The organism is Actinoplanes sp. TBRC 11911 (genome assembly GCF_012933445.1).
GTDB lineage: Bacteria > Actinomycetota > Actinomycetes > Mycobacteriales > Micromonosporaceae > Actinoplanes.
The window spans coordinates 1-57,671 of sequence record NZ_JABBNC010000029.1 but is presented as its reverse complement, the minus strand read 5'-3'; the positions used below and the strand labels follow the sequence as shown (position 1 = coordinate 57,671).

The following is a 57,671-nucleotide window of genomic DNA, read 5'->3' as shown; positions in this document are numbered from 1 at the left end:
ATCCGCCACCCCCACGGTCCGTCACCACCCGGATCGCCCAGCACACGCAGCCAGTACCGGTCGCCGGCGGGCGGTGACCCGCTGCCAAGCTCCCGCCGGACCCGCTCGATCTCGACCGCGCCCATCGCGAGATCGTTACCGTCGGCCGACCGCAGCAGCTCGATCGCGAGAGCATGCTGCGCCGCGCTGAGGTCTTCCATCGGCAGGCCGGGACGATCCCCCGGCAGGTAGGTCCACTGTCGCATCCGGGAGTCGGCGAAGTCGCCACCGACCAGCCGGCGCTGGTGTTCGTCAAGGCTCGCGAGCAGCGCTCCAGCAGCATCCCCGTTGGTCGTCATGCCCTCGAGGGTAAGTCCGCAGGTCAGTCCCGATCGAGAGGATTCGACCGGGTCCGTTGCGCCCAGTCGCCCACCACCAGCTCCGCGGCCGCGCATCCGGGTTTGCGTACGGCCTGATCCTGAAAGAGCCGGACGAACGCGTCGGCAAAGCCCAGCCGTGGATAGTCCCGCACCAGCGCCTCCCGGAACGCGGGGTCGAAGGATTCGACACCGGTTCCGGACACGTCGGCGCTGGTCCCCACCTGCAACATCCGGCTCTCCACATCGACCTGCGGGGAGACGTCGTCCCGCATGTGGAGCACGATCAGCTCGGCCACTCGGTCACGGCGCCGCGCGGGCCAGCCCAGACCGGCCGTGAAAACCCGGGCGAGGTGCCCGCCGGCCTCCTCGAACGCCAGTGTGTGGCTGTCGAAGGGCGCCGTGAGGGCGAGGTCGTGCAGCATGGCGGAGACGAAGAAGAGCTCGCGATCGAACTCGAAACCCGCCGCCTCCGCCCAGGCCGCACCGAACAGGTACGACCGAACCGAGTGGTGGTAGAGCGCGGTGTCGGCATACTCCGTGCAGACGAGGCGTGCCGCCTCGGCCGCGTGCCCCTCGGGTAGCTGCGTCACGGCACCCACCCTAAGGCGCTATTTCAAAGTCAAGCCGGTGCCGCCGGACATCACCACCGCGAACGTCTGCCTCGGCTTGTCGGCCGGCGTCGCGCCCGGCGCGTGCTCGGTGACCGACAGACCGCGTACGCGGACGGTGTAGGCACCGGCCGCCGGAGAAACGATCGAGACCTGTTGCACGTTGTTCGTGGCCGCACCGAACGGCGTCGTGTCGCCGTCGAACAGTGTCCCGTCCGGCGCCTGCACCTGCAGGTACAGCTGGTTCACGAGGTGGCCGACGCCTTCCAGCGACGGCGCGTCGGTCCAGACCAGCGTGACCTTCAGCGGCACGTCCGGGCCCACGGCCTCGACGGCGTAGCGGCGCATCTGACCGCAGGCGACGCTGTGACCCGGGTCGTCGTCGTACCGCAGTTCGTGGCCCGGCTCCGGCGTCAGCGCGGCGGTGACGTCGACTCGGCCGAAGCCGCTCACGTTGTTCGGCCCGGCGGTGATCTCCCCGGGGAACTGGCCGCGCATCGGCACCGCGCCGTTGATCAGGACGGCTTTGATCAGCGCGGCCGAGGGCGCGGGGTGGATCTCGGCCAGGCGTTCCCGGACCAGTGCCGCCGCGCCCGCGACCAGCGGCGTGGCCATGCTCGTGCCACCGCTCCAGCAGTAGAAGTCGCGCAGGTCGTGGTTCTGCGGCAGCCGGCCCCACAGCGGGTCCTTGTCGGGCGGGAACACCGACGACAACATGGACAGCACGTTGGTGCCGGGCGCGACCACGTCCGGCTTGATCCGGCCGTCGTCGGTCGGGCCGCGGGACGAGAACGCGGCCATGCCGTCCACGTTGTCGGACACGTGCCCGGCCCCGGTCAGCCGCGGAAACTTCTCTGTCTGGCTCCAGTTGAAGTCCCGGCCAGGCGGCGGCATCGAGCCGTGCGGGCGGTCGTTCTCGCTGGCGCCCACGGTCAGGCAGTTCTTCGCGGTGCCGGGCGTTCCGATCGAGTCGGGGTCGACCACGCCGCTGGGGTTCTCGACGTCCTTGCCATCGTTGCCGGCCGAGAACAGGATCAGCATGTCCGGGTTGTTCCACATGAACTTGTCCACGGCCCGCGACGTCGCGTCATAGACGCCGGCGGTCGGTGCGCCCCACGAGTTGGTGTGGATGCGGGCGTCCCGCGCGTACGCCTGCGCGAACACCTCGCCGATGTCGTCCGGCAGCCCCCACAGCCCGGCCGTCGCCGGTGGCCACTTGGCCGGGTTCACCGGAACACCCTCGGCGGCGAGCTGCTCGGCGCTCTTCCAGTGCACCCGCTGGCCGATCGCCTGGAAGTAGACCCGGGCCTCGGGGGCGGCGCCGGCCGGCACGAAGGCCGAGCCGATCGCCTTGGCCGCGGCACCGTCGCCGAGCACCGAGCCGGTCACGTGGGTGCCGTGCCCGGAGTCGCCGTCGGCCGGTCCGTCGTCGCTCCCGGGCGGATCGGTGATCAACTGTGCCAGCCCGGCGCGGGTCGGCAGGCTGGTGATGCCGTGCACCCGGCCCCGGATGTCCGGATGCATCCGGTCCGGGTTGCCGGTGTCCAGCCCGGAGTCGGCGATCCCGACGATCTGACCCCGGCCGGTCACCGTACGGCCGGCGAAGGTGTGTCCGGTGGGCACCCGCATGACGGCCAGCGCGCGGTCGTTGTGCAGCTCGGCGAAGGCGAACGGCAGCACCGCCTGGACGCTCTGGGTGGCGGCCAGCTCGGCGATGACCGCGGGTCCGACCTCGCCGACCACCGTACGACCGGCGGTGGTCAGCACCACGCCGTTCGCCGCACGGATCCGGGCGGCCACCTCCTCGACGCTCTCGCCGGGGAAGACGGTGACCTCGACCCGCTCCGACTCGGCGCCGCTCAGGTCGTCCGCGGAAAGCCCGGTCAGCAGGGAGGTGCCCAGGTCGCGGGGCACGCCGCGGCGCAGTTTCGGGGAGACCTTCATGGCCGCCCGGTACGGTGTGACGTCCTCCACCCAGGGCAGCGCGGCCAGCGCCTCGACCCGCTCCGGCAACATGCCGACCAGCAGGGTGAAGCCGGGCAGGCTGTCCAGCACCGTGACGCCGAGTGACCGTACCGCGTTCAGCCATTCCGGCGCGGCCGGCCCGGCGAGCTTGACCAGGTAATACGCGGTGCGGCCGGGTCGCTGGTCGACCGGCGCCGCGTCCTGGGCGCGCACCGCGTCGGCGAACGCGAACGTCGCGCCGGCGACCTGGGTGGCCTGGTCCGGCAGCGTGGTGACCTCGACGCCCCGGCCGGTCAGGGCGGTCCGCTGGTCGTCGGTGCCGCGCACGAGCATCGAGTCCGGGTATTCGGCCAGGACCTCCACGCCGGTGCCGCGGACCGCCGTGGCATCCTCCGGCTCCAGCAGTGTCACCAGCATCGTGGTCGCCATGGCAGGTCCTCCCGGATTCGGCTTTCCTGCCAGTGCAACGCGCGGCCGGGAGGCGGTTATCGGGAAGTCGGCAGCCCGACAAGGCTGTTACCCGATCAGGCGATGACCCGGTCCTCCTGTTTTTCCTCGGCGGACGAAACAAGCGCGGCCGGGGCGGCGGAACGGCGGGACAGGCCGATCACGCCGAGCGTCATCACCACCGCGGCCACCGCCACGATCACGTCGCCGGCCAGGCCGTGGCGGAAGCTTTCGTCGAAGACGACGATGCCGGCGGTCGCGGCCACCACCGGGTTGGACACGCTGACCGTGGCCAGCGGCGCGGCCAGGCCGGCCCCTTGGTAGGAGAGCTGGCCGAGCAGATAGCCGCCGCCGGAGAGCAGCACCACGACGCCGACGACCAGCCAGGACACCGAGGAAAGACCATGCTCGGTGATCTCGCCCAGGATCGCCTTGGACATCACCGACCCGATGCCGAACGCGACGCCGGCGGCGCCCGCCAGCAGGACGGCCCGCAGCCGTGGCCCGGACGGCCAGGAGGCGACGGTCAGCACCAGAACCGTCGCCAGCGTGATCACGGACAGGTAGCGCGCGGTCGAGTCGGACAGCAGGGCGGGCTCGTCGGACTCCACCGACAGCGACAGGATCACTGCCAGCCCGGCCACGGTGAGGATCGCGTCGACCCAGCCCGCCGCGCTGATCTTGGTCTTATAGCGGATCACCGCGATCGGCAGGGCGAACAGCAGGGTGAGCGTGCCCAGCGCCTGCACCACCGCGACGGTGCCGAAGTTGAGCGCGACGAGGTGCAGCGCGACGCCGCCCACGGTCAGCAGCAACGCCACCGCCCACCGGGCCAAGCCTCGTTGACCATGCTCGGCGAGACGCTCCTGCGCTATCGCCGCGGCCGCGTAACTGGCCGCGGACAACACCGAAAGTGCGACCGCCCAAAACAGCGCCCCCATGACACCCCTCTTCGAGCATGCCTCACGTGCCTGCCATCCCACAGCGTGCCGAAGAATCATGAATCGGACATCCACCCACGGTTGTAGCTTCCGAATCCACCGTTGGGCGTAGTCAAGCCCCATCAGGTGGGAGGTGAAGCACACCCACCAGGCCCCCAAAAGTGTTGGCACTAGTCTGGATAACTCGGGCTTCGGCGTGGCGGCCCGGACGGACAAACTCACACGGAACGGAACAAGATGATCGACCAGGCCAAGGTGCGAGTCCTGTTGTTGGAAAGCATCCATCCCGATGCGGTAACCCGGCTCGAGGAGGCTGGCTACCAGGTCGAGTCCGTTCGCAACGCCCTCGACGAATCCGAGCTGATCGAGCGCATCCCCGGCGTGCACCTGCTGGGCATCCGCTCCAAGACCAAGGTCACCGCGAGGGTTCTGGAGGCCGCCGACAACCTCGTCGCGATCGGCGCGTTCTGCATCGGCACCGACCAGATCGACCTGACCACGGCGAGCACGAAGGGCGTGGCGGTCTTCAACGCCCCGTTCTCGAACACGCGGTCGGTCGTCGAGCTGGCCATCGCCGAGATCATCTCGATGACGCGCCGGCTCACCGAGAAGAACCGGATGATGCACGAGGGCGTCTGGGACAAGTCGGCGGACGGCGCGCACGAGATCCGCGGCCGCCGGCTGGGCATCGTCGGCTACGGCAACATCGGCACGCAGTTGTCGGTGCTCGCCGAGAACCTGGGGATGTCCGTCTCCTTCTACGACACCGCCGACAAGCTCGCGCTGAGCAACGCCCACCGCTGCGCCAGCCTCGAGGAGCTGCTGGAGACCAGCGACATCGTCACGCTGCACGTCGACGGCCGGCCCGGCAACGCCGGTTTCTTCGGCGCCGAGCAGTTCAAGCGGATGCGTCAGGGCGCGCTCTTCCTCAACCTGTCGCGCGGCATCGTGGTCGACCACGTGGCGCTTCGTGAGGCGCTGGACGACGGCCATCTGGCCGGCGCCGCGGTCGACGTCTTCCCGTCCGAGCCCAAGGGCCGCGGTGACGAGTTCGTCTCCGAGCTGCGCGGACACCCGAACGTGATCCTCACCCCGCACATCGGCGGTTCGACCGAGGAGGCGCAGGCCGACATCGGCGGCTTCGTGGCGAACAAGCTGAACGGCTTCGTCGAGGAGGGCAACACCACGCTGAGCGTGAACCTCCCCGGCGTGGCGCTGCCGTCGCAGTCCGGCGTGTCGCGGATCGTGCACGTGCACATCAACACCCCGGGCGTGCTCGCGCAGGTCAACAGCATCCTGGCCGAGCACCGGGTGAACATCGAGGGCCAGCTGCTGAGCACGCGCGGCGAGTACGGCTACCTGATCACCGACATCGGCGGCGACTTCAGCGACGAGGTGCTGGCGCGTCTGCAGGCGATGGAACAGACGGTCCGGCTGCGGGTGCTCTGGTGAGTGATCTCGAGGACCGCCTGACCGAGATCGTCGGCGCGGGGCACGTGCTGACCGACGGTGATCTGAAGGCGTCGTACGAGACCGACTGGACCAGGCGGTTCACCGGCGAGTCCCGGTGCGTGGTGCGCCCGGCCGACACGGCGCAGGTCGCCGCGGTCGTCCGGGCGTGCGCGGACGCGGGCGTGCCGATCACCGTGCAGGGCGGCAACACCGGGCTGGTCGGGGCGAGCATTCCGGCCGGCGGCGAGGTGCTGCTCAGCCTCGGCCGGCTCACCGAGCTGGACCGGGTGGACACGCTCGAGGCGCAGGTCACCGTGGGTGCCGGCGTCACGCTCGAGAAGCTGCAGCAGCACGCCCGCGCGGCCGGTCTGGACGTCGGCGTCGATCTCGCGGCGCGGTCCGCGGCCACGGTCGGCGGCCTGGTGGCCACGAACGCCGGCGGCGTCCGGGTGGTCCGCTACGGCAGCATGCGCGAGCAGCTCACCGGATTCGAGGCGGTGCTCGCCGACGGCAGCGTGATCACCCGCCTGGCCGGCCTGGCCAAGGACAACACCGGGTACGACCTGACGCAGCTGCTGGCCGGCAGCGAGGGCACCCTCGCGGTGATCACCAAGGTGCGGTTGCGGCTGGTGCCGCTGATGACCGCCCGATCGGTGGCGCTGGTCGCGGTGGCGGGCGTGGCGGAAGCCCTGGATCTGCTGGTCACCGCACGTGCCGGGCTGCCGTTCCTGGCGGCCGCCGAGCTCTTCCTGGCCGACGGTCTCGATCTCGTACGCGGGTACGGACGGCTCGCGGCCCCCTTCACCGAGACCTACCCCGCGTACGTGGTGCTGGAATGCGCGGCCCCCAAGGACCAGACCGACGACCTGCTCGAGGTGCTGGCCGAGTCGGAAGCCGTGCTGGACGCGACCGTCGCCTCCGACGCGGCCGGGGTGGCCCGTCTGTGGGCGCACCGCGAGATGCACACCGAAGCGATCAGTGCCGCGGGCGTACCGGTGAAGCTTGATGTCAGCGTGCCGCTCGCTGAGCTGGCGTCGCTGGTCGATGAGCTACCGGCGACGGTGGCCGCGATCGCCCCGGCGGCCCGGCCGATCATCTTCGGCCACATGGCCGAGGGCAACCTGCATGTCAACGTGCTGGACGCCGGGGATCTCGCGGAGCGGGTCACCGACGCGGTCCTGCGTCTGGTGGCGAGCAAGCACGGCAGCATCAGCTCGGAACACGGCGTCGGGCGCGCCAAGGCGCACTGGCTTTCGCTCTCCCGCTCGGCCGCCGAGATCGACACCATGCGCCGGATCAAAGCTTCGCTCGATCCGGCCGGTCTGCTCAATCCAGGCGTCTTGCTGCCCTGATTGCCTGCGTACGCCTCCGGGCCGGTGCCGGCGGCCCGGAGTGCGCACCCACCTAGGCGTTTTCCACCGTCAACGACGTGATCCGTGCCCCAACGGCAACGTCGTAACGGTCTTGGGTCGCCCAGTTCCTAGGGGTCAATGTGGAACCGGCCGCGACGTCTTGCAACGCCCGGGACCCGGCCACCACGGATTTCGCCCCACCGTCCACCCGTACGCGCACCGGGCTGTCGGACGGCGATTTCAGGACCAGCTCGTTCACCGCGCCGCTGATTTTCACGGGCACGGTACCGCTCGCCCTAGCTAGTGTGACCGCGGCCTTGCCGGTGCCGGCCACCATCTCGATGCCGGTTACCCGGCCGCCGGACAGGTCGAGGCGCCGCTCCTCGGCGTACCCGGTGAAACGCAACGACCAGCGCACCTTGGCCGCGAGCACCACGTCGATCTCGCCACCGCCGCCGTTCCCGTCGGCGGCGACCTGCAGCTTCACGGCGTCGTCGCGGACCTGCGGGCTGGGCCGGATGCCGGCGTTGTCCGGTGTGGAAATCCGGTAGAGGTCGTCGCCCAGGTCCTTGATGCTCAGGTTGACGACGTCGGCGCCGGCCAGCAGTTCGAACGCGGCCTTGGTGCGGTTGTTCAGCGGGGCGGTCACCGTACGCTTGGCGGTGTTGCCGACGCCCGCCTGGATCGCGGCGTCCACTGTGGTGCCGGAGTCGCCGGAGAAGTAGACGACGCCGACGATCGAGCCGCCCAGCAGGACGATCGCGCTGAGCACGACCACGCCAAAGGTGAACAGCCGCGACCGTCGCGGCGGCGGTTCGGCGCGCACGTCGGCAGCGCGCGGCGGTTCGGCATGCGTTTCGGCACCCCGCGGTGGTTCGGGGTGCACCTCGACACCCCGCGGGGGTTCGGCGCGCACGTCGACCCTCGGACGCAGCGCCTCGAACTCATCGGTGGTGACCGGTCGCTGATCGATGGTCACCGGGCTGCGCTGCCGATCGGCCGCGACCGAGCTCCGCAGCGGCCCGAAGGTCACCGGGCTCTCGGACTGGCCGACCGGTCCGGCGATGGCCGGCTGATCGAGCGTCGGGGAGTCCTGCAGCGGATCGAAGGCGGTCGGGGCCGCCGGGAGGGCCGGCCGGATGGGTGCCGCGACCTGACGGTTCGGCGAGATCGGGCCGGCCGAGAAGCCGTACGAGACGCGGGCGGGACCGGGCCCCGGATCCGGTGCGGTGGTCGCGGTGCCGAGGCCGAACCACGATCCGGCCACGGCCTCGGGTTGTGCCGCCGGACGCCGGTACATCATGTCGCCGCCCCGCCCCACTCCCCGGGAACCCCGCGGAACGCTCGCCGCCACATCGGACGGTGCGTCGTCTGCTCGGTCCACGCGAACCCTCCCTGTCGCCGCCGGAGCGACCCCCGCCCACAGGTACGGATTTGGCGTCGTCCCGGATGAGTGGTGACGGGAACTACTTAGGGTTACGGTCGGCCGGGCCGGATCAAGCCGCGCCGGGTGGCGATCGCGACCGCTTCGAGCTGGCTGTGCGCACCGAGCTTGGCGAGCACCGCCTTCACGTAGCCGCGGCAGGTGTGCAGGCTGATGCCGAGCCGCCGGGCGATCGCGCGGGCGTCGAGCCCGGCCGCCATCAGGTTCAGCACCTCGTCCTCACGGACGGTGAGGCCGCCGCCGCGCGGGCCGACCACCGGCGATGTCGTTCGCAGTAATCGCGCCAGGATGTCCGTGGAAACGGTCATTCCGCCGCCGTGGGCGGTGCGCAGCGCATTCAAAACGTCACCGAGCGCGCCATTCTTCGACAAGAATCCGGCGGCGCCGGCGGCAGTGGCGCGGGTCACCAATGATGATTCATCGCTTGCCGTGAGGATCACCACACGGGTGTCCGGCTGCCGATGCCGGATCAATTCGGCAATCGCAATACCGTCCCCATCGGACAAATCGGGATCGAGCAGGATGACGTTCGGCTTGAGCTCCGCGGCCAGCCGAATCGCCTCCGCCCCGGTCAGGGCGTGCCCCACGTACTCGAGGTCGGGCTGGCCGGCCAGAGCGTGTCCGAGCAGCTCGGCGAACGTCTGGTGGCCGTCGACGACGAGAACGCTGATCGCATCGCCGTTAGTCATGCGCCACCTTTCTCTTCAACGTTCCGACGAAGTCTAAGGAGTACCCGCACTCATCTTGGCCGTACCAACAGGCGCTCGGTCCACCGGCCCGGCTTCGATCCGTCGGTACACCCGATGATCGGATGAGTCCAAGCGGACGAGATCACCAGTCTTTCGGGTGAGCGCCCCCCTCGGTTTGGGGCTTGCTGTCTAACTCTCTCACTTGCAGAGTTCCGAAACATGTTCGACATCCAGCTTTTCGGTCGCCTCGAGGTGCGGACCCGAGGCATTCGCCTGGTGGGGACCGATTTCGGCGGAGATCGGCCGCGGCATTTGCTGGCGTTGATCGCGCTGCGTGGCGAGCTGTCCACGTCGGAGCTGGCCGGAATTTTGAACACCGGGAAGAAAGACGTCGAAACCGACATGTCGGTTTTGCGCGATAAATTGGAGCCGGGCGTTTCATCCCACGAATCCGTCGTCGTGGGCCACCGCGGCCGGTGGTCGCTCAACCCCGAGCGGGTCCGGGTCGACGTGGCCCGTTTCGACGAGCTCATGGCCGCGGCCGCGCACCGCCCGGCCGACCGAGCCGTGAAGCCGTTGGCCGCGGCCGGATTTGTGGCGAATCGTCCGCTGCTCGAGGACGAGCACGAGCCGTGGGCCGCCGAGGCGCGCGCCGAGTACCGCGCGAAGCTCATGACCACCCACCCCGCCGACGCCGTCCACTGACCCACCCCGCCCGGGTCCAGCCCACCTCGCCCGAGCCCAGCCATCTCGCCCGCCGAGACCGGCGCACCTCCCCACACCCCACCAGCACGCCCAAAGCTGTGGGCATCCCCAACGCCCACAGCACCGCACCTCCCCACACCCCGGCACCACACCCCAAGGTGTGGGCACCCCCGACACCCACAGCACCGCACCTCCCCACACCCCGGCACCACACCCCAAGGTGTGGGCACCCCCGACACCCACAGCACCCCACCTCCCCACACCCCGGCACCACACCCCAAGGTGTGGGCACCCCCGACACCCACAGCACCCCACCTCCCCACACCCCGGCACCACACCCCAAGGCGTGGGCACCCCCGACACCCACAGCACCCCACCTCCCCACACCCCGGCCCCACACCCCAAGGCGTGGGCACCCCCGACACCCACAGCACCCCACCTCCCCACACCCCGGCACCACACCCCAAGGTGTGGGGATCTGGTGCTCGGAGCGGCGCACGTCCCCGCGCTCTGGAGTGGGGCGAGGGCGGGTGGAGGATCGACGAATGACGCGGCCGACTACACAGCTGATGCCGGTGCCGCTGGTGCCGGAGATCTCGCTCTATCTCGTGGCCGAGCCGGTCGGGCTGTTCGACCTGGCCGGGGGCGAGTTTCGCAGTGACGAGCCGCCGCCGTTCTGGGCCTTCGTCTGGGCGGGCGGTCAAGCTCTGGCGCGCTACCTGCTGGACCACCCGGCCGAAGTGGCCGGCCTCCGCGTTCACGACGAGGCGACCGGGAGCGGCATCGTCGCGATCGCCGCGGCGCTGGCCGGCGCGGCCGACGTGACCGCGACCGACGTCGATCCCGCCGCCGTGCAAGCCGCGCACCGCAACGCCGTCGCCAACGGCGTAAATCTGGGGACCGGCGACGACGCCGGCCGCGGCGCGCGTCCAGGAACCAGCGACGACGCCGGCCGCGGCGTGAACCTGGCGGCCAGCCACGACGCGGCCGGCGGCGCCGGGGTGGACGTCCTGCTGGCGGGTGACGTCTTCTACAGCCCGGCGGTGGCGCCCCTCATCACGAGCCGGCTTCGGGCCGCGCGGAAGCAGGGCGTCAGCGTGCTGGTCGGCGACCCCGGCCGCGGGTATTTCCCGGAGCACCTGTTCGAGCAGGTTGCGGAGTATGTGGTGCCGGTGCCGGCGGCCCTCGAGGACGCCGAGACCCTGGCGACGGGGGTCTGGCGAATGCGATGAGCGTCACTCACCTCTGAGTGAACCGAGATGCGTTCGTCACTCAAGAAGTTGTACGCTACACGCAACCAATCAACCCCCTTGGATGGCTGCGCTGTTAGGGGCATAGACGCGTGCGCGAATCGGACATCGAGCGCTCCACGTCGCGGCTGGCCGATGAACTTCAGCGATTCCACCGGCTGGTCACGCGGGCCAAGAGCATGCTCGATCTCGGAGACCTGGGTGCGGAGTTCTCCGCCCTGTTGCTGCTGGTCCCGCTGCGCACGATGGGGCCGTTGCGGGTCACCGACCTGGCCGAGATCAAGAAGGCCGACCCGTCCACGATCAGCCGGCAGGCGGCCCAGCTGGTAAAGGCCGGATTTGCCCGCCGCGAGGCCGACCTGTCCGACGGCCGGGCGTCGCGCCTGGCGATCACCGAGGCCGGGCTGGCCGCCTGCGAGCAGCTCGACCAGCGGCGTCAGGCCTGGCTGCGCGAGTCCCTGAGGCACTGGCCAGCCAATCGTGTGGCCGCCTTCGTCGAACTTTTCGAAGAATTCAATAGCTCGGTCGAGGCGCAACTGCGCAACGACCCGGCCGGAACACCACCACGGGAGAACGCGTGACTAACCCGACGACCACCGCACCGGCAGGGGCCGGGACGGCGGGCGGCCCGCCGGCCGCCAGACCGTCCGTGGAGTTCACCCATCGGCAGATCCTGACGATCCTCGTCGGCCTGATGATGGGCATGTTCCTCGCCGCCCTGGACCAGACCATCATGGCGACGGCCACCCGCACCATCGCCGACGACCTGCACGGCTTCAACCTGCAGGCCTGGGCGACGACGGCCTTCCTGATCACCTCGACGATCTCCACGCCGTTGTACGGGAAGCTGTCCGACATCTACGGCCGGCGCGGCTTCTTCCTGTTCGCGATCGCCATCTTCATCGTCGGCTCGTTCCTCTGCGGTCTCTCCCAGAACATGTACGAGCTGGCCGCGTTCCGTGCCGTGCAGGGCATCGGCGCCGGTGGTCTGATGTCGATGGCGCTGGCCATCATCGGCGACATCGTCCCGCCCCGGGAGCGGGCCCGTTACCAGGGCTACTTCCTGGCGGTCTTCGGTACGGCGAGCGTGCTCGGCCCGATCCTGGGCGGCTTCTTCGCGGGTGCCGACACGCTGCTCTGGGTGTCCGGCTGGCGCTGGGTGTTCTACCTGAACGTGCCGATCGGCATCGCCGCGATGATCGTCGTGGCCCGGGTGCTGCACCTGCCGCACCACCGGGTCAACCACCGCATCGACTGGCCGGGTGCGCTCACCCTGATCATCGGGCTGGTGCCGCTGCTGACCGTGGCCGAGCAGGGCCGGGAATGGGGCTGGAGCTCGGGGCGGTCGCTCGCCTGCTACGTGATCGGCGCGCTCGGCCTGATCGGCTTCTGGCTGGCCGAACGGGCGTACGGGGAAGAGGCTCTTCTGCCGTTGCGGCTGTTCCGGAACCGGACCGTCGCGGTGGGGGCGACCTCGAGCTCGATCCTGGGCATCGCGATGTTCGGTGGGCTGCTGACCGTCCCGCTGTACCTGCAGATCGTGAAGGGCTCCTCGGCGACGGCGGCCGGCCTGCAGATGATCCCGTTCGTGGTGGGCATCATGGCCGGCTCGATCACCGCCGGTCAGCTCATCGCGCGGACCGGCCGGTACCGGATCTTCCCGATCATCGGCAGCACCCTGATGGCGATCTCGCTGGCCCTGTTCGCGACGATCGGCGCCGACACCCCGCTGTGGCGGACCATGCTGATCATGGTGGTGATGGGCCTCGGCCTCGGCGGCAACATGCAGCCGATGATCACCGCGGTGCAGAACGCGGTGAGCCCGCGCGAGATCGGCGTGGCGACCAGCTCGGTGACGTTCTTCCGGTCGATGGGCGGCACGCTCGGCACGGCGGTCTTCCTGTCCGTGCTGTTCAACGTGCTCCCCGGCAAGATCTCGCACGCGTTCGACGCGGCCAAGGGGACGCCGGAGTTCCAGCAGGCCCTGCAGCAGCACCCGGACCAGGCGCAGATTCTGCAGTCCGCGACCGCGGGCGGCGGCGACCTGAGCGACACGTCGTGGATCAACAAGCTGTCCGACGTCGTCGCGCACCCGTTCAAGGTCGGCTTCTCGGACGGCATCCAGACCGTGTTCCTGATGGCCCTGATCATCATGCTGGTGGGCTTGGTCGTCGTCTTCTTCCTGCCGGAGATCCCGCTGGCGCAACGCTCGGCGCAGCAGCAGCGCGCCGACGACATCCTGGCCGCGGAGAACAGCGACGGCGTGCCCGGTGAGGTCGGCGCCGGCCCGCTGCGTGACCCGGGCAAGCACGAAGCCTGACCCATCGGGAGAAAAGGGGGGAGCCGGCGGCTCCCCCCTTTTTTCAGCTCGGGTCGCCTAGCGGGTTGAGCAGGTCCTCCTTGCCGTCCGACAGGAACAGCAGCAGGTCGACCATGCGGAAGACGTCCTTCTCGGCGCCCAGCGTGGGCCGCCAGGCCGGCTGCCGGACGATCGAGATACGGCTCGCCTCGATCGCGCGGTGGAAGGTCTCGACCACGATGCGCCCGCCCACCGCGCCCAGCTTCCCGTCGTTCACCTCGGCCTCGCGCAGGATGTAGAACCACAGCGGCGTCTTACTCACCAGCCGGTCCCGGTCGTCGTCAGCGAGGTCCTTGAGGGCCGCGCCGGAGCCGTCGCCGTCCAGGAGCTGGCTCGCCGTCAACGGCTTCTCCCCCAGCAACTCGGCCATCTGCTGACCGGTCGCCAGGTCGACCATGGAGGCCCGGGTCAGGTTGCGGAACGCCAGGTTGCGTTCGATCGAGTCGAGCGCCGAGCCGCGGCCGTTGAACGAGCCGGCCGGAACCGCCTTGAGCGGGTCCACCAGCAGGCTGTCGACCCGCTTCGTGAGGTTGACGCCGGGGCCCTTCAGGTCGTCGCGGCCGGCCTCGGTGAAGTCATACAAGCGGCGGAAGTCGGCGCACCAGTTCGTGGGCAGGCGCTCGAATCCGCCGGTCTCCGGGTCGTCCGGCTTGCCATCCGGGGACAGCGTCCCGCTCGTGCCGCTGAAGTTGAACAGCAACGGCAGGGTGGCCTTCGTGATCGCGCCGGCACCGGAGTTGAAGAAGCGGTTCCACTCGTACTGGTCACGCACCATGCTGTGGCCGAAGCGGTACGCCGCGACGGAGAACTCGATCGGCATGGTGGGCGGCTCGTCGATGCGAGCGCCCGGCCCGGCATCGACGAGCTTGCGGCCGTTGGTGAAGACGTCGTCGACGATGGCCGGATCGATGACGCGCGGCAGGAAGTCGTGCCGCACGATCCACTGGTAGTGCAGCGTCACCAGCTCGCGGGTCTTCGCGAACAGCTCCGCGCCGGTCATGCCCTGGGCGACGAGCGTGTCCGCGATCTTGTTGTGGAAGCGGATGAACGCGAGGTGCGTCTGGGCGACGATCAGGTTCTCGTCGTTGCGCGAGTCCGGGATCACCGCGAGCCGGCGCGCCCCCTTGGTGGACCCCTCGCCGACCCGGGGTAGATCGAAGCCGTCGAGGTCGCGGCCCGCGACCGGGTCGCCGGGCACGGCCGCGGTCTTGCCGGTCTTGAGCCGGATCTTGTCGGGCTGGTAGAAGCGCGGCTCGGCGTCCGGGCCACGGCCGTACAGCGAGTCGAGGTCGAGCGCCGGCGACCGGCCCTGCAGCAGCTCCTCGACGGTCACCTCGGTGCCCAGCACCGTTGCCGTGTTGTCCATGGTCAGGTCGTGGTCGACGAACTGTCCGAGGTACGTGAACCCGGCCGGGACGCCCGCCGAGTCCGGAGCGGTGCCGGTCGTCATCGCGGTCGCGAGAGCGGTGTGCAGGCTGTCCTCGCCGGTCTCCTCGTTGGCCGGCCCAAGGCGGGAGAAGCGGAACGAACGGATCTCTTCCTGGGCGTTCGGGCGCGAACGTTTCCGAGTGCCGTCGCCGGTGAACACGCCCTCGTCCACCACGAAAAACTTGTCCCGCTCGTGTCGCCGCATCGGACCTCCAGTGCGAATCGGGTACGTCTTGGGGCATAGCTCCAAACGGCTCCGAAGTCGGGAGTGTTCGCGGCAGTTGCGCGGGCCACAGGTTCAGTTCCGGGGCAAAACAAATGCGCCGCCCTCGGCGATGCCGGGGGCGGCGCGGGTGTCGGTGTGCATGTCGCCTCGCGGCGAGTGGCGCGACACGGCTCCAGCCGAACGGTAATCCGTGAAGGCAATGTGGTGAGGCCCGGGGACACTGAACACACCGACATCCACTGTCAACCTTCGGACGGCGGTCGCGATTCCGTGAGCTGTTGTGACCCGGACCACACTCAAGGGGCTCTCGTAGGCACCTGAGGCGACCCGCTGCCGCGCCGGTACTCTCGGTGTCATGAAGGGGCTCTGGACGCCGGCGTGGATCGCCCGGCACGTCCTGGCGCTGGCGGCCACCGCCGGCTGCCTCGGCCTCGGTTGGTGGCAGCTCAGCCGGGCCACCGGCGGTAACGGCCTGAGCTGGGGTTACACGTTCGAGTGGCCGGTCTTCGCCGGCTTCGTGATCTTCCTCTGGTACCGCGAGGTCCAGCTGGCCCTGCGGCAGGCCCGCGGCGAACCGGCACGCTCCGAGCCGGAGCCCGAGCCGGCACCGGAAAAACGGCCGGAACGCCTCCCAGGTTCCCCTGTTACGGTCGGCCGCCCGGTCAAGGTCGCGGTGCGCCGGGACGCCACCGAGGACGACCCCGAACTGGACGCCTACAACGACTATCTCGCCTGGCTGGCCGCCAATCCCGGCGCCCGCCCCGCGGACTACCCCGGACACCTCAAGAAATAGGACGTGCAACGTGCAGGGAGCACTCATCCGCTACCGCATCATCGCGTGGGTCGTCGGCACCGGCCTGCTCGCGCTCGTGGTGGTCGGAATGCCGCTGAAGTACATCGGGGACAACGACTCGGTGGTCGCGATCGTCGGCCCCCTGCACGGCTTCCTCTTCATCGTCTACCTGCTGCTGACGTTCGACCTGGCCCGCCGCGCGCGCTGGGCGTTCCCGCGGATGGTCCTGGTCATGCTGGCCGGCACGATCCCGTTCCTGTCGTTCTGGACCGAGCGCAAGGTCAGTCGCAACTGGGTCCCGACGGCGAGTGCCGCCCCGGCAAAAAGCCCGGTCTGACAACTAAGCGTGGCGCACCATTTACGCGCAGAACGCATTCCTTAAGTAACTTCTAAAAGTCTTGATTTTGATTTCAGTACGGATACGTTGATCCGGTTGGTTCGGTCCGCAGCCGCTTCCCTCAGTGGCGCCGGCCAACGCCGCCGAATCACCGTGAACTCCGAACTGCTCTCCCCCGAGCGGCCAGGTGTCGCGGCGTACCGGGGAACCGGTTACTTGGGGTGAATCCGCGATTGCGGTAGGGCCTTCTTCCCGCCCGAATCCGTCAGCTAACCCGGTAGGCGGCCAAGCGGAAGAAAGGCCACTACACCGGTGCCACACCCCCGTACGAGGTTTCGGGCGTTGGTAGTCGCGGCCACGACGTTCGCGATCGCCCTCACCGCGGCTCCGGCCGCCCACGCGAGCCCGTCGGCCAGCGACCTCCAGAAGCAGATCGACAAACAGGGGCAAGATCTCGAAAAGGTTGTCGAGTCGTACAACGCGCTGAACATCAGCCTCAAGAAGACGCAGGACGACCAGAAGAAACTGCAAGCCTCGCTGGCACCCGCCAAAGTGGCGCTGGCGAACGCGAGCGCTCAGGTCAACACGATCGCGGGTACCGCGTATCAGCAGGGCCCGGTGGGCCCGGCGAGCGCGTTGCTCAGCGGCGACGGCGCCAACCTGATCCAGAAGATGAGCTACCTCGAAGTCATCCAGGCGGGCAACCAGCGCGACATCAACACCTTCACCGAAACGACGCAGACGTTCACCCAGCGTCAGACCGCTCTCAACACCACAAAGGCCAAGCAGAGCGCACAGCTCCAGGAGATCGCGGCTCATCGGAAGAAGATCGAGTCCGACATCAAGGATCTCAAGGCCAAGCGGGTCGCGGCGTTCGGGACCGCGAACGAGAAGGCGACCTTCAACGGCACGATTCCCAGCATCTCCGGTTCGGCCGGCGTCGCGGTCCGATTCGCGTACGACCAGGTTGGCGACTCGTACGGCTTCGGCGACGCGGGGCCCAACTCCTGGGACTGTTCCGGTCTGACCATGGGCGCCTGGGGAGCGGCGGGTAAGTCGCTGCCGCACAATGCCGCGGCTCAGTGGGACGCGACAACCCGGATCAGCCGCGGCGATCTCAAGGCCGGCGACCTGGTGTTCTACAACGGACTCGCGCACGTCGCGATCTACGTCGGCAACGACCAGGTCATCGACGCGCCGACCGAGGGAAAACCGGTGGACGTCCGATCCATCGACCGAGGAATGCCGGTCGACGGCTACGGCCGGGTCACCTAAGAGCAAAGAGGGAATGACTATGCGTGTCGAGTCGTTCCCGTTTCCTTAAATAATCCGGGGCGGACTTTAGTTTTTATTAAGCCCCCGATAAGTTGATCCGGTTGGTTCGGTCCGCAGCCACTCCCCTTCGTGGCGCCGGCCAACGCCGCCGAAATCATCCGCCGTGGCCGGATCGCTCACTCGACGAGCGATCCGGCCACGTTGCGGAATATCCGGTAGGCGGCCTGGCGGAAAGAAAGGTCCCCCATACCGGTGCGACACCCCCGCACGAGGCTGAGAGCACTCGTGGTCGCGGTGGCGGCCTGCGCGATCACCCTGACCGGTGCACATGCCGCGAACGCGAGTCCCTCGACCGATCTCACCAAGAAGATCGACGCCGCGTCCGATCAGGTGGAGAAGATCGCCGAGTCGATCAACGCGACGAACATCAGCCTCAAGAAGACCCAAGACAACCAGAAGAAGCTGCAGGCCTCGCTGGCGCCCGCCAGGGTCGCGCTCGCGAACGCCAGCGCCCAGGTCACCACGATCGCCGGCACCGCGTACCAGCAGGGCCCGGTCGGCCCGGCCAGCGCGCTGCTCAGCGGCGACGGCACCAACCTCATCCAGAAGATGAGCTACCTCGAAGTCATCCAGGCCTCGAACCAGCGCGACATCGACACCTTCACCGAGACGACCCAGACGTTCACGCAGCGGCAGGCCGCGTTGAAGGCGACACAGGACAAGCAAGCCGCTCAGCTGAACGTGCTGAAGGCCCAGAAGAAGGCCGCGGATTCCAAGCTGGCCGATCTCAACGAGATGAAGATCAGCGCGTTCGGGTCGGCGCAGGACACGCCGGGCAAGGCGCAGAAGGCACCCGCGCTCTCCGGCGCGGCCGGCGAGGCCGTCGACTTCGCCTACGCGCAGCAGGGCGAACCGTACAAAATCAATGCGGCCGGACCCGATAGCTGGGACTGCTCCGGGCTCACCATGATGGCGTGGCGGGCGGCCGGCTACTCGCTTCCGCACAACGCGGCGGCGCAATGGAGTGCCACGGCGCATATCAGCCGCGGCGATCTCAAGGCCGGCGACCTGGTGTTCTACGCGGGCCTGCAACATGTGGCGCTGTATGTCGGCGGCGGCCAGATCATCGACGCACCCAAGCCGGGCGGATTCGTCTCGGTACGGTCGATCAACCTGGGCATGTCGATCTACGGCTACGGCCGGGTGACCTAACCGAGCCGGGCACGAAGAAGGCCGGTACCCACGACGGGTACCGGCCTTTGTTGTCTCGTAACGGGGGGAAAATCAGGCGGCCTGCAGGCCCTCGGCCCGGGCCAGCTCGCGCAACCGGCCGAGCGCCTGGATCTCGAGCTGGCGGATGCGCTCGCGGCTGAGCGAGAAGCGCGACGCCACCTCGGTGAGCGAGTGCTCCCGGCCGTCCTCCAGGCCGTACCGCGCCCGCATGATGCCGGCCGAACGGTCGTCCAGGTGGTTCAGCAGGCCCTCGATGCGCTGCCGCTCCAGTGCGGTCAGCACGATCTCCTCGGGGGACGGGGCGTCGCCGTCGGCGACCAGGTCGCCGAGGTTCGTGTCGCCGTCGTCGCCGACCGGGGTGTCCAGCGACACCGTGTCCTGAGCCCAGCGGGTGAGCTCGTTGACCCGCTCGACAGTGACGCCCAGCGCCGCCGCGATCTGCTCGGGCTCCGGGTCGCCGCCCAGCTCGCGGACGAGCTGACGGGTCACGTTACGCATCCGGTTGACGTCCTCGACGAGGTGCACGGGCAGGCGCACGGTGCGCTCCTGCTGCGCGATCGCCCGGCTGATCGCCTGGCGAACCCACCACGTCGCGTACGTCGAGAACTTGTATCCGCGCTCGTAGTCGAACTTCTCGACCGCGCGAACCAGGCCGGTGTTGCCCTCCTGGATCAGGTCGAGCATCGGCATGCCGGACCGCACATACCGCCGCGCGATCGACACGACCAGGCGCAGGTTGGCTCGGATGAACAGGTCCTTGGCTCGCCGGCCCTCGGTGACGAGTCGCTCCAGTTCCTCCCGGCTCACGCCGCGCGGAACCTCGCCCTCGTCGAGCAGGAACTCGGCATAGAGGCCCGCCTCGATCGCCTTGGAAAGCTCGACCTCTTTGGCGGCATCCAGAAGCGGCGTCCGGGAGATCTCGTGCAGGTAGACGCCAACCAGGTCACGCTCCTCAGCGACCTGATCAGTCCGCATGACGGTGTTGTTCTCCACGTTGCCCACGGTCCCCTCATTGCCATCACTACTAACCCCGTTACGGGCGATACCTGTGTCCATCAGTTCCTCCCCGTAACGTCCGCGGTTCGCACATCGCGGTTACTGGCATCTACACAACAAATGGCTGCCTGCACTGATTCCGGCTGGTGGGTCGAAAGTGTCACGAACGCCTGGCCGAAACCTGAGAGCCGACTGCATACTTGCTGAGCAGAGATCTTGCTCCGGCGTAACGACCCGCGGCTGTCGTCCCTCTAGTAGACGGACGCATACCCGCCGCTTGTGACATGACACCACCGACCCCTATCAGACGCAGCGACGGGCATCACCACCTCGCTTGGGACACTCGTCACTACCCCATACGGCCAGATGGCTTTGCAGGTTCACGTGCAGCATCGACAGCTTCCCGGCCGTTTTGCCGCGAACGCTGACGGCTCGGGATCCGTAAGGTTCGGGCCGGGATGGGCCACCTGACACGATGCTGCACCTCGCGCCGCTGTTCACTCGCCCATCCGGGTGACGCACGAGCGGCTGAACATCGTTGACAACGAATTCCCAGGTACGCCGTCATCCGTCACGCGACGTGACGAAAGACACAGACCGCGCGTCCACCTAACGGGCAGCATGCACGTATGGACAACGGACGCACGGTCGTCATCACGGGTGGTACGGGAGGGCTGGGCGGCGCCGCGGTGTCGGCCTTCGTCGCCGACGGATGGCGGGTCGTCGCGCCGATCCGGCCGGGTAGCACGGACCGGCTCCCGAAGGGCGCGGTGCCGGTCGAGGGCGATCTCTTCGATGAGTCGTCCGCGGCCACCGCGATCGAGGTGGCGACCGCCGAGGCCGCGGCTCCGCTACGCGCGGTGATCAACCTGGTGGGCGGGTACGGCGGCAGCGGGCTGGTCGCCGAGACACCGGTCGATGAGTTCGAGGCGCTGCTGCGGTCCAACTTGCGGCCGACGTACCTCATCACGGCCGCGGCACTCCCCCACCTGGTGGCCGGCGGGGGTGGCTCGATCGTCTGTATGGCGACCCGGGCCGCAGTGGCGCCGTTCCCCGGTGCGGTGGGCTACGTGGTGGGCAAGGCCGCCGTGCTGGCGTTCGCGAACACGGTGGCGGTCGAGTATCGGAAACAGAAGGTGCGCTGCAATACGGTGCTGCCCAGCGTGATCGACACCCCGGGAAACCGGAGCAGCATGGGCGGTGACCCGTCCCGCTGGGTGCGGCCCGACGAGATCACGCCGCTGCTGCTCTTCCTGGCCTCGGACGCGTCGGCGCCGACCAGCGGCGCGCAGATCCCGGTCTACGGACAGGCCTGAGCACGCCTCACAGAGCGTCGGCGAGCTGGAAGCCCAGCGCGGCGGCGAGGGCCGCGAGCGGGCCACCGGCCAGGATCAGGGTGCGGACCAGCCGGTGGCTGGTCCGCGCGGCCAGTTCCGGGATGACCGCGCGGATCCGGGCCGCGACCTCGTCCGGTTCGCCGTTCGCGTCGACGATCACGAAGCCGGCGTACTCGGGCAGCGAGCGGTAGGCGGCCGCGGCGGCGTTCAGGTATTCCATGGTCTCGCTGTCGTAGCCACGGGACTCGATCCGGCGGTGCGCCACGGACGGGTCGACGTCCAGGAAGATCGTCCGGGACGGTTCCGGGAAGAGGCGGTAGGCCAGGCGGGCGAGCCGGACGCCACCCGGGCCACCACCCCGGGCCTGGAGGCTGACGTACTGGCAGACGGCGTAGCGGTCCATCACGGCCACCTCGCCGGTCAGGGCGCGGCGCAGCAGCGTACGGAGAATGGCTAACCAGCGCAGGAAGAACTCGACCAGCAGCATGCCACGGCGGCCGAGCAGGTGCTCGCCGTCGCGGCGCCCGAGGCGTACGGCAAGAAGGCGGAACCAATGCCGGCCGCCCGCATTGCGCCGATAGGCGGCATGGACGCCCGCCGCGACCAGTTCGTCGGCGAGCCGGTGCGCCTGCGTGGTCTTGCCCGATCCGTCGATGCCGACGAGCGCAATGGTTCGGGGGTTACCTGAGGTGAGCGCCATCTCATCAACGGTAACGGGCGCGCGCACACGCGTTCCCCGGCGACGGGACCCATTCGCGTATCAAAATGGGGGCAAGCCGGGCATGCGTGTCAACGGGGGGCGGCTCGGGTAGTCGTACTGCGCAACGACCGCACACGTTGACAGGGAGATCCTCATGCCGCACCAGGTGGATGTCGGACTCGCCATGACGCTCAAGCGGGTGGCCTCCACGCTGAAGTCCGCGGACATCCCGTTCGCGCTCGGCGGCAGCTTCGCGGTGTACGCCCACGGCGGCCACTCCAGTGATCATGACGTCGACTTCCTGCTGCGCGAGGAGGATGTGGACCACGCGCTCGCGGAACTGGCGAAGGTCGGGTTCCGGACCGAGCAGCCGCCGGAGGACTGGCTGGTCAAGGTCTACGACGAGGACCGGATGGTGGATCTGATCTACCGGCCGGTCGAGTCGCCGGTGACCGACGAGACGCTGCACGACACCGAGCAGATCTCGGTCGAGGCGATCTACATGCCGGTCATCTCGGCGACCCGGCTGATGGTGCACAAGCTGCTCAGCTACAGCCAGCACTACTGCGACTTCGCGACCGGCTTCCCGGTGGCGCGATCGCTGCGGGAACAGATCGATTGGGAGCGGGTGCGTCGGGAGACGGCGAAATCCCCGTACGCGGAAGCCTTTCTCATTCTCCTCGATCGCCTGGATGTCGTGAAATATGCCGATAGAAAGGTCTCAGCATGAACCAGATCGATGAGGAATACCTGGAGGCCGAGATCCAGCGGCTGCTCACCGAGGACGGGCGCGTGGCCGAACAGGGCATCACCGTGCAACGGCGGGAACACGCGGTGGTGCTGCTCGGCGACGTGGAGAGCGACCAGCGCCGGGACGAGATCTGCCGGCAGATCGCCGAGCACTTCCCCGAGCTGGCGATCACCTGCGACATCGGCATCACCCGGGCCCAGGCGCCCAGCGAGGTTGAGGAGATTTCATGATCCGGATCGCCGCCGTGGGCGACGTGCACGTGGACAAGGACGTGGTGGGGCGTTACCGGCCCGCCCTCGAGCAACTGCCGTACCGGGCCGACGCCCTGCTGGTGGCCGGCGACCTCACCCGGCACGGCACCGTCGAGGAGGCCCGCTGCTTCGCGGCGGAGTTCGGCGGGCTGGCCGTCCCGGTCGTGGTGGTGCTCGGCAACCACGACCATCAGAGCGACCAGCAGAGCCGGGTCGCCGAGGTGCTCACCGAGGCCGGGATCACCGTGCTCGAAGGCGAGGCGACGGTGCTGGAGCTGCACGGGCACCGGCTCGGCATCGCCGGCGTGAAAGGTTTCGGCGGCGGGTTCGCCGGGGCCTGCGCGAGCAACTTCGGCGAGCGCGAGATGAAGGACTTCGTGGGCACCACCGAGGTGGTCGCCGATCGGCTGGCCGCCGCGCTGCTGTCGGTCCAGGTGGACGCGCTGGTCGCGCTCACCCACTATGCGCCGGTGCCGGAGACGCTGGTGGGCGAGCCGCTGGAGATCTATCCGTTCCTCGGCTCGTACCAGCTCGGGCGCGCGATCGACTCGGCGCCCACGTCGCTCGCGCTGCACGGGCACGCGCACCACGGGTCGGAGCGGGGACGGACGCCGGGCGGGGTCGCGGTCCGCAACGTGGCGCACCCGGTGATCAAGCAGGCATACAACGTCTACCAGCTACTTTCCGACCGGACCGACGCGGAACTCGCCGGAGTCTCGTGAGGTGGTTTTCGATTTCTGTGGTCCGGGTAACCCGAGTGCATGACGCTACTGCTTTGGATTCTCGCAGTCATTCTGGTGGTCGCCGGCATCCTCGCGTTGTTCCGGCGGCAGCTCCTCTGGGGCATCGTGTTGATCATTGTTGGCCTGCTGGTCGGCCCCGGTGGCGTGAGCATCTTCACCTAGGCCGGATGCGTCCCCCCAGCACGAGCGAGGCTTATTCACGACGGTGGAGACCGGGCGCATCCCTCGCGCCCACCGTTGGCTTGCGGTAGGTCGTGAATAAGCCTCGACCGGGGCCACCCTTTCGGGTGGCTCCGGTTCCTTTTGCGCACTTGTGGTGCGACTTCATGGTGCCCGCTTCTGGATGAATCCTTCGCGTTCATTCATCTATTTGGCGAGGTGCTCCCAGTGGCCGAGGTTCATCACTTCACGTACGGAGCCTTCAACCCGATAGCCGCCTATCTGCTGGCTTTCCTCGGCTCCTTCTTCGGCCTGCTCTCCACGGCCCGGGCGCGCGACGCCCGCACCAAGGGACGCCGCAACCGGTGGCTGGTGATCGCGGCCTTCTCGATCGGCGGCGCGGTCTGGCTCATGCACTTCACCGCGTTCCTCGGTTTCGACGTGCCGGACAGCCCGATCCGGTTCAACGTCGCGCTGACCCTGACCAGCCTGGCGTACTCGGTGCTCGGGGTGGGCCTGGGCCTGCTCCTGGTCGGCAACGGCCGGCGCCGGGCGATCAAGCTGTTCCCGGCCGGACTGATAACAGCAGCCGGGGTCATGGCCATGCACTACACCGGCATGTACGGCGTGCACGTCGCCGGCCGCATCGAGTACGACCAGGGCCTGGTGGCCGCGTCCGCGCTGATCGCGGTGGTGTCGGCGACGGTCGCGATGTGGTTCGCGATCGCGGTGCGCGGCTGGATCCGGATCACCCTCGCGTCGGCGGCCGTCGGTGCGGCCGTCTGCGGCGTGCACTACACGGCCATGGCGGCGGTGTCGGTGCGGCTCGACCCGGTGCCGGACGCGCACGTGACCGGGATCCGGCCGCTCACCATGATCGTGCCGATCACCGTCCTCGCCGCCGCCACCATCGTCGCGGTCGCGCTGAGCGCGCTGCAGGCGATGACCGAGGAGGAGTTCACCGACGGCGAGGGCACGCCGCGCCGCGGGGTGCACGCGGAGAGCGCGAACCCCTGGTCGCTCAAGCATGTGTCGCCCGTCCCGGCCGCCGGACGGCGTCCGTCGCCCCGCCCGGTGCCGCTGCGGTCGACCACGGGCAGTTGACCGCTGGAAGCCGACCAATACCCGGATGAGAGCCACATCCGATACGTTCTGCGCATGGCGCCCCGGAAGCTGAACTCGATGTCGCTGCACGCGATCACCCAGGCGTACGGCGAGGACGGTCTGCGGCAGCGGCTCCTGATCGAGCTGGAGTCGTTCCCGCCGGCCGACCGAGACCAGCTCGTGGACGCGCTGAACCTGGCCGGCCGGCTGCACGCACACGACCGCCGGGTCTTCGAGCCGTACATGAATCACCTGCTCCGGGTCGCCATCCGGATCATCCGCTACTACGGGGTACGCGACGTGGACGTGCTCACCGCGGCCCTGCTGCACGACGCCGTGGAGGATCACCCGGACGAGCTGAGCGGGCTTCCGGCGGGCACGCACGACGAGTTGACCGAGGCGGCGATCGCGGCGCTGGCGCTGCGCTACAACCCGCGGGTGGCGGAGCTGGTCCGTTCGGTCACGAACCCGGAGTACGACCCGGAACGGGACCGCCACGAGCAGTATCGCGCGCACGTCGCGGACAGTTTGGAACGTGACCCCTGGGCCCGGGTCATCAAGGTTTCCGACTTCACCGACAACGGCGTCGGCGTGATCCACACGTCGCCGGAGAAGGCGTTCTCCTCGGCCACCAAATACCGCCCGCTGGTGCCGAAACTCCGCGAGCTCGTGGGCCGGCCGGACACCCCGCTGTCGCTGGCGGCCAAGGATCACATCCTTGATCAACTCGACCTGGCGGAGGAACGTTTCGCGGCGATCCTCGATGGCTAAGGTTGCCCCTATGTCTGACGTCTGGTGGCGCGACGCCGTCATCTACCAGGTCTATCCGCGGTCGTTCGCGGACAGCGACGGCGACGGGATGGGTGACCTCCGCGGTATCACCGAGCGCCTGCCGCAGCTCAAGGAGCTGGGCGTGGACGCCGTCTGGCTGTCGCCGTTCTATCCCTCGCCGCAGCGCGACGGCGGGTACGACGTGGCCGACTACCGCGACGTCGACCCGCGGTTCGGCGACCTCGACGACCTCGGCAAGCTGATCACCGCGGCGCACGAGCTGGGCATCCGGTTCATCGTCGACCTGGTGCCGAACCACACCTCCAGCGAGCATCAGTGGTTTCGCGCCGCGCTGAACGCCGGGCCGGGCAGCCCCGAGCGGGCGCGCTACATCTTCCGGGACGAGCCGCCCAACTCCTGGCAGAGCGTCTTCGGTGGGCCGGCCTGGCAGCAGGTCCCGGACGGGCAGTGGTATCTGCATCTGTTCGACGTGTCGCAGCCCGACCTCAACTGGGACAACCCGGAGGTGCGCGACGAGTTCGCCGACATCCTGCGGTTCTGGCTCGATCGGGGCGTCGACGGTTTCCGGGTCGACGTGGCGCACGGCCTGATCAAGGACCCCGGCCTGGCCGAATACACCTACCGGGGCGCGGTGCTCGGCGGCCTCGATCCGCTCGGCCCGCCGCCGCCGATGTGGGACCAGGAGGGCGTGCACGAGATCTACCGGCAGTGGCGCCGGATCGTCGAGGCGTACCCGGGTGACCGGGTGCTGGTGGCCGAGGCCTGGGTGTCGCCGGCCGACCGGCTGGCCCGGTACGTGCGGTCCGACGAGATGAACCAGGCCTTCAACTTCGAGTACATGGAGGCGCGCTGGCTGCCGGCCGAGCTGCGCCAGGTCATCGACGTCTCGCTCGCGGCCGGCGACGGGGTGGGGGCGCCGACCACCTGGGTGCTGTCCAACCACGACGTGGTCCGGCACGCCACCCGGCTCGGATACGAGGGCAGCCGCGGCCGCATGCCGGGCATCGGCGTCGGCGATCCGCAACCGGACACCGGGCTGGGTCTGCGCCGGGCCCGCGCGGCCACCCTGCAGATGCTGGCGCTGCCCGGCTCGGCATACCTGTATCAGGGCGAGGAACTGGGCCTGCCGGAGCACACCACGCTGCCGGACGACGCCCGGCAGGACCCGGCGTGGGAACGCTCCGGGCACACCGAGCGGGGCCGGGACGGATGCCGGGTGCCGCTGCCGTGGGAGGCGGACGCACCGTCGTACGGCTTCGGGCCCTCGGATCGAAGCTGGTTGCCGCAGCCGGCGGTGTGGGCCGAGTACGCGCTGGACCGCCAGCAGGGGGTGGCCGGGTCGACCTGGGAGCTGTACCGCTCGGCGCTGGCGCTGCGACGCGAGCACCACCTCGGGCTCGGAGACTTGACCTGGCTCGACGAGACGAAGGACGTGCTGGCCTTCCGCAACGGGCAGGTGCTGGTGCTGACCAACTTCGGCGCCGAGCCGGTGTCGTTACCGCTCGGGGCTCGGGTCCTGCTGAGCAGCGAGCCGCTCGGGGACGACGGGCGCGTCCCCGGTGACGTCACCCTCTGGGCGGCTCTGTGAGGCGGCGGCCAGCAGGCCGGCGTGGGTGTTCGCCATGTCCTTGGCCACCGTGCGGCTGGCCAGCCAGAACATGACACCGGTCGGGACGAAGAAGAACTGGAAGGCGGCCAGGCCGACCGCGTAGTTCAGCGGCGGCGGGAAGGCCCCGGCTAAGCCGCGGAAGGCGACGTCGACCATGACGTTGCCACCCGCGCGCCCGAACCCGTTGACCAGGTTGCCCATGCTGTAGACCGTGCCGCGGTGCTCGGGCGGGTTCACGTCGGCGATCATGGCGAACCAGTTGGGCGAGTTCGCCGAGGTCAGCATCAAGGCGATGACCGCGATGAACAGGCAGACGCCGACGGTGGGCTCGGTGAACACGTCGGTGATCACGGCGCGGATCACCGCCCCGGAACCGGCGCCGTCCGGCACCTCGATCCGCATCGGGACGAAGAACAGGGCCACATATAGCGGGACGGCGGCGAGGACGCCCACCGCCGCGACCAGGGCGCGGCCCCGCGGCGTACGGCGTTGGAGGCGGTCGCCGGCCAGACCACCGAGAATGGACAGCGCGCCGCCGAGCTGGAACAGGGTGGCGAACACGCTGCCCACCAGGATCGCGGTGGGCGCCGAGTACCCCTGGTCCTCGGCTCGAGCGCGGAACAATACGGGCAGCCACACCAGCGAGCCGAAGGCGATCTGTGAGGTGCCGCCCTGCAGGATCAGCCAGATGTTGGTCCGCCGGCGCAGGATGACCGGCAGGTCGTCGTGGTGGATCCGCTCGTCGTACTCGACCCCGGCGAGCTCCGGCTGGCTGTCGCCGCGCGGCACGCTGTACGTGAACAGGTACGCGACCGTCGCGACGCAGCCGGCGGCCGCGGTGACCAGGAACGGCTCGCGCCAGTTGTCGTGGCCCAGAATCCCGCCGACCAGGGTGCCGGCCAGGGTGCCGACGCCCTGGGACAGGCCCCAGAAGCTCATCACCAGGCCCCGCCGCTTCGGCGTGATCAGGTCGCTGACCACGGAGAAGCTGACCGATGCCACGGCGCCCAGGCCGAACGCGGCGATGACCTGGGCGAGCAGGAAGACGGCGTACGAATGGGCCTCGCCGGACATCGCGGTGCCGGCGATCCAGATCAGCGTGCCGACGACCAGCACCGGCTTGCGGTTGGTGCGGTCGCCGACGTACGCGAAGCCGATCGCCGCCACCGCGCTGATCAGGAACATCACCGTGGTGGCGAGCGCGATGTGGCCCTGCGAAACGCCTAGATCATCGCCGATGCTGCCGTAGAGGGGCGGCACCAGCCCGATCGCCACGTTGTCGAGCGATGCCAGGACCACGAACACCACGACGCTGTAGACGCGGTGCGCGCTGCCGCCCTTTCCCACGCCAGAAGGTTAGCCTCGCCGATCGAGAACCGCGTCCCTAGCAGCGGCGTACTGCTCACGAATCAGCGGAACCGGCGTTTCCTCGTACGTCTCCGGGGGTTCCGCCGACCAGGCGGGCGGCAGGTCGCCCCCGGCCTCGACCCACGCCGCCTGACGCGCCGCGCCGTCCGCCACGTACTCGCCGGGCGGCGGGACCAGCACCGGCAGCCCGAACAGCTCGGGCGCGATCCGCCGGACCGCCTCGCTGCGGGCGCCGCCGCCGACCAGCACGATGCGGTTGGCCGTGGCGCCGTGCCCGACCAGGGCGTCCAGGCCGTCGGCGAGCGCGCACAGCATGCCCTCGACGGCGGCCCGGGCCAGGTGCGCCGGATCGGAGGTCTTGAGCGTGAGCCCGTGGATCGCCCCGGTCGCGCTCGGCCGGTTCGGGGTGCGCTCGCCTTCCAGGTACGGCACCAGGACCAGGCCGTCGGCCCCGGCCGGCGCGGACAGCGCCAGGCGGGAGAGCTCGTCGTGCGAGACATTCAGCAACTTGCCCGCGGCATCAAGCACCCGGGCGGCGTTGAGCGTGACCACGATCGGCAGGAACCGGCCGGTGGTGTCGGCGAAGCCGGCCACCGTGCCGCTCGGGTCGTCGGGCGCCACGTCCGACGACACGAAGACCGTGCCGGACGTGCCGATCGAGACGATCACGTCGCCCGGGCCGGCACCGGTGCCGATGGCGGCCGCCGCGTTGTCCCCGGCGCCGGGGCCCAGCGGGACCCCGGACGGCAGGTGGCCGGCGATGCCGGTCGGGCCGAGCACCTCGGGCGTGCGGATCTGCCGGCCGAAGCCCAGCTCCAGCAGGTCCGGGCGGTACGAGTTGGTGGCGGCCGACCAGTAGAGCGTGCCGCTGGCGTCGCTGCGGTCGGTCTTGATCGTGCTGATGTCGGTCGACCCGGACAGCTTCCAGGTCAGCCAGTCGTGCGGCAGGCAGACCGCGGCCACCCGGGCCGCGTTGGCCGGCTCGTGGCGAGCCAGCCAGCGCAGCTTGGTCAGGGTGAAGCTGGCCACCGGGACGATGCCGACCGCGTCGGCCCAGGCCCGGCGGCCCGTCTCGCCCCCACCGAGGTCGTCGATGAGGTCGGCGGCCGCGCCGGCGCTGCGGGTGTCGTTCCACAGCAACGCCGGGCGGACCACCTCGCCGTTCTCGTCGAGCACCACCATGCCGTGCTGCTGCCCGGCGACCGAGACGGCGGCGACGTCATCCAGCCCGCCGGCCTCGTCGATCGCCTTGCGTAGCGCGTCCCACCAGGCGTCCGGATGCACCTCGGTGCCCTCCGGATGGCTCGCGCGCCCCTGCCGTACGAGCTTTCCGGTCTCCGCGTCGCGGATGACCACCTTGCAGGATTGGGTGGAACTGTCGATCCCGGCTACGAGAGTCATTTCTTCCTCAGTTCGCCTTCAGCACGTGGTCGATGGCCAGCTGGTGCAGCTTGACGAAGCCGTAGCCCGGTACGCCGGCGGCGTCGGCGTCGAACTCCTCGAAGGCGCTCTTGTCGTTGAGCAGGTCCTGGTACGTCTCGCCGGCGTTCAGCGTCGGGGTGCGCAGCTCGTTGACCTTGGACGCGGCGATCGCCTCCTGCACGGCCGGGTCGGCGCGGAACGCCTGCGCCCGCTCCTTGAGCAGCAGGTACATCCGGATGTTGGCCTTCGCCGACTCCCAGACGCCGTCGTAGTCCTCGGTACGGGACGGCTTGTAGTCGAAGTGCCGCGGGCCCTCGTACGCCGGGCCGCCCTCGGGGTTGCCGAACTCGAGCAGGTCGACCAGGGAGAACGCGTTGAGCAGGTCGCCGTGGCCGAAGACCAGGTCCTGGTCGAACTTGGGTCCGTGCTGACCGTTCAGGTCCAGGTGGAAGAGCTTGCCGTGCCACAGCGCCTGGGCGATGCCGGCCGTGTAGTTGAGGTTGGACATCTGCTCGTGGCCGACCTCGGGGTTGATGCCGAACAGCTCGGGCCGCTCGAGGTCGTTGACGAACGCGATGGCGTGACCCGCGGTGGGCAGCAGGATGTCGCCGCGCGGCTCGTTCGGCTTCGGCTCGATCGCGAAGCGCAGGCCGTAGCCGCGGTCCTCGGAGTACTGCGCGAGCAGGTTGAGGCCCTCGGCGTAGCGGTCGAGAGCGGCCCGGATGTCCTTGGCCACGTCGTACTCGGCGCCCTCGCGGCCACCCCACAGCACCAGGGTCTGGGCACCGAGCTCGGCGCCGAGGTCCATCTGCCGCATGACCTTGCGAATCGCGTACCGCCGGACGTTGCGGTCGTTGCTGGTGAAGCCGCCGTCCTTGAACACCGGGTGGGTGAACAGGTTGGTGGTGACCATCGGGACGATCAGGCCGGTGTCGTCCAGAACCTTCTTGAAGCTGGCGATGATCTTGTCACGGCTGGCCGCGTCGGCGCCGAACGGCACCAGGTCGTCGTCGTGGAAGGTGATGCCGTAAGCACCGATCTCGGCGAGCTTCTGTACCGCCTCGATCGGGTCGAGCGGGCCGCGGGTGGCGTCACCGAACGGATCGCGGGCCTGCCACCCGACGGTCCATAGACCGAAAGAGAACTTGTCTTCGCGTGTGGGCTGGACCGACACGGCTACCTCCACGTAACAGCTCGGATTTGTTTATTGGTTGAATTATTTGAGCGGGCTGTGGCATTGTCAAGGGCGTGAACGGCCGGATGATGAACGCCTCAGGGTCCCCCGTCCGGCAGTCCAGCGTGCGTGCCCATAATCTCGCGCTGGTCCTGCAGACCGTGGCGAACAGTGCTGATCAACCATCCCGCGCGGCCATCGCGGCATCGACCGGGCTCACCCGCGCGACCGTGTCCGCCCTCGTCGACGACCTTATCGAGGGTGGCCTGCTGGTGGAGTTGGAGCCCGCGCCCCGCACCGGCGCCGGTCGTCCGGCGGCCGGTCTGGCGCTCGCTCCGGACGGCCCGGCGGGCCTCGGGCTGGAGATCAACGTCGATTATCTGGCGGCCTGCGTCGTGGATCTCACGGGTGCCGTACGCCACCGCCTCGTCGCCCGTGCCGATCAGCGATTACTGAGCCCCGAGGCGGCGCTGGCCGAACTGGGCCGGCTCGCCGCGCAGGCCCGGGCCGCCGCGACCATCGACGGGCTCACCCTGGCCGGCGCCGCCCTCGCCGTGCCCGGCCTGGTCACCCCTGACGGCCTGGTCCGGGTCGCGCCCAACCTGGGCTGGCAGGACGTGGACGCGGCGCAGGCGCTGCGGAAGGTGCCCGCGCTGGCCGACCTGCCGGTCGCCGTCGACAACGAGGCCAACCTGGCCGCGCTGGGCGAGCTGCGCGCGGACCACGGCGGGGAGCCGACCTTCCTGTACGTCTCCGGCGAGGTGGGCATCGGCGCCGGCATCGTGCTGGACGGCGAGCTGTACCGCGGCGGGCGGGGCTGGAGTGGCGAGATCGGGCACGTCACGGTCTTTCCGGACGGCCGGCCCTGCCGATGCGGCGCGAACGGCTGCCTGGAGCAGTACGCCGGCCAGGAGGCGATGGCCGCGGACGCCGATCTGGCCGCCGCCGCGCTCGGCATCGCCCTGGCCGCGGTGGTGAACCTGCTGGACATCGACCAGATCGTGCTCGGCGGCGGCTACGCGCCGGGCTTCGACCGGCTGCGCCCGGGGATCGAGGCGGAACTGCGCCGCCGGGTGCTGACCGCCGAGCTCGCGCCGGTCACGCTGCGGCCCGCGACGCTCGGCGCGGACGCCGCGATGCGCGGTGCGGCCGACGCGGTGATCCGCGGCGTGCGGGACAACCCGGCCGCCTGGTCAGGCCGACTGGGCTGAGGCGCTGCCGGCGCTGTCGTCGGCCGCCGCGGCGAACTCGGTGAGCCCGCGCAGCAGCGCGGCCCGCCCGGCGGGGCTCATCTTCTCCAGCACGCCGGCCAGCGCGCGCCGGCGGATCAGGCGCAGCTCGCCGAGCAGCCCCCGCGACGCCGGGGTCAGGTAGAGGGCGATCTCGCGCCGGTCGGCCCGGCCGGGCACCCGCTCGACCATGCCGGAGGCAACCAGCCGATCACACAGGCGGCTGGCCGAGGAAAGGAGCATGCTCATCTCGGCGGCCAGGCCGCCCAGGTTGATGCCCTCGGAGCGCTCGACCACGAGCAGCGCGTTCAGTTGTGGCCCGGAAAGCCGCGGCGTCACCTGTTCCCGGGCAATATCGAAAGAGAGCAGCAAGGCGTGCGCGGCGTCGTCGATCGCCGCGGCGTTCATCGGGTCCGGCCCATCCGGCCCATGGTGAATGGCCATGGTGCAGCAGAGACTACCGGTACGTCGCGGACGGTTCGAGGAGGTCGGCCATTGATCGACAGGCTCCTGACGGTTCGGCGGATGCTGACCGGTGCCGCCGCCGAGGCGGTACCCGAGCGCTTGGTCGATGGACTCACCCAGGAGTACGGCCTCCGTGACGTCGAGGTCTACCTGGTCGACTATCGGTTGGCGGCGCTGCTGCCGCTGATCGGCGACGATGCGCGCACCTTTCCCGGCGACGCGGCGTGGCGCAGCTTCGACCATCAGACCGAGGTCGTCGAGGACACCGACCTGTATCTGCCCGTCACCGCCCGGGGTGAACGGATGGGGGTGCTGCGGTGCGCGCCGGTGCCGGACGACCCTGACGTGCGCGGCGAACTGGCCGAGATCGCGACGCTGACCGGGCACGAGTTGCAGTCCGCGGCGGCCGGCACCGACCGCTACCGGATGACGATCCGGACCAGGCGTCTCACGCTCGCCGCCGAGATGCAGTGGGAGCTGCTGCCCGGTCGCAGCCGGATCCGGCCCTCGTTCAGCCTGGCCGGGCAGCTGGAACCGTCGTACGCGGTGAACGGCGACAGCTTCGACTGGGCCGAGCACGACGGCCGGCTCTACGTCAGCGTGCTGAACGGGATGGGCGAGGGCGTCGAGTCGTCGATGCTGACCGCGCTGGCCACCTACGCGCTGCGCAACGCCCGCCGGGCCGGTCTCTCGCTCGCCGACCAGGCGGTGCTGGCCGATCAGGCGGTGTTCGCGGCGTACCGGGGCGCGCTGCACGTGTCGGTGCTGCTGCTGGAGCTCGATCTGGCCACCGGGCAGCTGCAGGCGATCGACGCCGGCTCACCGCGCACCCTGCTGATGCGGGACGGGACGATCCATGCCGTACGCCTCGAGCCCCAGTTCCCGCTCGGCATGTTCGAGGATTCCGAGTACGCCCCGGAGTCGTTGGCGCTGCGCACCGCGGACCGTCTCGTGTTCGTCAGCGACGGCGTGTTCGCGGCCGCCGGCGCCACCGGACGCTACGGCGACACGGCGCTGGAACGGTTCATCCGGGCCACCGGCTCCATGGCGCCGCTGCAGGTGGTGCGCTCGCTGCTGGGCAACCTGCGCACGTACCTGGGCGACACCGACCTCGACGACGACGCCGTAGCGGTCTGCCTGGACTGGACTGGCGTGCCGCACTAGCGACGGCCGCCACCTTGCGGTGACGGCCGTCCGGGCGTACCGAAGATCAGTTCGCCGTGCCGGTGCGGTTCGCCAGCGCCTGCAGGAAGATGTCGGAGATCTTCGCGGGGTCCTTCGCGATGTACGTCCCGCCGTTGGGCGTGGCGTTCGTGATCGTCTCGAGTTCCTTCTGGTTGACCTCGGTACCGATACCGATGATCACGACCTTGACCGGCTTCGTCGCGTCGTTCAGCTTCTTGAGCTGGGCCACCAGCGTGTTCAGCGTGATGCCGTCCGGGTTCTCGTTCTTGCCGTCGGTGAACAGGATGACCGAGTTGACCCGGCCCGGCTCCCAGCCCTTCTGGACTTCCTTGTACGCCGCGAGCACCGTGTCGTAGAGGCCGGTGTCGCCGTCCTTCTTCGGCACGATCTGCTCGACCGCCGCCTGAACCTGCTCGCGACCGGTCACCAGCGGCGTGATCGGCACGACCTGTTTGTACGGCAGCTTTCCGTCCATGTCGGTGGAGAACAGCATGGTGCCGACCTCCCAGTCGGCGCCGAACAGCGCGAGCCCCTGAGTGGCCGCGCGCTGGGTGACCTGCGCCCGGGTCAGGTTTCCGGCGGTCGGAACCTTCTCGTTCATGGAACCGGAGACGTCGAACACCGCGAGCGCCCGCCCGGGCTTCGTGATCGCGGTCCACGCGCCCAGCGCCTGGCTGACCACGCCGGCGTCCACGCCGCCCGCCGCGCTGCCGCCCCCGCTGTTCTCCCCGTCGCCACCCGCGGGCTTGGCCGGGGGTGACGAGTCCGGGGCGCCCAGCGGCCGGCTGAAGTCCGCGCCGAGCGATCCGTCCGCGGCTCGCAGCCCGACCGTGGCCAGGGTGTTCTTGAACGCCGGGGTCTGCAGCTGGGCGAACAGGCTGTTGGCGAGCGACGCCGTCGGCAGATCGACCTCCGGCATGATCGTGTACGGGTAGTCGAGCGGCGGCGGGTTCGGCTGCAGGTAGAGCCCCACCAGCGGGACCGGCGGCTTCTGCGCGTTGTACCCGACCACGGCCTCCTCGGACAGCGGCGCGGCGCTCAGGGCCGTGGCGATGTCGTTCGGGTCCTGCGAGTGCGGGAACTTCTGCAGCAGGTCGTCGCTCAACGAGGACGCGTTCTGCGCGAGCGCCTTGATCGCCTCGACCTTGCCCTGCTGCGCGGCGGCGCCGACGCCGGCCGCCTGACCGAGCGCGAGCAGCGCCGCCAGGCCGGAGGAGTCGCGGGCCGGGTCGACGATGCCGGTGCGGATGTTGCCGCTCTTGGTGACCAGGCCCAGCAGGTCCTTCCACCCCAGCTTCTTGTTCGGCCACCCGATGGTCTTCGCGACCGGCTCGGGCATCGCCACCACGATCGGGCTCTGCGCCACCGGCTTGGGCGCGCCCTGCGGCAGGAAGCCGGCCGCCTCCGAGTGCAGGCGCAGCAGCCACGCGTCCGAGTCCGGGATCCAGACGTCGGGCACCTTGACCGACTCGGGGGCCGCCCCCAGCCCACTGAGCGTCACGTGGTGCTCGCCCGCGATGGCCGCGGCCATCGTCGCCGAGTTGACCGGCGTCACGGTAACGGCGACGCAGGTGCCGTTGACATTCGCTCCGTCCTTAATCCACTTCTGGGCCGTCTGCGTGACGGCTGGAGCAATTTCATTTGCGGCAGCAACAGTCAGGCGGGTCGAGCCGGTGCATTTGGAGTCGGACAGTCGTTGGTAGCCAAGATAGGAACCGGCCAGCACGACGACGATCGCCATCGCAGCCCCGACGACGCCCGCTCCGCGCATGTTGAAGTTACGACGGTGGCGTCCAGACACGCGCTCTATATTGCGCACGCCGCAACGCGAATGCCATATACGTTCGGCCGAAAGTTACTCGGATTAGGAAAGAGTTAAGGACAGATCACCGAGCGTAATAGCGTCATTCCGCTAAGTGTGAATGCCTGTCGGATTTAGGTTCATTAATGCCTTCAATCCGGAGCTGTCCTAAATCACAGATCAACTGACGACCCTCGGCGCCCAGCCCAGCAGGCATGTGGGGCTGGCCACAATGGTGGGTTCGCCCTGCTGGACGGGCACCCCCGTCTCCGCGTCGATCCGGAGCGCCGTCACGCTCTGTGACAGCTGATTGGCTACGTAGAGGTGATCCCCCAGCAGCGTCATGTGCCTCGGCCAGTGCCCGACCGGCGTCTCGGCCACCAGGACGGCCTGCTCGCCGTCCCAGGCGAAGGTCGCGACGGTGTCCGGACCACGGTTCGCGACGTAGACGAAACGGCCGTCCGGCCGCATGGTGATCTCCGACGGCAGGTTCTCGCCGTCGCGGGTGGTGGTGGCCACCCGGCCGGCCCGGGCCGGCGTGCCGTCGGCCGACGGGCGGAACCAGCTCAGCGTGCCGTCCAGCTCGCCGACCATCAGCAGGGCGCCGTCCGGCGACCGGCGCAGGTGGCGCGGACCGGTGCCGGGCTCGGCGACGATGGCCGGCCCCGACATGGTGAGCCGCCCGGACCGGTCGAGCCGGGCGCGCCACACCCGGTCCGAGCCCAGGTCGGCGATGAGCACCTCATCGCGTTCCGGGAACACCATGTGCGCGTGCGGACCGGCCTGCCGGTCGGCGACCGGGCCCCGGCCGGTCAGGCCGAGCAGGTCCGAGCGTTCGGCGGGCACGCCGGCGGCGTCCAGCGGGTGCACCGACACCGAGCCGGACGAGTAGTTCGCCACCAGCAGGTGCCGGGCGTCCGGGGTGATCGCGAGGTGGGCCGGGTCGGTGCCGCCGGTCGCGCGCACCGCCAGCTCGGTCAGCGCGCCGTCGGCGGACACCGCGAAGGCGCTGACCGTGCCCTCGGGGTCCACCTCGTTCACCGCGTACAGGATCGGCAACGCCGGGTGCTGGATGAGGAAGGACGGCGACGGGGTGCGGGCCGCCACCCCGAGCGGAGTCAGCGCACCGGCCGCCGGATCGCGCCGGAACAGGGTGATGCCCGCACCGTCGCCACCCTTGTCCGGCGTGTAGCCACCGACAAAGACGAGTTCACCGTTCGCTTCCATACGTAGATCCTCGCATCACACTGGACGGTGCATGCGGGCGTGGGCCGCCCGGCGGCATTCGGTGTCCAGCGGCAGCGGGTGACGGGCGACCAGGACCTCGATCAGCTCGGGCCGCCCGGCGGTGCCGACGCTGCGCAGCCGACGCGCGATCGTGCCGGTTTCGTCCGGGTAGCGATCGGTGAGACGCAGTTCCCGTAGTACCCACGCCAGCGGCACCTCGACGCCCGCGTCCGCGGTGCCCATCGCGGTGGCCAGGGCCGCGCCGTTGCCTACCTCGGCGAGCTCGGTCACCAGCAGGGCGGGGTGGTGACGCAGTGAGGCGTACGGGAAGGAACTGAGCCGGCCGTCCGATCGCCAGAGGTGGAACCGGCGCGCCGGAGCGCTGACGTGCAGGCGCCAGTCCGGGCCGCTCAGCCAGCGCGGCCAGCGTGCGCAGTAGTACGCCTCGACCGCCTCGGCCCACTCCCGGGCCACGCCGTACTCGTGCAGGCACCGCACATGCGCCGGACCCGGCCGGACGTCGGTGGCGCGCTGGTCGACCATCCATGGCAGCACGGACCAGTCCTGGCCGGCCAGGCCGAGGACGGGCCGGCCGCAGAGTGAGCACTCGGTCACGGTTCCGCCTTGCCGGAAAAAGCGGCGGCCGCGCGGACCCCCGTCCGACCCGCGCGACCGCCAGCTACGGTTCTGATCAGCTGTTCAGCAGGTCGTACGCCGCGTCCGGGGCGGGCGTCTGCGCACCCGGGGCGGGCACCGCCGGGACGGTCGCCTTCCCGTAATCGGAGTACTTGACGGTGTACGTGCCGGCCTTGCTCTTGCCCGCGGCCGGGATCTTCAGGGTCATCGAGGTCAGGTGCCCCTGGGCGTCGACGACCGCGGTGAACGGCACCGTCTTCGCCTTGGCGCCGAGCGCCTTGAGAGTCGCCTCGTCCAGGAGTTCGTCACCCGTCGGCACCGACGTGATGTCGGTGGTCCCGGCGAACTGGCCGGAACCCGTCTCGGTCACGGTCGCCGCGTGCATCGCCAGGAAGTACACGTCGCCGGGGTCGGCGTTGTCCTCGTTGAAGGTGATGAAGCCTTGGCTGCCCGCGTCCTTCACCCGGCTGGTGTCGAGCTTCATCCACTTGCTCGGCAGCTTCGGCAGCCCCGGCAGATTCGCCGGTTTGAACGCGGCCTTCATCCAGGTGCCCTCGTCGCGCACGAGCGCGTTCATGGTGAGCGTGAGGTCGATGTCGTCGTCGTGCTCGCGGTAGGAGATCTTCATGTCGAAGGCTCGGTGAGCCGCGTCATAGTAGCCGGAGAGGCTCGTCTGGTCCGGCTGCGTCACCTCGAACTTGTACGCGCCCGCATCGTCGCCGGGAACCGATTGGAAGAGCGCGTCGTGCGGGGTGACCGTCTTCTTGGCCGGGGCTGGGGCGGCCGTGTCATCGGAGGCGACGCTGCACCCGGTCAGGGCGATCGAGAGGGTCAGCAGGGCGGCTGCGGGGCCGGTTATGCGTGCGGTCATCGTCCTTTGTCTTTCGTCAGTCGTTCCGCTGTCGGGGATGACCCTCGGGGGCGCTGCTGCGGGACCGCTGCGGTTATGCTGCTGCCGGCTGCCGTTCTGCTGCCTTTATGGATATTCGCTGGTCAGGAGGTGCGTCGCGGTGATCGACGGCCGCGCTGCCGCACTTCGTTTCGAGATTTTGGGCGACGTGCGCGTGCAACGTGGCGAGCGGACCGTTGATCTTGGTCCCGCCAAGCAACGGGCGGTGCTCGCTGTGCTACTGCTCCAAGCCGGACGGCCGGTTCCGACGCACCAGATCGTCGACGGGGTCTGGGGCGACGAGCCGCCGGAGAACGGTGCGAACGTCGTCCAGAAATACGTGGCCGGTCTGCGCCGCGTCCTGGACCCAGACCGAGCTCCCCGTACGCCTGGCGAACTGCTCGCGTTGACCGGCGGGGGCTACGTGTTGCGGACCTCGGGGGCGACCCTGGACGCGGACGAGTTCCGCGACGCCGGCGCCCAGGCGGGTGCACTGCGTGCGGACGGTCTGCTCGCCGAGGCCGCGGCCACCTTGCGTGCCGGGCTCGCGCTGTGGCGCGGTGCGGCGCTGGCCGGGCTGACCGGGCCGATCTTCGAGGCGGCGCGCACCCGGCTCGCCGAGTCGCACGCCACCGCCTGGGAGACGTGGGCCGAGATCGAGCTGGAACGCGGGCAGAGCGCCGAGCTGATCCCCGATCTGTCCCGGCTGGTCGACGAGTTCCCGCTGCGGGAGGGTCTGCGGGCCGAACTGATGCTCGCGCTGCACCGGGCCGGGCGGCAAGCCGAGGCACTCGCGGCGTTCCGCGACGCCCGGGAGTATTTCCTGGACGAGTTCGGTGTGGAGCCTGGCGAGAAGATGCAGGTGGCGCATCGCCAGATTTTGCGCGGCGAGGTGCCTGCTCCCGCGGGTCAGGCTTTGCCGGTCGCGGCGCCGGCCTCGTCGGCGGCGGGCCAGGCTCCGCCGTTCGCGACGCCGGTTTCGCCGGCCGCGGGCCAGGCTCCGCCGGCTGCGGCGCCGGCCGGACCGGTGCCGCTGCCCTATGGCTATCAGCCGCCCACGCCGACGGGCTGGCCGGCCACGCCGGCGCCACCCGTACCGGCGCCACCCAAGCACCGCATCCCGGTTGTTCAGGTGTTGCTCGCCGCGGTGATTCCCATCTTCTCGTTGGGGTTCCTCGGATGGATCTACTTCGTCATCCTGGCGATCCGGCAAGGCGACAAGCGGCAGTACCTGGTTGCCGCCGGCTACGCCGCCACCGGCACCATCGGGTTCGTTCTCATCGCGATGGACCCGGCCCCGGACGACAGCGGCGACTTCGCCAGCACCGGGAATCCAGGCGTCGTGCTCTGCATCCTGACCCTGCTCGCCTCCGCGATCCACGGCGTGGTGATGGCCACCCACCTGTCCACGACCGGCCGCAACCGCCGGGGCGTGCATCGTGAGCACGCACTGCAGATCGCCGCCCACGACCCGGCCCTCGCCCGGCAGATGGGCATCGGGCGGCCGGACCTGCCGCGCGCCTTCCACGGCGGGCTGATCGACATCAACCACATGGACGGCGCCGGGCTAGCCCGGTACACGCGGCTGGGCCGAGCGGCCGCGCAGCGCATCGTGGCCGACCGGTATCAGCGCGGCCCGTTCCGCAGCCCGGACGATCTGGTGGCGCGCGGCCTGATCACGGCCGGGCGGATGCGGCGCCTGCGGCCGCGGCTCATCGCCGTTCCGCCCGCCCAGGTGGCGGGCCCGCCACCGTGGGTGCCGCCGCAACCCTAACGGGATGCGGCGGCCGTCAACTGGCGACGGGCCACGTACTCGACGAGTTCGATGAGGACGTTGCGGGCGCCCACCGGCTCGCGGGCGTCGAACAGCACCACCGGGACACCCTCGTCGAGGTCCAGGGCGCGGCCCACCGCCTCGGCCGCGAACCGCTGCTCCGAGTCGAAGCAGTTGACCGCCACCACGAACGGGGTGCCGCGCTGCTCGAAGTAGTCGATCGAGGGGAAGCAGTCGGCCAGCCGGCGCGTGTCGGCCAGCACCACGGCACCGAGCGCGCCTTGGGACAGCTCGTCCCAGAGGAACCAGAACCGGTCCTGCCCGGGCGTGCCGAACAGGTAGAGCTGCAGGTCGTCGGTGATCGTGATGCGGCCGAAGTCCATCGTCACGGTGGTGGTGGTCTTGCCCTCCACCCCGTTCACGTCGTCGGCGCCCTCGACACCGGTGAGGACCTCCTCGGTCTGCAGCGGACGGATCTCGCTGACCGAGCCGACCATGGTGGTCTTGCCGGCGCCGAAGCCGCCGGCGATCAGAATTTTGAGTGCGACCGGGATGCGCGACGTCGCGCCGTTGCGATCAGAGCGCACGGAGTCCATTGACAACCGCCTTGAGTACGTCGACGTCGTGCGGCGCGGACGCCGCAGGGGGTTCGTACATCGAGATGAGCCCTGCCGAGCGTAGATCACCGAGTAAAACCCGGATCACCCCGATCGACAGGTCGAGCGCCGAGGCGAGCTCGACCACGGAGATCGGCTCCCATGCGGCCGTGACGATCGCGTGGTGCTCGGGCAGCAGCCCGGCACCGGACGCGCCGTCGGGCGCCGTCGCCACGATGAACGCCACCAGGTCGAACTCCCCGTTGGAGGGAGCCACCCGGCCCTGCGTCATCGCGTACGGCCGGACCACCGGGCCCGCGTCGTGGTCGAGCCAGTCGTGCGCGTCAGCCGGCATCGCTGGATGCCGCCGGGCGTCCCGGTGCGTCCATCTTGGGGCCGACGCGGGTGACCAGCATCGCCATCTCGTACGCGATGAGGCCCAGGTCGGCGTCGGCCGTCGCGACGACCGCCAGACAGGCGCCCTGACCGGCCGCGGTGACGAAGAGGAAGGCGTCTTCCATCTCGACCACCGTCTGCCGGACCGGACCGGCCTTGAAATGTCTGCTGGCGCCCTTCGCCAGGCTCTGAAAGCCCGCCGCCATCGCGGACAGGTGCTCGGCGTCCTCCCGGGTCATGCTCGTCGAGGCGCCCATCATGAGGCCGTCCGCCGACAACACCACCGCCTGTTTCGCGGTGGTTACCCGCTTCACAAGATCGTCCAGGAGCCAGGTGAGGTTCCCACTCTGGTTCGTCGTCTGTGTCACTCTGCGTCCTTCTCCGGCCTGGAAACTTCGTTGCCTCCGGGGCCGTCGGCGCGGTCGCCGGCCGCATCCGTCCCGCCCCCGGTTGATGCTTCGCCCTCGACGATCGCGAAGTTCACGATCGCCGGGAAACTGACGGTAGCCGCATCCGCGAAGGATGCATCAGCCAGCCGCCCCCCATTGCCTGATTCCTCGCCATTGGACCGATCTTCCGGCCCGGGATCCGGGGCGCCACCGTCACCGATCTTGGCGGCGTCGAGGCGTCCCTTGGTGGTGCCGCGTTGCAGCGCGGTCATGATGCTGCGCACCTGCTCAGGTGACCGGAACGCGACGGTGTCCTCGTCCGGGAGCGGCTGCTCGGTGCTCGTGCGGCGCAGCTGCGGGGCGAGGTTCGCCTGCCGGCGGCGGCGGGGCAGGCCGTCCTCGGTGAGATCCGCCGGGGTGTCCGCGACCGGCGCCCCGGTGGGGGCGAGGGCGGCGGCCGGTGCGGCGGCATCGGAGGTGGCGAGGTCGACCGGGCGGCGCACGCGGCGGCGCTGCACCAGGCCCTCCACGCTGAGCTCGGCGGCCACCGTGCTGGCGGCCGGGCGCGGCTCCACCGGAGCCGGCGCCGGCGGCGGCGGGGCCTCCAGCGCGGGCCGCGTGCGCTGCCGCGGGATCGGCCGGGTGACCTCGCCGGATGTCGTCGCACGCCCGGAGACGGTGACCTGTCGTAGCTCCTCGGTGCCCTGCCACTGCAGTGCGGCCAGCGAATGCCGGGCCGGGTCGTCCGAGCCGGAGCCGACCAGCGGCTGCTCGGCGCTCGGCAGCGTGCCGAGCGGACCCGCGGTGACCAGGGCGCCCGGGATGAACACGATCGCGGTGACGCCGCCGAACGCGGACGACCGCAGCGCCACCCGGATGCCGTGCCGGTTGGCGAGCTGGGCGACCACGAACAGGCCGAGGCGGGCGCTGTCCGACGGGTCGAACTCGGGCGGCTCGACCAGGCGGCGGTTCACCTCGTCGATCGCTTCGAGGGTCATGCCGAGGCCGCGGTCCTCGATCTCGACGGCGTACCCGTTCGGCAGCACCTGACCGCTGACCTGCACCCGGGTGTGCGGCGGGGAGAACGACGCCGCGTTCTCCAGCAGCTCGGCGAGCAGGTGGATGATGTCGCCGACCGCACGGCCCAGCACCGAGGCCGTCGCGACCGTGCGGATGTCGACCCGCCGGTAGTCCTCGACCTCGCTGATCGCGCCGCGCACCACGTCGATCACCGGCACCGGGTTGCGCCAGCCCCGGCCGGGCGCGGCGCCGGCCAGGATGACCAGGTCCTCGGCGTGCCGCCGCATCCGGGTGGCGAGGTGGTCGACGCGGTACAGGTCTTCGAGCTCCTGCGGTTCGGTCTCGCGGCGTTCCATCTTGTCGAGCAGCGCGAGCTGGCGGTGCAGCAGCGTCTGGCTGCGCCGGGCGATGTTCAGGAACACCTCGTTGAGTCCGCGCCGGACGCTCGCCTCCTCGACCGCGGACTGCACGGCCGTGCGCTGCACGTCGTTGAACGCCTGGCCGAGCTCGCCGATCTCGTCGAGCCCGTACGCGAGCGGCGGCGTCTCGACGTTGACGTCGACCTCTTCACCGCGCTGCAGCCGGCGCACCACGTTGGGCAGCCGCTCGGTCGCCATCTCCAGGGCCTCGCCGCGCAGTCCGCGCAGCCGGCCCACGATCGAGCGGCCCACCTTGATCGACACGAGCACGGAGATGATCAGAGCCACCAGGCCCAGAGCCCCGGCCAGGCCGAGACGCAGCAGGACGCGTACGGCGATCGGGGTGGTCCGGGAAGCTAAATCGTCGATGGCGTCGGACTCGAAACCGCTCAAGGCCACCGTCGAGGTCGCGTACGCGTCGTGCCAGCGGTCGCCGGTGACCGGCGGTGCCGCACCCGGCCGGGCCTGCGCCACGAGCGTGTCCATCAGGCGGTTCAGCTGCACGAAGGACGCGCTGCTGGTGAGCGTCTGGTACGCCGTGCGCTGCGCCTCCGGGAGATCGTCGACGCCCTGCTGGAGCAGGAAACGGCCGGTACCGACGTCCTGCACCAGCTCGGAGCGCGCCGCGTCGTCGAACTTGCCGGCCACCGTGGCGCCGGCCAGCAGCGAGTCGACGCGGGCCAGATACTCCTGGCCCTCGCCGACCGTGGACAGCGCGTCGATCTCACGGTCCACGTTCTCGTCACCGAACGTGGCCAGCGCCGCGAACATCTCGAACGCCGCGTCCATCGTCTCGTTGTAGATGCCCTGGGCGCCGACCGCGTCCACCTCACGCCGGTCGACGTGCAGGCGCTGGCTCGGCAGCGTGTTGAGATCGAGGAACATCTGTTCGAGCCGGGCGTGCAGCGCGGCGTTCGCCTTGCCGGCCACCTCATGGCTGCCGGCCGACTGCCGGAACGCCAGCACGGCGCGATCGGTCGCGGCCCGTTGCGCGGTCAGCGCCGGCGTCACGGTGCCGGGGGTCGCCAGGTATTCCACCGAGAGGCGCCGCTCGCGCTGCAGCTCCGAGACGAGGACCTGACCGGGGTTGTTGATGCGGGTGACCAGGGTGCGGGCGGACAGCAGGTTGATCGCGGGGCCGGCGGTGAGCACCGTCGCGAACGCCCACAGCGCGAGCAACGCGACCAGTGGCACGGAGATCAGCGCGATGATCTTCGAACGGATCGACCAGTGTCGGCTTTTCATCAGGCTCCGCCCGGTTGACAGCTGTTGGCGTACGAGCGGACCGTGCGCCTCCGGCAGAATACGTAAAAGCTTCAATCAGAGCCACACCCCGGGCGAGGTGGTTTGTTCCTTCTCTGTCCTGATTGTCCAGGGAAGATCACCTGGTCAACCGAGTCGTAGATATGACAGAGGCTTCTCAAACGGCTCCCGGGCGGCAATTAAATGATTGGCGACCTGCGGTGAGTGGGCATACCGGGAGTGAAGAAGGAGGAGGAGACCGATGTCCGCCACTGCCACCATCGTCCTGATCGTCGTCATCATCGTGGTGATCGCCGCTATCGTCTACGGCATCCAGGTCGCACGGCGCAGAAAGCTTCAGAACACCTTCGGACCCGAGTACGACCGGGTGGTGTCCGACGCCGGGAGTCGCACCGAGGCGGAGAAGGAGCTGCGCGAACGTGAAAAGAGGCACGCCGGGCTCGAGCTCAAGCCGCTCAGCCGGGAGTCACAGGACCGCTACGCCACGGCCTGGGAAGAAGTGCAGATCCAGTTCGTGGACAACCCCACCGAGGCCGTCACGACAGCGGACGACCTGGTGACCCGCCTGATGGCCGAACGCGGCTACCCCACCGAGAACTACGAGAGCATGCTGGCCGACCTGTCCGTGGAGCACGCCGGGACGCTGCAGCACTACCGGGACGCCCACGACATCAGCCGGCGCAACACGGCCGGTGAGGCGAACACCGAGGAGCTGCGGCAGGCGCTGGTGCATTATCGGGCGCTCTTCGGGGAGCTGCTCGGTACGGTGCCGACGGATTCCGAGAGCTCCGGTGACTCGGCACCGGCCGCTGAGTCCGTCCCCCGCACGGCGCCGGCGCCGCGAACGCCCGCCGACGATGAAGCCCAAGCGCCCGATACTCGCCGCTAGGAGTCGCCCACCATGAAGTTCTTCTCCAACGACGCCGCCCGGCAGGGCGACGAGACGACGTACGACGACGACCGTGCCCGCGAGCGGGCGCAGGCCGAAGGCACGACCGTGCCGCAGCAGCGGGCCGGTTCGCCGTGGAGCGACGCGCCCGGCGACACCCAGCCGGTGGTGGACTTCAGCCACGCCTCGGGCCGGACCGATGACGATGTACGCGACGCCGACCGCACCGTGGTGATCGACAGCGCGGACGCCGGCGTGGCCGGGCGCCGTGGCGATGTGGCGGATCGCCGGGCCGACCTGGACGAGGTGGACGGGCGCGACGACGTTGATCGTCAGGACGACCTCGACCGTCCCGACGGGCTCGATCGTGGCGACCTCGATCGTCCGGATGACGTTGATCGTCGCGACGACGATGACCGCATCGACGACACGACGGATCGGATGGCCGACGCGACCTCGGACAACGCGCCCACCGCCGACCTGCGCCACGACTCCGCCGAGCCGGTTGACCTGGCGCTTGATGACGACGACCAGCGGACCACGACGTACGGTCCGGACGGCACGGTGACCTCCACGGAGCAGCCGCGTTCGATCCGGGACGAGGGCACCCCGGACGTGGTCGAGCCCGCCGCCGGCGAGAAGGTCGACGACTCGCTGGTTGCCGACGCGAACGCCGAACCGGTCGCCGCCGCCACCCCGGTCGCGGACGAGAAGAAGGCTGCCGGGACCGACCGGTTCTTCCCGGAAGGCGACGATCTGGCCGACCGGTTCCGCGACATTCAGCTGCGGTTCGTGGACAACCCCAAGGACGCGACCGGCGAGGCCGCGGCCCTGGTCGACGAGGCGCTCGACAAGCTGACCGCCGCGTTGAAGAGCCGCAGCGGCGACCTGGCCAGCAACTCGGACGACACCGAGAAGCTGCGGGTCGAGCTGCGGGGATATCGGGAACTGCTCAACCGCGTACTCAATCTCTGAGGTTTCCGGCCGCATCGGGGGAGTCCATCGGGCTCCCCTTCGGCGTTACCGTGCCCGCATGAGAGCCGGTCGTCTTGTCTCGTTGCTGCTGCTCCTGCAGACGCGGGGGCGGATGACCGCGCAGTCGCTCGCCGACGAGCTCGAAGTGTCGGTGCGCACGGTCTACCGGGATGTCGAGTCGCTCGGCGCGTCCGGGGTGCCGATCTACGCCGATCGCGGGCCGACCGGCGGCTACCAGCTGCTCGACGGTTATCGGACCAGGCTGACCGGGCTGACCAAGGAAGAGGCGGGGACGTTGTTCCTCGCCGGGATGCCGGACGCGGCTGCCGAACTCGGGCTCGGTTCGGTGCTGGCGGCGGCCGAGCTCAAACTGCGCGCGTCGTTGCCGGACGAGCTGGGTGAGCGGGCCGATCGCGTACGGGAAAGGTTTCATCTCGACGCACCCGGCTGGTTCCGGGCCGATGAGCCCACGCCGCATCTGTCCACCGTGGCCGACGCGGTGTGGCGGGAGCGGATGCTGGAGGTGCGTTATCGCCGGTGGAAGGCGCCGCGCGAGGTGACCCGGACGCTGCATCCGCTCGGCGTCGTGATGAAGGCCGGGCGGTGGTATCTGGTGGCGAGCGCGCGGGAGCGGACCACGTCGTACCGGGTGGCGAACATTCTCGAGGCGGAACTGCTGGAGACGCCGGCCGCGCGGCCGGCGGATTTCGACCTCCGGGCGTACTGGCGGGACTGGGCCGAGCGGTACGAACGCAGCGTCTACCGGATGACCGCGACCGTACGCATGACGCGCGCGGCCCTGGATCTGATGGCGTTCGTGTTTCCGCCCGAGATGTCGCGGGTGGCCCGGGAGTCGGCAGGCGTTCCCGATCCGGACGGCTGGGTGGTCACGACCGTGCCGATCGAGTCGTTCAAGCATGGGCACATCGAGCTGCTGAAACTGGGTGATCAGGCGGAGGTGCTGGAGCCGGCCGAGTTACGGGAGCGGTTCGCGGAGACGGCGCGCGGGCTGATCGCGAAGTATCAGTAACGGTGGGCGGCGACGATGCTGCCCTGATCACCGCTGCTCTGATCACCGCTGCTCTGATCGCCGCTGCCTTGATTGCCGTTGCCGGTGCCGCCGTTGCCGCTGTTGTCCGGCGGGTCGGGCGGGACCGAGGTGTCGCCGTTCGACGGGTCGGTGGGGTCGTCACCGGCCGGGTGCGACACCGGGTCCGAGGGGTCGGTGCTGGTGCCGGAACTGGGCGACGACGACTTGCTCGGCTCCGGCTCGGCCGACGGCGACGGGCTGGGCGTGGGCTTGCGCGACGGCGTACGGGTGACGGGGTCGGCGTTGCGATGCGGAGTCGTGCGGATCTCGTGGTCCTCGGGGGTGTTCGTCGGCTGACCCGCGCCGGTGCCGCCGAACAGCTCGGTGCCCGCCGGCTTCTGCTGAATCACCGCCGGTTGATGGTTGATCGGAGGTTGCTCCACGGCGCCGAACTGGACACCCAGCCACAACGCCGGCCCTAGCCCGACCGCGACGATCGCTCCGAAGAGCGCCACAGGCCCCCGTTCCATCGTTGACCTCCCCCAAGTCAAACAAATCATCTCGCCGGACGGCGACCCACACCTACCCATTTGTGCGAACGGCAACCAAACAAACCCGTGAGGTGATTGTTGCCCAAAGTGACCAGCAAATGAGCGCTGCGTCAGAGATGAGACCGTTCCGCTATCTACACGTGCGAGGACCACGCAGAGTTGCCGGACGCGTACGTGATCCTGCTCAACGGTGTTGTGGCAGGTCACTCACCGGGTGCCCGCGAGAAAGGCCACCGCGTCGGTGAGCGCGGCCCAGCCGCCGGGGAGTTCGTCGGAGTCGAGCCCGGTGCGGAGGTTCACAGTGCGGCCGTCCCGCAGGGAGATCTCCCAGGAGCGGCGGCCGTTCCGGGTGGCCGAGGCGCGGGCCACATCGGCGAACGCGACGAAGCGGAAGGCGGCCTTCTCTTGAGGACCGTCGGTGGCGTCCGTCGCCGAGCTGCTGTCATCGGCCGCTGAGCTGGGTGGCTCGGGTGCCGGCGGTGCCGTTGCGTTGGTGGCCGGGGTGCCGTCGGCCAGGACGCCGTCGGCGGCCCAGCGGGTCAGGCGGCGCTTTGCCTCGGCCTGCCGGGAGCGCGGCAGGCTCGGGAGCAGGACGAGGCCGGTCTCGATGATCAGGACGTCGGTGCGGGCGCCGTCGACCGCGATGTTGACCACGCCGCCCAGGACCGGGACGCGGGCCCGACCGTCGCCTCGGGCGGCCGTGAGATCGATGTCCAGGGCAGCCAGCCACTTGCGGGCGTCGGCGACGGTCGATGGGTCGGTGGCGAGCGAGGCCGGGCCGGCCAGGTCCAGGTGTGCGCCGTCGATCGCGACGAGCTCGGCCGTGCCGGTCCAGCTGTGCCGCCAGCGTGCGGCGCCACTGCGCAGGGCGGCCAGGGCGAGCAGCAGGGTGATCAGGTCGATGATCCGGTCGGCCGTCTGCTCGTCCGGCAGGTCGCCGAAGACGGTCGCGGCGATCTTCTGCAGCCGGCCGTCGGCGGCCAGGTCGAGGACGTCGGCGGCGCCGGCCACCGGCGATCCGGCGGCCCGCGAGACGGCTCCCAGCGCGGCGTCCGCCTCGCGTTCCATCTCAGCGTCGCGCGCCAGGCTGAAGAATTCGTCCCAGCTGACGACCGCCCGCCCACCGGGCGGAAAGGCGACGGCCTGCAGCGCGCGCCCCAGCCCCGGCAGATCCGGCACAAGATCCCCCGCAGGCCCGGACGGCGCGGGGTCAGTCGGTTCGGCACCCGGCTCAGCAGCGTCGACCGTGGGCACAACGGCAGCCAGGGCGGCCTCTCGCTCAGTCACCGGCGGGTGGGTGTCCCACTCGGACGGCGGCGAGGGGGTCAGCGCTCGCAACCGCGCCGCCTCCTCCGCCCTCGCCGCCAAGACCTGCAGGAAACCGCCGAACACGTCGACCGGCGCATATCCGGCCTGCCACCCCGGGCTCAGATACTCGGTGTGGAACAGGTGTTGCATGCCGTCCAGCACCGGGCCGTCGCGCAGCACCCCAGCCGCCGTCCGCAGACCGGCGAACTCGGCGGCGACACGATCCGCCGCCAGCTCCTGCGCGAGGCCGAACGGTGCGCTGGCCCGGCGATACCAGGCGGCATAGGCGCGCAGCACCGGCCCGGCCGGGCTCCGCCGCGGGATCCGGCGCACGATGCGGCCGATCGCCACCCGCCCGCGATACGCCGCCGGCGCGAAGCGGCCCAAGCGGGGCGAACCGTGCGCGAGCTCGTGCGCGACCACGGCCCGCAGCTGCGCCTCGTCCCAGGCGAGCAGCAACGGCATCCCGAGCAGGAGGTCACGCCGGCCGCCGACCAGCCCGCCGAGACGGATCCGCTCGGCGAGCGTGGCGGAGGCTCCGGCGATCACGAGCACGCCGTCGGGCGGGACGGCACCGGCGGCGGCCGACGCGGCGTCCACCAGGGACCACAGGGCGGGTGCGTCGGTGCGGGAGATCGGCACCCCGGCCGGAATCCGGTGCGGCAGCCGGAGCGCGCGGACCGTCGCGTACCAGAGAAGGCCGCCGGTCGCGATGGTCAGCGGCACGGCCACCTGCAAGGCGATCGATCCCGGAAGCAGGTCGAGGAACAGGTAGACGATCAGCAGCGCGGCGCCGACCTGGAGCCACGCCACCGCGAGGAAGCCCACGAACAGCACGGCGGACCGCCGCGAACCGGTGCCGTCCTGCAAGCTTCCTCCTCGAAGGGGCCGCCGAGGCGGCCGGTAGCCGACCCCACCCGAGGCACTGGGTGGGGCAACAGCCTAGGGGTGGGTACCGACAGAAACGCCAGACGTGACGCCCGCTCACGGCCAAACTTAAGGAAGTTTTTTGGCTTCGTTCCGGGCCGTCATCGAGGGGGACACGCAACGCTATGGTGGCTTTCGACCAGACTCTCCCGTTGGCTTTGAAGGGCTACGCCTGGCTGCCCGACCTGCGGCGAAAGCATCACGGCCGGCCCTTCACGATGCGGCTCGCCGGGCGGCGCACGGTCGCGATCAGCGGGCCGGACGCGGTGCGTTTCTTCTACGAGCCGGGCCACCTCGAACGCCGGAACGCGGTCCCGCCGCAAGTGCTGGACACACTGTTCGGACGCGGTGCCGTGCATACGCTCGACGGCGAGGCGCACCGCGTACGGAAAGCCCTGTTTGTTGATCTTTTGCTGGAGGACGGTGCCGATACGCTGGCCAAGCTTGCCGGGGAGGCGTTCGACGACGCGTCCGAGCGGTGGCGTGCGGCGCGGTCGGTCACCCTGTTCGACGAGGCTGCCGGGGTGATCGCCGATGCCGTGACGCGGTGGACGGGCGTACGGGAAATGGTGCCGGCGGCGGATCTCGTGGCCATGGTCGACGGGTTTGCCTCGGCCGGGCCGAGGCAGCTGCGGGCCCGGCAGGCGAGGCGGCGTCAGGAGGCGGTGCTGTCGCGCTTGATCGAGGACGTACGCCGGGAGGAACAGTCCACGACGCCGATCTCCCGGATCGCGCATCACCGGGAGGACGGTCGCCTGCTCGACGCGCACACCGCGGCCGTGGAACTGCTCAACATCATCCGACCCGCGACGGCCGTGGCCTGGTATGTCGCCTTCGCCGCGCACGCGCTCGACCGCTGGCCGGAGAACCGCGCGGGCCTGACCGACGACGACTTCACCCGGGCGTTCGTGCACGAGCTGCGCCGTTATTACCCGTTCGCGCCGTTCGTCCCGGGCATCGCCACCGACGACCTCCGCTTCCACGGCCAGGAGATCCCGCGCGGCACCCTGGTGCTGCTTGACATCTACGGGCAGCACCACGACTCGCGCGTGTGGGCCCGCCCGTACGAGTTCCGCCCGGAGCGCTTCCTGGGCCGCCCGGCCGGCGAGTTCGAGCTGATCCCGCAGGGTGGCGGCGATCCGCGCACCGGTCATCGCTGCCCGGGCGAGACGATCACGGTCGCGCTGCTCGGGACGCTGGTGCAGCACCTGGTCCGGCTCGGCTACTACCTGCCGCCGCAGGACACGAGCATCTCGTTGAGCCGCATTCCGGCACGCGTGCGCAGCGGCATCGAGATCGTGGTGCCTTAGCCGACGCCCGCCGCCTCGCGGAACGGCGACACCACCGGCTTGCCGAAGTGATAGCCCTGCGCCAGGCGGTACCCGAGCCGGTGCAGCTCGGCGGCCTGCTCGGCGGTCTCCACCCCTTCGGCGACCGCACCCAGCCCGAGCCCGTCGGCCACCTTGATCAGTGCCTCGGCGATGACCGCGTGCCGGCCGGCCATGGTGATGTTGTCGACGAACGACTTGTCCACCTTGAGCACGTCGACCGGAACGTTCTGGAGCAGGCCGAGCGACGAGTGCCCGGTGCCGAAGTCGTCGAGCGCGATGCGTACGCCCAGCGCCCGCAGCTTCTCCAGCGTCCGCACCGCGATGCCGCCCGAGAAGATGGCCGTCTCGGTGACCTCGACCAGCAGATGCTCGCCGGGCAGGCCGGTCGACTTGAGCACCGAGCTGACGAACTCGGCGAAGTCCGGCTGGGCGAGCTGATGCGCCGAGACGTTGACGCTGACGTATTGCGGGGCGTCCGCGCCGAGCTCGTCGCGCCAGATCTGGGCCTGCCGGCAGGAGGTCCGCATGATCCAGGCACCGAGCTCGACGATGAGCCCGTTGCGCTCGGCGATCGGGATGAACTCGACCGGACCGACCAGTCCACGGACCGGATGCTCCCACCGGACCAAGGCCTCGACCGCGACCGTACGCCCGTCCGGCAGGCTCACGATGGGCTGGTACACGAGGAAGAACTGTTCGTTCGCGTCCAGTGCCCGCCGCAGGTCCGCACCCATCTGGGCGTCCCGGGCGGCGATCTCGTCGAGCTCGACGACGTAGCGACGGAACCGGCTGCCGTGCCGTTTGGCGGCGTCCAGCGCGGTGTCGGCTCGGCGCAACAGCTCGCCGGCGTCCGACACGCCGTCCCCGTCGGAGATGCCGACGCGCACGTTGAGCAGCAGTTCCAGGCCGGCCGTGTCGATCGGCCGGCGCAGCGCGTCGGCGACCTGCCGGGCGAGGACCTCCGACTCGGCCGCCGAGGCGTCCGGGATGAGCAGCGCGAACTCGTCGCCGCCGATGCGGGCCACCAGCATCGGCTCGGCCGTCGCCTCGCGGAGCCGGTCGGCGATCGCGACCAGGGCCCGGTCCGCGGCGGCGCGGCCCAGCCGGTCGTTGATGTTCTTGAAGTCGGCCAGGTTGAGGATCGCGACCTGCGGCGACCCGCCGGCCCCGAGCGCCGCCGTGACGCGCTGCTCGAAGTTACGCCGGTTCGGCAGGCTGGTCAGGTCGTCGTGCAACGCCAGGCTCTGCGCCGCCGAGACGAACCCGGACAGTCGCAGCAGGATCAGCACGAACAGGATGGCGGAGCCGAGGCCGATCACCAGCCAGCTCAGGTGGTCGACGCTGTGCGTCCGCCGGATCAGCAGCACCCCGGGCACCAGCAGCATCGAGACCGACAGCATCAGGAGGCGGCCCCGGCTGAAGGTTTCGGCAACCGGTTCGGCGGCGGGCATGCGTACCGAGGGATGCAGCACGGCGGTGGACCAGCAGACGTACGCGAGCAGATAACCCACGCCGACCCACATCGTGTACGCGGCGGCGGCGGGTACGAGCGTGTAGAGGACGTTGCAGATCAGCGTGAACACGCTGCCCACGATCAGCAGCCACCGGCTCACGGTCTGCCGGCCGGGCCGTACGACCATCGGCAGCACGACCGCGAACAGCACCACGCCGGTGGTCGGATACCCGGTGGTGACCAGTCTGGTGGACAGCGGCAGCGAGGCGTCGGTGGCGACCGGGCCGATCACGAAGACCCAGTACACGATCGCCAGGCTGACCGCGATGATCGCCCAGTCGGTGAAGCGGGCGGACAGTCGCGGCCAGCGGTCGCGGGACATCCGGAACAGCCCCAGCGCGAGGACCGGCATGGCGGTCAAATAGACGAAGTCGGCATACGTCGGATAGACCTGGGTCTCCCGCAGCAGGCCCTCGGCGATGAAGACGACGTCGCCTCCGACCCACAGGAACAGGCCGGAGGCGATCAGCAGCCAGGCGGACATGTCGGCCGGGCGATGGCGGCGCAGCCCGAGGACCATCACCACACAGGAAATGAGCCCGATGATCCCACCGATGAGGATGGCAAAGCCCCACGACGGCAGTAGAGGGTAGGTAAACGCCGCGCAGGTGCCGAGCACCAGCCAGATCAGCCAGAGACCCATACCCAGTAATCGGCATTTTCCGGATTCGTCTGAAGCTATTCCCAGTTGATATTGAAGTTGACGCCCTGGGCGGTCCAGCGCGGGGCGAAGCTGGTCAGCCTGGCGCGGAACGACTCCCAGTCCCTGCCCGCGCGCGGCGTCCAGGCGACCTCGGCGATGGCGGCCAGGCGCGGGAACGCCATGAACTCCACGTCGGCCAGGCTGCGCAGGGTCTCCGACCAGAGCGGGGCCTCCACGCCGAGCAGCGACTCCTCCCCCACTCCCGGCAGGCGGTCGGCCGGGTCCCAGTCGTACGCCCGTCGCACGTCGAGGAAGCCGGCCCAGTCCAGCCCGAGCGTCGTTTCCTCGACGTACTTCATGTCGAGGTACGTGTGGTCCGCGGGCGACATGATCACTTGATGCCCGGCGGCGGCTGCCCGTTTTATGCCGTCGTGGGTGGCTTCGATCCGCCAGTACTGCGGGATCGCGTCGGCGGGCAGCTCCACGGCGGTCATCTCGTGCCAGCCGATGGCCCGCTTGCCGTACTTGCCGATCAGCGGCAGCACCCGGCTCATGAAGGTCTGGTAGTCGTCCGGCGGGGTCGAGAACGCCTCGTCGCCGCCGATGTGCAGGTACGGACCGGGGGTTATCGCGGCTACCTCGCGGATCACGTCCTCGACGAATTCGTAGGTGTTTTCCTGGTTCGCGGCGAGGGAGCTGTAGCCGACTGTTTTGTCGGTGCGCTGCGGGACGGGCTTTTGGTCGGTGGTGAGGTCGGTGTAGGCGCGTTGAGCCGCGTTGACGTGACCGGGCATGTCGATCTCGGGGACGATGGTGACAAAACGCCCTTTTGCGTACGCCACGAGGTCTGTGTAGTCGGCCGTCGAGAGAAAGCCCGGGCCGGCGCCGTCGACACCGGTGCCCGCGCCGCCGCTGACCTCGGTGAGCTTGGGCCAGGACGGGATCTCCAGACGCCAGCCCTGGTCGTCGGTGAGGTGCAGGTGGAGGTGGTTGATCTTGAGCTGGGCGATGGTGTCGATGTAGCGCTTGAGGTCGGGTAGGGGGTAGAAGTGGCGGGCCAGGTCGAGCATGGTGCCGCGGTAGGGGAAGCGGGGGGCGTCGTCGATGCGGCCGCCGGGGAGCGCGTGGGTCGCCGCCGGGTGCTGCTCCCCCGATTCGGATATTTCCGTTATTCCGCCTTTGTTCGCCATCGGCTCAGGCAGGAGCTGGCGGATGGTCTGGATGCCGGCGAAGAGGCCCTCCTGGTCTGCTGCGCGCAGCGTAACGCCATCGGTGCTGATGTCGAGGCGGTAGGCGCCCGTCCTGCGCTCTTGATCGGGATTTCGCCCGGACCCGGCCACGAAATTTTTGTCAGACCCCTCCAGCAGAATGCGGATCGGGCCGTTGGTTCGCAGCGGCACCGGGAATCCGGTGGCTCGCCTTAACAGCTCGGCCAGGTGCACGGCGAGGTCCGCGAGTTCGGGGGCGGCGCTCACCGATACGCCCGTGGTCAGGGTGAAGTTCGCGGCCGGGTCCGGTCGCACCGACGCCGGAAGGGGGATGACGTCTACGAGCTGTCTCATCGTTGGACCTTAAACTGCGCTTCATGCCGCTCACGACCCGTCGCGCCGACAACTCCGACGCCGAGCTTCTGCACGATCTGGCCGCGCGCACGTTCGGGCTGGCCTGTCCGCCGGGCACGCTGGTGAGCGACGTGGAGGCGTACGTGGCAAGGAATTTATCGCGCGAGGCGTTCGTGGGATATCTTGCCGACCCCGGCCGGGTGCTGCTGACCGTGTCGTCATCGGGTGTGCCGATCGGCTATTCGATGCTGGTCAGCGGCCCGATCACGGACCCGGTCGTGGCGGCCGTCGTCGACGAGAAGAGCATCGAGCTGAGCAAGTTCTACGTGGATCCCGGCTGGCACGGCGCGGGCGCGGCCGCCGAGCTGATGACCGCGACCCTGGCCGAGGCCGCGGCGACCGGCGCCGATTCCTGCTGGCTCGGGGTGAACCAGCAGAACGTGCGGGCGGCGCGCTTCTACGCGAAGCAGGGCTTCGAGGTGGTCGGCGTGCGGCGCTTCCAGGTCGGCGACGTGTGGCACGACGACCACGTGCGCTCGCGGCGCTTGCCTTAGGTGCTCGCGCTCCCTGGACGGTCGCCGGCCGCGAGCGTGGTGCCGCCGCGCGCTTGTTGCCGCGTTGAGCGCGGTGCCGCCTTCGTCTTGGCTAGACCCGTTGCTGCCGTCTTGGCTAGACCGGTTGCTGCCGTCTTGGCTAGACCGGTTGCTGCCGTCTTGGCTAGACCGTTGCTGCCTCGATCGCGACCCAGTCGAGGAACTTGCCGGCGCGGTCATCGCCCGAGGAGCGGCCCCGCACGCGGCGGTTGATCCACGGCAGGACGTGCTCACGGTAGTAGCGGGCCTCGGCCAGCACCCCACGCCGCTCGTTCGGCCCGGGGTCGACGACATGCGCCGCTGTCGAATACCCGAGCGCGGTCAGCACCGTTCCCGCGACCCGGCGATGCCCGGCCGCGTTGAGGTGTAACCGGTCCGGCGACCAGTAGGGCGCCCGCCGGATCTCGGCGTCGTGGAACATGTCGACAAACGTGATGTCGTACCGTTGCGCGAACCCGGCGGCCAGATCGGTGATGACCTCGCCGCGCCGCCGCATCACCCGCCCGAACGGCAGCCGCTCCGAGGGGTCGGGGCCACTGAGCAACAGCAGCCGTACGCCTTCGTCGCCGCACCGGCGGATGGCCCGCTCGGTGATTTCGCCCAGGCGCGCCATGTCCCCGCCAGGCCGCATCATGTCGTTGCCGCCGCCGTTGAGCGACAGCAGCGTGGGGCGCGGGTCCAGGGCGAGCGCCGCCTCGAGCTGCTCATCAACGATCGGCCCGAGGAGCCGCCCTCGAACCGCCAGGTTCGCATATTGGACCGTCTCCCCCGTGCCCGCCGCGAGCCCGGCCGCGACGAGGTCGGCCCATCCCCGGACCGACCCATCCGGCAGCCCGTCCCCGAGCCCTTCGGTAAAGCTGTCCCCGATGGCCGCATACCGCATCAACGGATGCCCTCCAACCGTGTAGTGATCATCCACACACGAGGCTATCCCCCTCAGCGTGCCCCCACCCCCGGACGCCCATCAACCACCCGGCACAGCACCCCGCTTCCGTGTGGCCCGACCCGAACGACGCCGGAAAGGCCTGGTCAAAGGCCGCCGCACCCCATAACCCTCGACGGCCCGACGTGCGGAGCGGCAAACCGGAACGGCCCGGTCCAGCCCATCGCACCCCACAGCCCTCGACAACCCGACGTGCGGAACGGCAAGCCGGAACGGCCCGGTCCAGCCCATCGCACCCCACAGCCCTCGACAACCCGACGTGCGGAACGGCAAACCGGAACGGCCCGGTCCAGCCCATCGGCACCCCACAGCCCTCGACAACCCGACGTGGCGGAGCGACAAGCCGGAAAGCCTGGTCCAGGCCGCCACACCTCGTAGCCCCGACAGCCCGACGTGGCTGAGCGGCAAGCCGGGTCTTGCGCACCGCGTACCTGGTCAAACCGCCCAGGGCAGGCCTCGGCCGGCACCAAGAGCGGCGGTGAGCGACGCGTGCCACTCGCAACATGGCGGCCGTCTCACTATTCGGACACAGATGCTCGCATCGTGAACGATGGTCCGAATAGGACGGTAACTTTGCCCGCTATCACAGCTTTTGCGGCCACCATTTTCCGCTTGATGTCGAGACCTTGGAAAGTTACGCCCACATACGAGCCATAACTCTCCAAAGTTCGAATCAGGCTGCGGGAGGCCCGCACTCGGGCGCTTGAGTCAGCGCGGTGGCGATTACTCGGGCGGTCGAGTCAGGCGCGGAGCGGTTACTCGGACAGTTGAGACAGGCAGGGGCAATCACCCGGGCCGTCGAGACAGGCAGGCGCGATCACCCGGGCCGTCGAGACAGGCAGGCGCGA

General features: G+C 69.9%; 52 protein-coding genes and 1 riboswitch (1 of these 53 running past the window's edge). Of the genes, 26 read left to right on the top strand and 26 right to left on the bottom strand.

The window, feature by feature from the left end; all coding sequences use genetic code 11:
* From HH310_RS44295 to HH310_RS30900, 4 genes are all read right to left on the bottom strand, one after another.
* Positions 1-338, bottom strand: partial view of a DUF3500 domain-containing protein gene (locus HH310_RS44295; RefSeq protein ID WP_282438583.1) — the start only. 382 nt of this gene lie to the left of the window's left edge; 338 of the gene's 720 nt are visible here — the first part of the coding sequence; its start codon is at positions 336-338; the stop codon falls past the left edge of the window.
* 23 nt (positions 339-361) lie between these two features.
* Entirely contained in the window at positions 362-949 is a 588-nt protein-coding gene (locus HH310_RS30910) for an HD domain-containing protein (RefSeq protein WP_169179234.1), read from the bottom strand.
* A gap of 18 nt (positions 950-967) precedes the next feature.
* Positions 968-3,361 (bottom strand): S8 family serine peptidase, encoded by a 2,394-nt coding sequence (locus tag HH310_RS30905; protein WP_169179233.1) that lies wholly within the window; start codon positions 3,359-3,361, stop codon positions 968-970.
* A gap of 95 nt (positions 3,362-3,456) precedes the next feature.
* Positions 3,457-4,320, bottom strand: a complete 864-nt coding sequence (locus HH310_RS30900) for a DMT family transporter (RefSeq protein ID WP_169179232.1) — start codon at positions 4,318-4,320, stop codon at positions 3,457-3,459.
* A gap of 237 nt (positions 4,321-4,557) precedes the next feature.
* On the opposite strand from HH310_RS30900, the gene serA reads away from it, so the two are divergent.
* Together serA and HH310_RS30890 are read left to right on the top strand one after the other, a co-directional pair.
* On the top strand, positions 4,558-5,772 hold the full coding sequence (gene serA, locus HH310_RS30895) for a phosphoglycerate dehydrogenase (protein WP_169179231.1): 1,215 nt from the start codon (positions 4,558-4,560) through the stop codon (positions 5,770-5,772).
* On the top strand, positions 5,769-7,124 hold the full coding sequence (locus HH310_RS30890; protein ID WP_169179230.1) for an FAD-binding oxidoreductase: 1,356 nt from the start codon (positions 5,769-5,771) through the stop codon (positions 7,122-7,124). The genes serA and HH310_RS30890 overlap by 4 nt, the downstream gene beginning before the upstream one ends.
* Positions 7,125-7,176: 52 nt before the next feature.
* Here HH310_RS30890 and HH310_RS30885 read toward each other — a convergent pair whose 3' ends face one another.
* Both HH310_RS30885 and HH310_RS30880 read right to left on the bottom strand, forming a co-directional pair.
* A complete protein-coding gene (locus tag HH310_RS30885) occupies positions 7,177-8,508 on the bottom strand; it encodes a hypothetical protein (RefSeq protein ID WP_169179229.1) in 1,332 nt (443 codons plus the stop codon).
* Positions 8,509-8,600: 92 nt separating this feature from the next.
* Positions 8,601-9,257: a response regulator transcription factor gene (locus HH310_RS30880; RefSeq protein ID WP_169179228.1), complete on the bottom strand. Its 657-nt coding sequence runs from the start codon at positions 9,255-9,257 to the stop codon at positions 8,601-8,603.
* A 219-nt stretch (positions 9,258-9,476) separates the two neighbouring features.
* Between HH310_RS30880 and HH310_RS30875 the strand changes: the two genes are divergently transcribed.
* From HH310_RS30875 to HH310_RS30860, 4 genes are all read left to right on the top strand, one after another.
* Positions 9,477-9,962, top strand: a complete 486-nt coding sequence (locus tag HH310_RS30875) for a hypothetical protein (RefSeq protein WP_169179227.1) — start codon at positions 9,477-9,479, stop codon at positions 9,960-9,962.
* Positions 9,963-10,507: 545 nt separating this feature from the next.
* A complete protein-coding gene (locus tag HH310_RS30870) occupies positions 10,508-11,194 on the top strand; it encodes a methyltransferase (RefSeq protein WP_169179226.1) in 687 nt (228 codons plus the stop codon).
* A 110-nt stretch (positions 11,195-11,304) separates the two neighbouring features.
* The gene (locus HH310_RS30865) at positions 11,305-11,793 is read left to right on the top strand and encodes a MarR family transcriptional regulator (protein WP_312034423.1); all 489 of its coding nucleotides are present in this window, start codon (positions 11,305-11,307) and stop codon (positions 11,791-11,793) included.
* Entirely contained in the window at positions 11,790-13,532 is a 1,743-nt protein-coding gene (locus HH310_RS30860) for an MDR family MFS transporter (RefSeq protein WP_169179225.1), read from the top strand. Before HH310_RS30865 ends, HH310_RS30860 begins: the two co-directional genes overlap by 4 nt.
* 43 nt (positions 13,533-13,575) lie before the next feature.
* On the opposite strand, the gene HH310_RS30855 is transcribed toward HH310_RS30860, so the two are convergent.
* Positions 13,576-15,204 carry a heme peroxidase family protein gene (locus HH310_RS30855; protein WP_211192810.1) on the bottom strand — a complete coding sequence of 543 codons (1,629 nt, stop codon included), beginning with the start codon at positions 15,202-15,204 and terminating at the stop codon, positions 13,576-13,578.
* Between the two features lie 376 nt (positions 15,205-15,580).
* Between HH310_RS30855 and HH310_RS30850 the strand changes: the two genes are divergently transcribed.
* The 4 genes from HH310_RS30850 (at position 15,581) to HH310_RS30835 (ending at position 18,842) form a co-directional block, all read left to right on the top strand.
* Positions 15,581-16,018 carry a hypothetical protein gene (locus HH310_RS30850; RefSeq protein WP_169179224.1) on the top strand — a complete coding sequence of 146 codons (438 nt, stop codon included), beginning with the start codon at positions 15,581-15,583 and terminating at the stop codon, positions 16,016-16,018.
* 10 nt (positions 16,019-16,028) lie between these two features.
* Positions 16,029-16,355, top strand: a complete 327-nt coding sequence (locus HH310_RS30845) for a DUF3817 domain-containing protein (protein WP_169179223.1) — start codon at positions 16,029-16,031, stop codon at positions 16,353-16,355.
* A gap of 162 nt (positions 16,356-16,517) precedes the next feature.
* Positions 16,518-16,654, top strand: a riboswitch (cyclic di-AMP (ydaO/yuaA leader).
* Between the two features lie 43 nt (positions 16,655-16,697).
* On the top strand, positions 16,698-17,630 hold the full coding sequence (locus HH310_RS30840; RefSeq protein ID WP_169179222.1) for an NlpC/P60 family protein: 933 nt from the start codon (positions 16,698-16,700) through the stop codon (positions 17,628-17,630).
* Between the two features lie 252 nt (positions 17,631-17,882).
* Positions 17,883-18,842, top strand: a complete 960-nt coding sequence (locus HH310_RS30835; protein ID WP_312034422.1) for an NlpC/P60 family protein — start codon at positions 17,883-17,885, stop codon at positions 18,840-18,842.
* A gap of 72 nt (positions 18,843-18,914) precedes the next feature.
* On the opposite strand, the gene HH310_RS30830 is transcribed toward HH310_RS30835, so the two are convergent.
* Positions 18,915-19,919, bottom strand: coding sequence for an RNA polymerase sigma factor RpoD/SigA (locus HH310_RS30830; RefSeq protein ID WP_169179221.1), 1,005 nt, complete (start codon positions 19,917-19,919; stop codon positions 18,915-18,917).
* 569 nt (positions 19,920-20,488) lie between these two features.
* On the opposite strand from HH310_RS30830, the gene HH310_RS30825 reads away from it, so the two are divergent.
* Complete coding sequence (locus HH310_RS30825) at positions 20,489-21,175, top strand: SDR family NAD(P)-dependent oxidoreductase (protein ID WP_169179220.1); 687 nt, start codon at positions 20,489-20,491, stop codon at positions 21,173-21,175.
* 7 nt (positions 21,176-21,182) lie between these two features.
* On the opposite strand, the gene HH310_RS30820 is transcribed toward HH310_RS30825, so the two are convergent.
* Positions 21,183-21,896: a dTMP kinase gene (locus HH310_RS30820; protein ID WP_169179219.1), complete on the bottom strand. Its 714-nt coding sequence runs from the start codon at positions 21,894-21,896 to the stop codon at positions 21,183-21,185.
* 154 nt (positions 21,897-22,050) lie between these two features.
* Here HH310_RS30820 and HH310_RS30815 point away from each other — a divergent pair, with 154 nt between their 5' ends.
* From HH310_RS30815 to HH310_RS30785, 7 genes are all read left to right on the top strand, one after another.
* The gene (locus HH310_RS30815; RefSeq protein ID WP_169179218.1) at positions 22,051-22,626 is read left to right on the top strand and encodes a nucleotidyltransferase; all 576 of its coding nucleotides are present in this window, start codon (positions 22,051-22,053) and stop codon (positions 22,624-22,626) included.
* Positions 22,623-22,877 (top strand): hypothetical protein, encoded by a 255-nt coding sequence (locus tag HH310_RS30810; RefSeq protein WP_169179217.1) that lies wholly within the window; start codon positions 22,623-22,625, stop codon positions 22,875-22,877. Before HH310_RS30815 ends, HH310_RS30810 begins: the two co-directional genes overlap by 4 nt.
* Positions 22,874-23,620 (top strand): metallophosphoesterase, encoded by a 747-nt coding sequence (locus HH310_RS30805; RefSeq protein WP_169179216.1) that lies wholly within the window; start codon positions 22,874-22,876, stop codon positions 23,618-23,620. Before HH310_RS30810 ends, HH310_RS30805 begins: the two co-directional genes overlap by 4 nt.
* A 39-nt stretch (positions 23,621-23,659) precedes the next feature.
* On the top strand, positions 23,660-23,803 hold the full coding sequence (locus tag HH310_RS30800; protein WP_169179215.1) for a GPGG-motif small membrane protein: 144 nt from the start codon (positions 23,660-23,662) through the stop codon (positions 23,801-23,803).
* Between the two features lie 225 nt (positions 23,804-24,028).
* Positions 24,029-24,904 (top strand): MHYT domain-containing protein, encoded by an 876-nt coding sequence (locus HH310_RS30795; protein ID WP_169179214.1) that lies wholly within the window; start codon positions 24,029-24,031, stop codon positions 24,902-24,904.
* 54 nt (positions 24,905-24,958) lie between these two features.
* Positions 24,959-25,675, top strand: a complete 717-nt coding sequence (locus tag HH310_RS30790; protein WP_169179213.1) for an HD domain-containing protein — start codon at positions 24,959-24,961, stop codon at positions 25,673-25,675.
* Between the two features lie 10 nt (positions 25,676-25,685).
* Entirely contained in the window at positions 25,686-27,284 is a 1,599-nt protein-coding gene (locus tag HH310_RS30785; RefSeq protein WP_169179212.1) for a glycoside hydrolase family 13 protein, read from the top strand.
* On the opposite strand, the gene HH310_RS30780 is transcribed toward HH310_RS30785, so the two are convergent.
* Genes HH310_RS30780 through xylA form a run of 3 tightly spaced genes read right to left on the bottom strand, consistent with a single transcriptional unit; the run spans position 27,192 to position 31,269 of the window.
* A complete protein-coding gene (locus HH310_RS30780) occupies positions 27,192-28,652 on the bottom strand; it encodes an MFS transporter (RefSeq protein ID WP_169179211.1) in 1,461 nt (486 codons plus the stop codon). The genes HH310_RS30785 and HH310_RS30780 overlap by 93 nt on opposite strands.
* Before the next feature lie 9 nt (positions 28,653-28,661).
* Complete coding sequence (gene xylB / locus HH310_RS30775) at positions 28,662-30,074, bottom strand: xylulokinase (protein WP_169179210.1); 1,413 nt, start codon at positions 30,072-30,074, stop codon at positions 28,662-28,664.
* 7 nt (positions 30,075-30,081) lie between these two features.
* Complete coding sequence (gene xylA, locus HH310_RS30770; protein ID WP_169179209.1) at positions 30,082-31,269, bottom strand: xylose isomerase; 1,188 nt, start codon at positions 31,267-31,269, stop codon at positions 30,082-30,084.
* Between the two features lie 86 nt (positions 31,270-31,355).
* Between xylA and HH310_RS30765 the strand changes: the two genes are divergently transcribed.
* Entirely contained in the window at positions 31,356-32,480 is a 1,125-nt protein-coding gene (locus tag HH310_RS30765; RefSeq protein ID WP_396027556.1) for an ROK family protein, read from the top strand.
* On the opposite strand, the gene HH310_RS30760 is transcribed toward HH310_RS30765, so the two are convergent.
* Positions 32,463-32,942: a MarR family winged helix-turn-helix transcriptional regulator gene (locus HH310_RS30760; RefSeq protein WP_248294595.1), complete on the bottom strand. Its 480-nt coding sequence runs from the start codon at positions 32,940-32,942 to the stop codon at positions 32,463-32,465. The two genes, HH310_RS30765 and HH310_RS30760, sit on opposite strands and share 18 nt — an antisense overlap.
* 51 nt (positions 32,943-32,993) lie before the next feature.
* On the opposite strand from HH310_RS30760, the gene HH310_RS30755 reads away from it, so the two are divergent.
* Positions 32,994-34,127: a PP2C family protein-serine/threonine phosphatase gene (locus HH310_RS30755; protein ID WP_248294594.1), complete on the top strand. Its 1,134-nt coding sequence runs from the start codon at positions 32,994-32,996 to the stop codon at positions 34,125-34,127.
* 46 nt (positions 34,128-34,173) lie between these two features.
* Here HH310_RS30755 and HH310_RS30750 read toward each other — a convergent pair whose 3' ends face one another.
* The 4 genes from HH310_RS30750 to HH310_RS30735 form a co-directional block, all read right to left on the bottom strand.
* Entirely contained in the window at positions 34,174-35,949 is a 1,776-nt protein-coding gene (locus HH310_RS30750) for a substrate-binding domain-containing protein (RefSeq protein WP_312034420.1), read from the bottom strand.
* Positions 35,950-36,129: 180 nt separating this feature from the next.
* A complete protein-coding gene (locus tag HH310_RS30745) occupies positions 36,130-37,176 on the bottom strand; it encodes a lactonase family protein (RefSeq protein ID WP_169179207.1) in 1,047 nt (348 codons plus the stop codon).
* A 15-nt stretch (positions 37,177-37,191) separates the two neighbouring features.
* Positions 37,192-37,791, bottom strand: coding sequence for a hypothetical protein (locus tag HH310_RS30740; RefSeq protein ID WP_169179206.1), 600 nt, complete (start codon positions 37,789-37,791; stop codon positions 37,192-37,194).
* Positions 37,792-37,867: 76 nt separating this feature from the next.
* Positions 37,868-38,683 carry a hypothetical protein gene (locus HH310_RS30735; RefSeq protein ID WP_169179205.1) on the bottom strand — a complete coding sequence of 272 codons (816 nt, stop codon included), beginning with the start codon at positions 38,681-38,683 and terminating at the stop codon, positions 37,868-37,870.
* Between the two features lie 139 nt (positions 38,684-38,822).
* Here HH310_RS30735 and HH310_RS45005 point away from each other — a divergent pair, with 139 nt between their 5' ends.
* Positions 38,823-40,475, top strand: coding sequence for a BTAD domain-containing putative transcriptional regulator (locus HH310_RS45005; protein WP_169179204.1), 1,653 nt, complete (start codon positions 38,823-38,825; stop codon positions 40,473-40,475).
* Here HH310_RS45005 and HH310_RS30725 read toward each other — a convergent pair.
* The 4 genes from HH310_RS30725 to HH310_RS30710 are packed head-to-tail and all read right to left on the bottom strand — an operon-like array spanning position 40,472 to position 44,540.
* The gene (locus HH310_RS30725) at positions 40,472-41,071 is read right to left on the bottom strand and encodes an ATP/GTP-binding protein (RefSeq protein WP_169179203.1); all 600 of its coding nucleotides are present in this window, start codon (positions 41,069-41,071) and stop codon (positions 40,472-40,474) included. The genes HH310_RS45005 and HH310_RS30725 overlap by 4 nt on opposite strands.
* Entirely contained in the window at positions 41,052-41,426 is a 375-nt protein-coding gene (locus tag HH310_RS30720) for a DUF742 domain-containing protein (RefSeq protein WP_169179202.1), read from the bottom strand. Before HH310_RS30720 ends, HH310_RS30725 begins: the two co-directional genes overlap by 20 nt.
* Complete coding sequence (locus HH310_RS30715; protein ID WP_169179201.1) at positions 41,416-41,835, bottom strand: roadblock/LC7 domain-containing protein; 420 nt, start codon at positions 41,833-41,835, stop codon at positions 41,416-41,418. Before HH310_RS30715 ends, HH310_RS30720 begins: the two co-directional genes overlap by 11 nt.
* Complete coding sequence (locus HH310_RS30710; protein WP_169179200.1) at positions 41,832-44,540, bottom strand: sensor histidine kinase; 2,709 nt, start codon at positions 44,538-44,540, stop codon at positions 41,832-41,834. Before HH310_RS30710 ends, HH310_RS30715 begins: the two co-directional genes overlap by 4 nt.
* A gap of 259 nt (positions 44,541-44,799) precedes the next feature.
* On the opposite strand from HH310_RS30710, the gene HH310_RS30705 reads away from it, so the two are divergent.
* From HH310_RS30705 to HH310_RS30695, 3 genes are read left to right on the top strand one after another with little or no spacing between them, the layout of a single operon-like run.
* Positions 44,800-45,447 (top strand): hypothetical protein, encoded by a 648-nt coding sequence (locus HH310_RS30705; protein ID WP_169179199.1) that lies wholly within the window; start codon positions 44,800-44,802, stop codon positions 45,445-45,447.
* A gap of 12 nt (positions 45,448-45,459) precedes the next feature.
* Positions 45,460-46,422, top strand: a complete 963-nt coding sequence (locus HH310_RS30700) for a hypothetical protein (protein WP_169179198.1) — start codon at positions 45,460-45,462, stop codon at positions 46,420-46,422.
* Positions 46,423-46,480: 58 nt separating this feature from the next.
* The gene (locus HH310_RS30695) at positions 46,481-47,452 is read left to right on the top strand and encodes a YafY family protein (RefSeq protein ID WP_169179197.1); all 972 of its coding nucleotides are present in this window, start codon (positions 46,481-46,483) and stop codon (positions 47,450-47,452) included.
* On the opposite strand, the gene HH310_RS30690 is transcribed toward HH310_RS30695, so the two are convergent.
* Together HH310_RS30690 and HH310_RS30685 are read right to left on the bottom strand one after the other, a co-directional pair.
* Entirely contained in the window at positions 47,446-47,982 is a 537-nt protein-coding gene (locus tag HH310_RS30690; protein WP_169179196.1) for a hypothetical protein, read from the bottom strand. The genes HH310_RS30695 and HH310_RS30690 overlap by 7 nt on opposite strands.
* Positions 47,983-48,210: 228 nt before the next feature.
* Positions 48,211-50,181, bottom strand: coding sequence for a peptidase (locus HH310_RS30685; protein WP_169179195.1), 1,971 nt, complete (start codon positions 50,179-50,181; stop codon positions 48,211-48,213).
* A gap of 209 nt (positions 50,182-50,390) precedes the next feature.
* Between HH310_RS30685 and HH310_RS30680 the strand changes: the two genes are divergently transcribed.
* Positions 50,391-51,548 carry a cytochrome P450 gene (locus tag HH310_RS30680; protein WP_248294593.1) on the top strand — a complete coding sequence of 386 codons (1,158 nt, stop codon included), beginning with the start codon at positions 50,391-50,393 and terminating at the stop codon, positions 51,546-51,548.
* Here HH310_RS30680 and HH310_RS30675 read toward each other — a convergent pair.
* Both HH310_RS30675 and HH310_RS30670 read right to left on the bottom strand, forming a co-directional pair.
* Positions 51,545-53,725, bottom strand: coding sequence for a bifunctional diguanylate cyclase/phosphodiesterase (locus tag HH310_RS30675; RefSeq protein WP_169179193.1), 2,181 nt, complete (start codon positions 53,723-53,725; stop codon positions 51,545-51,547). The two genes, HH310_RS30680 and HH310_RS30675, sit on opposite strands and share 4 nt — an antisense overlap.
* A 35-nt stretch (positions 53,726-53,760) precedes the next feature.
* Complete coding sequence (locus HH310_RS30670; protein WP_169179192.1) at positions 53,761-55,287, bottom strand: beta-N-acetylhexosaminidase; 1,527 nt, start codon at positions 55,285-55,287, stop codon at positions 53,761-53,763.
* Positions 55,288-55,310: 23 nt separating this feature from the next.
* On the opposite strand from HH310_RS30670, the gene HH310_RS30665 reads away from it, so the two are divergent.
* Positions 55,311-55,841 (top strand): GNAT family N-acetyltransferase, encoded by a 531-nt coding sequence (locus tag HH310_RS30665; protein WP_169179191.1) that lies wholly within the window; start codon positions 55,311-55,313, stop codon positions 55,839-55,841.
* A gap of 163 nt (positions 55,842-56,004) precedes the next feature.
* On the opposite strand, the gene HH310_RS30660 is transcribed toward HH310_RS30665, so the two are convergent.
* Positions 56,005-56,763: an SGNH/GDSL hydrolase family protein gene (locus tag HH310_RS30660; protein WP_169179190.1), complete on the bottom strand. Its 759-nt coding sequence runs from the start codon at positions 56,761-56,763 to the stop codon at positions 56,005-56,007.
* Between the last annotated feature and the right edge of the window lie 908 nt (positions 56,764-57,671).

Coding starts and splice junctions, on each gene's coding strand:
- HH310_RS30905 (WP_169179233.1), bottom strand. CDS start 3,361: ATGGCGACCACGATGCTGGTGACACTGCTGGAGCCGGAGGATGCCACG.
- HH310_RS30900 (WP_169179232.1), bottom strand. CDS start 4,320: ATGGGGGCGCTGTTTTGGGCGGTCGCACTTTCGGTGTTGTCCGCGGCC.
- serA (WP_169179231.1), top strand. CDS start 4,558: ATGATCGACCAGGCCAAGGTGCGAGTCCTGTTGTTGGAAAGCATCCAT.
- HH310_RS30880 (WP_169179228.1), bottom strand. CDS start 9,257: ATGACTAACGGCGATGCGATCAGCGTTCTCGTCGTCGACGGCCACCAG.
- HH310_RS30875 (WP_169179227.1), top strand. CDS start 9,477: ATGTTCGACATCCAGCTTTTCGGTCGCCTCGAGGTGCGGACCCGAGGC.
- HH310_RS30870 (WP_169179226.1), top strand. CDS start 10,508: ATGACGCGGCCGACTACACAGCTGATGCCGGTGCCGCTGGTGCCGGAG.
- HH310_RS30855 (WP_211192810.1), bottom strand. CDS start 15,204: ATGCGGCGACACGAGCGGGACAAGTTTTTCGTGGTGGACGAGGGCGTG.
- HH310_RS30850 (WP_169179224.1), top strand. CDS start 15,581: ATGAAGGGGCTCTGGACGCCGGCGTGGATCGCCCGGCACGTCCTGGCG.
- HH310_RS30830 (WP_169179221.1), bottom strand. CDS start 19,919: ATGGACACAGGTATCGCCCGTAACGGGGTTAGTAGTGATGGCAATGAG.
- HH310_RS30825 (WP_169179220.1), top strand. CDS start 20,489: ATGGACAACGGACGCACGGTCGTCATCACGGGTGGTACGGGAGGGCTG.
- HH310_RS30820 (WP_169179219.1), bottom strand. CDS start 21,896: ATGGCGCTCACCTCAGGTAACCCCCGAACCATTGCGCTCGTCGGCATC.
- HH310_RS30815 (WP_169179218.1), top strand. CDS start 22,051: ATGCCGCACCAGGTGGATGTCGGACTCGCCATGACGCTCAAGCGGGTG.
- HH310_RS30810 (WP_169179217.1), top strand. CDS start 22,623: ATGAACCAGATCGATGAGGAATACCTGGAGGCCGAGATCCAGCGGCTG.
- HH310_RS30805 (WP_169179216.1), top strand. CDS start 22,874: ATGATCCGGATCGCCGCCGTGGGCGACGTGCACGTGGACAAGGACGTG.
- HH310_RS30800 (WP_169179215.1), top strand. CDS start 23,660: ATGACGCTACTGCTTTGGATTCTCGCAGTCATTCTGGTGGTCGCCGGC.
- HH310_RS30790 (WP_169179213.1), top strand. CDS start 24,959: ATGGCGCCCCGGAAGCTGAACTCGATGTCGCTGCACGCGATCACCCAG.
- HH310_RS30785 (WP_169179212.1), top strand. CDS start 25,686: ATGTCTGACGTCTGGTGGCGCGACGCCGTCATCTACCAGGTCTATCCG.
- xylB (WP_169179210.1), bottom strand. CDS start 30,074: ATGACTCTCGTAGCCGGGATCGACAGTTCCACCCAATCCTGCAAGGTG.
- HH310_RS30765 (WP_396027556.1), top strand. CDS start 31,356: ATGATGAACGCCTCAGGGTCCCCCGTCCGGCAGTCCAGCGTGCGTGCC.
- HH310_RS30760 (WP_248294595.1), bottom strand. CDS start 32,942: ATGGCCATTCACCATGGGCCGGATGGGCCGGACCCGATGAACGCCGCG.
- HH310_RS30745 (WP_169179207.1), bottom strand. CDS start 37,176: ATGGAAGCGAACGGTGAACTCGTCTTTGTCGGTGGCTACACGCCGGAC.
- HH310_RS30735 (WP_169179205.1), bottom strand. CDS start 38,683: ATGACCGCACGCATAACCGGCCCCGCAGCCGCCCTGCTGACCCTCTCG.
- HH310_RS30725 (WP_169179203.1), bottom strand. CDS start 41,071: ATGGACTCCGTGCGCTCTGATCGCAACGGCGCGACGTCGCGCATCCCG.
- HH310_RS30720 (WP_169179202.1), bottom strand. CDS start 41,426: ATGCCGGCTGACGCGCACGACTGGCTCGACCACGACGCGGGCCCGGTG.
- HH310_RS30710 (WP_169179200.1), bottom strand. CDS start 44,540: ATGAAAAGCCGACACTGGTCGATCCGTTCGAAGATCATCGCGCTGATC.
- HH310_RS30705 (WP_169179199.1), top strand. CDS start 44,800: ATGTCCGCCACTGCCACCATCGTCCTGATCGTCGTCATCATCGTGGTG.
- HH310_RS30700 (WP_169179198.1), top strand. CDS start 45,460: ATGAAGTTCTTCTCCAACGACGCCGCCCGGCAGGGCGACGAGACGACG.
- HH310_RS30695 (WP_169179197.1), top strand. CDS start 46,481: ATGAGAGCCGGTCGTCTTGTCTCGTTGCTGCTGCTCCTGCAGACGCGG.
- HH310_RS30690 (WP_169179196.1), bottom strand. CDS start 47,982: ATGGAACGGGGGCCTGTGGCGCTCTTCGGAGCGATCGTCGCGGTCGGG.
- HH310_RS30675 (WP_169179193.1), bottom strand. CDS start 53,725: ATGGGTCTCTGGCTGATCTGGCTGGTGCTCGGCACCTGCGCGGCGTTT.
- HH310_RS30670 (WP_169179192.1), bottom strand. CDS start 55,287: ATGAGACAGCTCGTAGACGTCATCCCCCTTCCGGCGTCGGTGCGACCG.
- HH310_RS30665 (WP_169179191.1), top strand. CDS start 55,311: ATGCCGCTCACGACCCGTCGCGCCGACAACTCCGACGCCGAGCTTCTG.
- HH310_RS30660 (WP_169179190.1), bottom strand. CDS start 56,763: ATGCGGTATGCGGCCATCGGGGACAGCTTTACCGAAGGGCTCGGGGAC.